Origin of the sequence: Pseudomonas sp. BTN1 (assembly GCF_001907715.1) — a bacterium.
Lineage (GTDB): Bacteria > Pseudomonadota > Gammaproteobacteria > Pseudomonadales > Pseudomonadaceae > Aquipseudomonas > Aquipseudomonas paracarnis.
This window is the reverse complement of sequence record NZ_MPBM01000050.1, coordinates 1-57563: the sequence shown is the minus strand read 5'-3', so window position 1 is coordinate 57563 and position 57563 is coordinate 1. Positions and strand designations below refer to the sequence as shown.

At 59.6% G+C, this 57563-nt stretch carries 51 protein-coding genes; 27 read left to right on the top strand and 24 right to left on the bottom strand.

What is annotated here, in order from left to right; translation table 11 throughout:
• Positions 1-798, top strand: a 798-nt coding sequence (locus BMH52_RS23735) for a M10 family metallopeptidase C-terminal domain-containing protein (RefSeq protein ID WP_177345105.1), incomplete at its 5' end; no start/stop codon positions are given.
• A 117-nt stretch (positions 799-915) separates the two neighbouring features.
• On the opposite strand, the gene BMH52_RS23730 is transcribed toward BMH52_RS23735, so the two are convergent.
• From BMH52_RS23730 to gcl, 9 genes are all read right to left on the bottom strand, one after another.
• Positions 916-2121 (bottom strand): MFS transporter, encoded by a 1206-nt coding sequence (locus tag BMH52_RS23730; RefSeq protein ID WP_073845252.1) that lies wholly within the window; start codon positions 2119-2121, stop codon positions 916-918.
• Between the two features lie 251 nt (positions 2122-2372).
• A complete protein-coding gene (locus BMH52_RS23725; RefSeq protein WP_014717712.1) occupies positions 2373-3374 on the bottom strand; it encodes a sulfate ABC transporter substrate-binding protein in 1002 nt (333 codons plus the stop codon).
• Between the two features lie 93 nt (positions 3375-3467).
• On the bottom strand, positions 3468-4292 hold the full coding sequence (locus tag BMH52_RS23720) for an ion transporter (RefSeq protein ID WP_014717713.1): 825 nt from the start codon (positions 4290-4292) through the stop codon (positions 3468-3470).
• Between the two features lie 31 nt (positions 4293-4323).
• Positions 4324-5199: an urea transporter gene (locus BMH52_RS23715; protein ID WP_038449570.1), complete on the bottom strand. Its 876-nt coding sequence runs from the start codon at positions 5197-5199 to the stop codon at positions 4324-4326.
• Between the two features lie 105 nt (positions 5200-5304).
• Positions 5305-6720 carry a pyruvate kinase gene (gene pyk / locus BMH52_RS23710; RefSeq protein WP_073845250.1) on the bottom strand — a complete coding sequence of 472 codons (1416 nt, stop codon included), beginning with the start codon at positions 6718-6720 and terminating at the stop codon, positions 5305-5307.
• Positions 6710-7990, bottom strand: coding sequence for a glycerate kinase (locus BMH52_RS23705; RefSeq protein WP_073845248.1), 1281 nt, complete (start codon positions 7988-7990; stop codon positions 6710-6712). The genes pyk and BMH52_RS23705 overlap by 11 nt, the downstream gene beginning before the upstream one ends.
• 157 nt (positions 7991-8147) lie before the next feature.
• On the bottom strand, positions 8148-9038 hold the full coding sequence (locus BMH52_RS23700) for a 2-hydroxy-3-oxopropionate reductase (protein ID WP_020302585.1): 891 nt from the start codon (positions 9036-9038) through the stop codon (positions 8148-8150).
• 69 nt (positions 9039-9107) lie between these two features.
• Positions 9108-9890 (bottom strand): hydroxypyruvate isomerase, encoded by a 783-nt coding sequence (gene hyi / locus BMH52_RS23695; protein ID WP_003189985.1) that lies wholly within the window; start codon positions 9888-9890, stop codon positions 9108-9110.
• A gap of 10 nt (positions 9891-9900) precedes the next feature.
• Entirely contained in the window at positions 9901-11676 is a 1776-nt protein-coding gene (gcl, locus tag BMH52_RS23690; RefSeq protein WP_003189987.1) for a glyoxylate carboligase, read from the bottom strand.
• Positions 11677-11932: 256 nt separating this feature from the next.
• Here gcl and BMH52_RS23685 point away from each other — a divergent pair, with 256 nt between their 5' ends.
• A complete protein-coding gene (locus BMH52_RS23685; protein WP_020302584.1) occupies positions 11933-12373 on the top strand; it encodes a heme-binding protein in 441 nt (146 codons plus the stop codon).
• Between the two features lie 131 nt (positions 12374-12504).
• Here the strand turns inward: BMH52_RS23685 and BMH52_RS23680 are convergent, their stop codons facing one another.
• Both BMH52_RS23680 and BMH52_RS23675 read right to left on the bottom strand, forming a co-directional pair.
• The gene (locus tag BMH52_RS23680) at positions 12505-12963 is read right to left on the bottom strand and encodes a transposase (RefSeq protein WP_014717720.1); all 459 of its coding nucleotides are present in this window, start codon (positions 12961-12963) and stop codon (positions 12505-12507) included.
• A gap of 203 nt (positions 12964-13166) precedes the next feature.
• A complete protein-coding gene (locus BMH52_RS23675) occupies positions 13167-13772 on the bottom strand; it encodes a TetR/AcrR family transcriptional regulator (RefSeq protein ID WP_014717721.1) in 606 nt (201 codons plus the stop codon).
• Between the two features lie 134 nt (positions 13773-13906).
• Between BMH52_RS23675 and BMH52_RS23670 the strand changes: the two genes are divergently transcribed.
• Positions 13907-14827, top strand: coding sequence for a DUF808 domain-containing protein (locus BMH52_RS23670; RefSeq protein WP_073845246.1), 921 nt, complete (start codon positions 13907-13909; stop codon positions 14825-14827).
• A gap of 70 nt (positions 14828-14897) precedes the next feature.
• Here BMH52_RS23670 and BMH52_RS23665 read toward each other — a convergent pair whose 3' ends face one another.
• The 3 genes from BMH52_RS23665 to BMH52_RS23655 form a co-directional block, all read right to left on the bottom strand.
• On the bottom strand, positions 14898-15434 hold the full coding sequence (locus BMH52_RS23665) for a hypothetical protein (protein WP_072435577.1): 537 nt from the start codon (positions 15432-15434) through the stop codon (positions 14898-14900).
• A gap of 209 nt (positions 15435-15643) precedes the next feature.
• Positions 15644-16432 carry a VacJ family lipoprotein gene (locus BMH52_RS23660; protein ID WP_014717723.1) on the bottom strand — a complete coding sequence of 263 codons (789 nt, stop codon included), beginning with the start codon at positions 16430-16432 and terminating at the stop codon, positions 15644-15646.
• On the bottom strand, positions 16425-17723 hold the full coding sequence (locus BMH52_RS23655) for a serine protein kinase PrkA (RefSeq protein WP_003189995.1): 1299 nt from the start codon (positions 17721-17723) through the stop codon (positions 16425-16427). Before BMH52_RS23655 ends, BMH52_RS23660 begins: the two co-directional genes overlap by 8 nt.
• 233 nt (positions 17724-17956) lie before the next feature.
• Between BMH52_RS23655 and BMH52_RS23650 the strand changes: the two genes are divergently transcribed.
• On the top strand, positions 17957-18325 hold the full coding sequence (locus tag BMH52_RS23650; protein ID WP_014717724.1) for a hypothetical protein: 369 nt from the start codon (positions 17957-17959) through the stop codon (positions 18323-18325).
• 106 nt (positions 18326-18431) lie between these two features.
• Here BMH52_RS23650 and BMH52_RS23645 read toward each other — a convergent pair whose 3' ends face one another.
• Positions 18432-19985, bottom strand: coding sequence for a glycosyl hydrolase family 17 protein (locus tag BMH52_RS23645; RefSeq protein WP_072435576.1), 1554 nt, complete (start codon positions 19983-19985; stop codon positions 18432-18434).
• 332 nt (positions 19986-20317) lie between these two features.
• Here BMH52_RS23645 and BMH52_RS23640 point away from each other — a divergent pair, with 332 nt between their 5' ends.
• The 3 genes from BMH52_RS23640 to BMH52_RS23630 all read left to right on the top strand — a co-directional run bounded on the left by BMH52_RS23640 (position 20318) and on the right by BMH52_RS23630 (position 23392).
• Positions 20318-21169, top strand: a complete 852-nt coding sequence (locus BMH52_RS23640; protein ID WP_003233255.1) for a glycine betaine ABC transporter substrate-binding protein — start codon at positions 20318-20320, stop codon at positions 21167-21169.
• Between the two features lie 256 nt (positions 21170-21425).
• The gene (locus tag BMH52_RS23635) at positions 21426-21737 is read left to right on the top strand and encodes a DUF485 domain-containing protein (RefSeq protein ID WP_003190001.1); all 312 of its coding nucleotides are present in this window, start codon (positions 21426-21428) and stop codon (positions 21735-21737) included.
• Positions 21734-23392 carry a cation acetate symporter gene (locus BMH52_RS23630; RefSeq protein ID WP_003190002.1) on the top strand — a complete coding sequence of 553 codons (1659 nt, stop codon included), beginning with the start codon at positions 21734-21736 and terminating at the stop codon, positions 23390-23392. The genes BMH52_RS23635 and BMH52_RS23630 overlap by 4 nt, the downstream gene beginning before the upstream one ends.
• 228 nt (positions 23393-23620) lie before the next feature.
• Here BMH52_RS23630 and gltA read toward each other — a convergent pair whose 3' ends face one another.
• On the bottom strand, positions 23621-24910 hold the full coding sequence (gene gltA / locus BMH52_RS23625; protein WP_014717728.1) for a citrate synthase: 1290 nt from the start codon (positions 24908-24910) through the stop codon (positions 23621-23623).
• 365 nt (positions 24911-25275) lie between these two features.
• Here gltA and sdhC point away from each other — a divergent pair, with 365 nt between their 5' ends.
• From sdhC to BMH52_RS23570, 11 genes are all read left to right on the top strand, one after another.
• Positions 25276-25650, top strand: a complete 375-nt coding sequence (sdhC, locus tag BMH52_RS23620) for a succinate dehydrogenase, cytochrome b556 subunit (RefSeq protein WP_014717729.1) — start codon at positions 25276-25278, stop codon at positions 25648-25650.
• Entirely contained in the window at positions 25644-26012 is a 369-nt protein-coding gene (gene sdhD, locus BMH52_RS23615; RefSeq protein ID WP_003172805.1) for a succinate dehydrogenase, hydrophobic membrane anchor protein, read from the top strand. Before sdhC ends, sdhD begins: the two co-directional genes overlap by 7 nt.
• A gap of 3 nt (positions 26013-26015) precedes the next feature.
• Positions 26016-27788, top strand: a complete 1773-nt coding sequence (gene sdhA / locus BMH52_RS23610; RefSeq protein ID WP_014717730.1) for a succinate dehydrogenase flavoprotein subunit — start codon at positions 26016-26018, stop codon at positions 27786-27788.
• 11 nt (positions 27789-27799) lie between these two features.
• A complete protein-coding gene (locus tag BMH52_RS23605) occupies positions 27800-28504 on the top strand; it encodes a succinate dehydrogenase iron-sulfur subunit (RefSeq protein WP_003172807.1) in 705 nt (234 codons plus the stop codon).
• Between the two features lie 262 nt (positions 28505-28766).
• Positions 28767-31598, top strand: coding sequence for a 2-oxoglutarate dehydrogenase E1 component (locus tag BMH52_RS23600; RefSeq protein ID WP_014717731.1), 2832 nt, complete (start codon positions 28767-28769; stop codon positions 31596-31598).
• 44 nt (positions 31599-31642) lie between these two features.
• Entirely contained in the window at positions 31643-32860 is a 1218-nt protein-coding gene (odhB, locus tag BMH52_RS23595) for a 2-oxoglutarate dehydrogenase complex dihydrolipoyllysine-residue succinyltransferase (RefSeq protein WP_073845244.1), read from the top strand.
• Between the two features lie 99 nt (positions 32861-32959).
• Entirely contained in the window at positions 32960-34396 is a 1437-nt protein-coding gene (gene lpdA, locus BMH52_RS23590; protein ID WP_014717733.1) for a dihydrolipoyl dehydrogenase, read from the top strand.
• 204 nt (positions 34397-34600) lie between these two features.
• Entirely contained in the window at positions 34601-35767 is a 1167-nt protein-coding gene (gene sucC, locus BMH52_RS23585) for an ADP-forming succinate--CoA ligase subunit beta (RefSeq protein WP_003190011.1), read from the top strand.
• Positions 35767-36648: a succinate--CoA ligase subunit alpha gene (gene sucD, locus BMH52_RS23580; protein ID WP_003190013.1), complete on the top strand. Its 882-nt coding sequence runs from the start codon at positions 35767-35769 to the stop codon at positions 36646-36648. The genes sucC and sucD overlap by 1 nt, the downstream gene beginning before the upstream one ends.
• 428 nt (positions 36649-37076) lie before the next feature.
• Positions 37077-38390 (top strand): branched-chain amino acid transport system II carrier protein, encoded by a 1314-nt coding sequence (gene brnQ / locus BMH52_RS23575; RefSeq protein ID WP_003190014.1) that lies wholly within the window; start codon positions 37077-37079, stop codon positions 38388-38390.
• A gap of 230 nt (positions 38391-38620) precedes the next feature.
• A complete protein-coding gene (locus BMH52_RS23570) occupies positions 38621-39361 on the top strand; it encodes a DUF599 domain-containing protein (protein ID WP_014717735.1) in 741 nt (246 codons plus the stop codon).
• A gap of 84 nt (positions 39362-39445) precedes the next feature.
• Here the strand turns inward: BMH52_RS23570 and BMH52_RS23565 are convergent, their stop codons facing one another.
• A complete protein-coding gene (locus BMH52_RS23565; protein WP_003190018.1) occupies positions 39446-39703 on the bottom strand; it encodes a hypothetical protein in 258 nt (85 codons plus the stop codon).
• A gap of 157 nt (positions 39704-39860) precedes the next feature.
• Here BMH52_RS23565 and BMH52_RS23560 point away from each other — a divergent pair, with 157 nt between their 5' ends.
• The 4 genes from BMH52_RS23560 to BMH52_RS23545 all read left to right on the top strand — a co-directional run bounded on the left by BMH52_RS23560 (position 39861) and on the right by BMH52_RS23545 (position 43695).
• Complete coding sequence (locus tag BMH52_RS23560; protein ID WP_020301697.1) at positions 39861-40337, top strand: PaaI family thioesterase; 477 nt, start codon at positions 39861-39863, stop codon at positions 40335-40337.
• Positions 40334-40786 (top strand): PaaI family thioesterase, encoded by a 453-nt coding sequence (locus tag BMH52_RS23555; protein WP_014717737.1) that lies wholly within the window; start codon positions 40334-40336, stop codon positions 40784-40786. The genes BMH52_RS23560 and BMH52_RS23555 overlap by 4 nt, the downstream gene beginning before the upstream one ends.
• An 89-nt stretch (positions 40787-40875) precedes the next feature.
• Positions 40876-42780, top strand: coding sequence for a molecular chaperone HtpG (htpG, locus tag BMH52_RS23550; protein WP_014717738.1), 1905 nt, complete (start codon positions 40876-40878; stop codon positions 42778-42780).
• A gap of 186 nt (positions 42781-42966) precedes the next feature.
• Complete coding sequence (locus BMH52_RS23545; RefSeq protein ID WP_014717739.1) at positions 42967-43695, top strand: dienelactone hydrolase family protein; 729 nt, start codon at positions 42967-42969, stop codon at positions 43693-43695.
• A gap of 99 nt (positions 43696-43794) precedes the next feature.
• Here BMH52_RS23545 and BMH52_RS23540 read toward each other — a convergent pair whose 3' ends face one another.
• Both BMH52_RS23540 and BMH52_RS23535 read right to left on the bottom strand, forming a co-directional pair.
• Positions 43795-44661 carry a pirin family protein gene (locus BMH52_RS23540; RefSeq protein ID WP_020301699.1) on the bottom strand — a complete coding sequence of 289 codons (867 nt, stop codon included), beginning with the start codon at positions 44659-44661 and terminating at the stop codon, positions 43795-43797.
• A 62-nt stretch (positions 44662-44723) separates the two neighbouring features.
• Positions 44724-45140, bottom strand: a complete 417-nt coding sequence (locus tag BMH52_RS23535; protein WP_057703709.1) for an OsmC family protein — start codon at positions 45138-45140, stop codon at positions 44724-44726.
• 139 nt (positions 45141-45279) lie between these two features.
• Here BMH52_RS23535 and BMH52_RS23530 point away from each other — a divergent pair, with 139 nt between their 5' ends.
• Together BMH52_RS23530 and BMH52_RS23525 are read left to right on the top strand one after the other, a co-directional pair.
• Positions 45280-46302, top strand: coding sequence for an amidohydrolase family protein (locus BMH52_RS23530; RefSeq protein ID WP_073845242.1), 1023 nt, complete (start codon positions 45280-45282; stop codon positions 46300-46302).
• A gap of 96 nt (positions 46303-46398) precedes the next feature.
• Positions 46399-48024: a methyl-accepting chemotaxis protein gene (locus tag BMH52_RS23525; protein ID WP_058410670.1), complete on the top strand. Its 1626-nt coding sequence runs from the start codon at positions 46399-46401 to the stop codon at positions 48022-48024.
• A 185-nt stretch (positions 48025-48209) separates the two neighbouring features.
• On the opposite strand, the gene fabB is transcribed toward BMH52_RS23525, so the two are convergent.
• The 5 genes from fabB to BMH52_RS23500 all read right to left on the bottom strand — a co-directional run bounded on the left by fabB (position 48210) and on the right by BMH52_RS23500 (position 55156).
• Positions 48210-49430 (bottom strand): beta-ketoacyl-ACP synthase I, encoded by a 1221-nt coding sequence (gene fabB, locus BMH52_RS23520; RefSeq protein WP_003190033.1) that lies wholly within the window; start codon positions 49428-49430, stop codon positions 48210-48212.
• An 11-nt stretch (positions 49431-49441) separates the two neighbouring features.
• Entirely contained in the window at positions 49442-49957 is a 516-nt protein-coding gene (gene fabA, locus BMH52_RS23515) for a 3-hydroxyacyl-[acyl-carrier-protein] dehydratase FabA (protein ID WP_003190035.1), read from the bottom strand.
• A gap of 249 nt (positions 49958-50206) precedes the next feature.
• Positions 50207-52108, bottom strand: a complete 1902-nt coding sequence (locus BMH52_RS23510; protein WP_014717744.1) for an ATP-binding protein — start codon at positions 52106-52108, stop codon at positions 50207-50209.
• Complete coding sequence (locus BMH52_RS23505; RefSeq protein WP_073845240.1) at positions 52105-53034, bottom strand: ABC transporter substrate-binding protein; 930 nt, start codon at positions 53032-53034, stop codon at positions 52105-52107. Before BMH52_RS23505 ends, BMH52_RS23510 begins: the two co-directional genes overlap by 4 nt.
• Before the next feature lies 1 nt (position 53035).
• Positions 53036-55156 carry a TonB-dependent receptor domain-containing protein gene (locus tag BMH52_RS23500; RefSeq protein WP_333959125.1) on the bottom strand — a complete coding sequence of 707 codons (2121 nt, stop codon included), beginning with the start codon at positions 55154-55156 and terminating at the stop codon, positions 53036-53038.
• A gap of 195 nt (positions 55157-55351) precedes the next feature.
• On the opposite strand from BMH52_RS23500, the gene BMH52_RS23495 reads away from it, so the two are divergent.
• From BMH52_RS23495 to sixA, 3 genes are read left to right on the top strand one after another with little or no spacing between them, the layout of a single operon-like run.
• Positions 55352-56377 carry an NAD(P)H-dependent glycerol-3-phosphate dehydrogenase gene (locus BMH52_RS23495; protein ID WP_014717747.1) on the top strand — a complete coding sequence of 342 codons (1026 nt, stop codon included), beginning with the start codon at positions 55352-55354 and terminating at the stop codon, positions 56375-56377.
• Positions 56378-56387: 10 nt separating this feature from the next.
• On the top strand, positions 56388-56735 hold the full coding sequence (locus tag BMH52_RS23490; RefSeq protein WP_073845238.1) for a DUF4389 domain-containing protein: 348 nt from the start codon (positions 56388-56390) through the stop codon (positions 56733-56735).
• On the top strand, positions 56732-57181 hold the full coding sequence (sixA, locus tag BMH52_RS23485) for a phosphohistidine phosphatase SixA (RefSeq protein WP_073845236.1): 450 nt from the start codon (positions 56732-56734) through the stop codon (positions 57179-57181). Before BMH52_RS23490 ends, sixA begins: the two co-directional genes overlap by 4 nt.
• The last annotated feature ends 382 nt before the right edge of the window (positions 57182-57563 follow it).

The following is a 57563-nucleotide window of genomic DNA, read 5'->3' as shown; positions in this document are numbered from 1 at the left end:
GTTGATAAGCCCAAGCCCAATGTCGACACCATTCCAGTCGTTGATAATCCCAAGCCCAACATCGACACCATGTCAGTCGTTGATAAGCCCAAGCTCAACGTCGACACCCTGCCAGTCGTTGATAAACCCAAGCAACCCCGTGACACCAGAACCGATGACACCACCTATGGATTCAACTCGAATACTGGCAAGGCGGAAACGACCCTGACGTCCGCGGCCGATAAGCCAGACTTCAACGTATGGGATGAGCGTGGGAACGATACCTTTGATTTCTCTGGCTTCAAGCAGGATCAAATCATCAACTTGCGCGGTGGTTCGTTTTCCAGCGTGGGGGGGATGAAGGAAAACGTCAGGATCGGCGAGAAGACGGTGATCGAAAATGCTGTGGGGGGCCATGGTAACGATCGCATCATCGGTAACAGTGCGGATAATGTGCTCACCGGTGGCGCGGGGGGCGATACGTTGGTGGGCGGCGGCGGTTGGAACACCTTCAAGTTCAACGCCTTTAGCGATTCAACCCTTGCCAATGCCGACTTGTTGTTGGACTTCAACACGGGGCAGGACAAGATCGACCTGTCGCAAATGGTGCTCGACGGCAAGGTAGCGTTGAACTTCGTCGAGAACTATACGGGGGCGGCAGGCGACACCATCATCAAGTTTAATCCGCAAACGGGACGTTACTTGCTGGCGGTCGACCTCGATGGCGATGGCAAGACCGACTTCCTGATCAAAAGCACCCGAATGATCAGTCCAGAAGATGTCATCGGGCTCAACATCAAAGAGGGCAGTTATCTCTAATGCCTTGATCGCGCGCCTTTGACGGGCGCCACTGCTGGAAGCAAGGCGGGGCGGGACTTACTCACGTGTTGATTAAGTCCCGCCCTTTTGTGCGTTTTGAAGTGGCGCACGGGCTCGTCAGGACGCTTGGACGGTGGCCAACGCGGCTTTACGTGCAACGCTCATGAAACGCAACAACGCAACCAGCGCAAATGCACTGCCCACCAGCATGACGGCCAACCAGCCGCCATGTTCATACACGCTGCTGGCAATCGCTGAACCGAACGCACCGCCGATAAAAATGCTGGTCATGTACAGCGCGTTCAGGCGGCTGCGGCTGTTGGCATCGAGGGCGTAGATGGCGCGCTGGCCGAGGACCATATTCATCTGCACGCAGAAGTCCAGAACCACACCGGTGACTGCCAGGCCGATCACGCTGTAAAGCGGGTGTACCAACGCCGGCAGGAAACTCAGCGCGCCAAACAGCATCGCCAGCAACGAGGCGCGGTGGGTATGGCCGGCGTCGGCCAGGCGACCGGCCATGGGCGCGGCGATGGCGCCAAGTGCACCGACCAGGGCAAACAGTGCGATCTCGCTTTGGCTCAGGCCGTGGTGACGCGCCAGTTCCAGTGGTACGGCAGTCCAGAACAGGCTGAAGGCGGCGAACATGCAACCCTGGTAGAACGCCCGCTGGCGCAACAGCGGTTGTTCACGCAACAGGGTGCCCAGGGAGCGCAGCAACTGGCCATAGCTGGCACTGTGATCGGGTTGGCGCTTGGGGATTGTCAGCATCAGCACCACGCTGATGAACGCCATCAGTGCGGCGGCCGCCATGAACATCGCACGCCAGCCGAAGTGATCGGCCACCACGCTCGACACCGGCCGTGCCAGCAGGATGCCCAGCAGCAGGCCGCCCATGATGCTGCCGACCACCCGGCCCCGGGACTCGGCCGGCGCCAGGTGTGCGGCCAGCGGAATCAGGATCTGCACCGAGACGGAACTGAAACCGATCAGCAGCGACACCAGCAGGAACAGGTTCGGCTGTTCGATAAACGCCGCACCCAGCAGGCTGGCGATCGCCACGACGGTGGTGGCGATCATCAGCTTGCGGTTTTCCAGCAGGTCGCCCAGAGGCACCAGGAAAAACAGGCCCAGGGCATAGCCGATTTGCGTGAGGGACACGATCAGGCTGGCCATTGCCGGCGTCAGGCCAATGTCCGGGGCAATCAGCTCGATGATCGGTTGCGCGTAGTAGATGTTGGCGACAATGGCGCCGCAGCAAAACGCGAACAGCATGACCATGCCCCGGGTCATGGTGCCTGCAGCGTGAGAGGTTGCGTTCATGGTGTACTCATAAAGGCGAAGGACGATGGCGTGAGAGAGTAAAGACAAGGCTCGCAAGTGAGTAGGCTGCTTGTGGTGATATCACTTATGCGGGCTGATGATACATTCAGACACATCTGCCCTACGCAAAAAAGTGGGAGCTGGCTTGCCTGCGATGGCGGTGCACCAGTCACCAGAAATATGACTGATAGATCGCTTTCGCAGGCAAGCCAGCTCCCACAGGTTTGACCGAGTTGATTCAGTCAGATGGATTATTGGCCAGAGTAGATCTGGTCAAACACCCCGCCATCATTGAAATGGGTCTTTTGCACTGTGCGCCAGTCGCCGAAGGTCTTCTCCACCGACAGGAAGTCCACCTTGGGGAACCGGTCGGTGTACTTGGCCAGCACCTTAGGGTCCCGTGGGCGCAGGTAATTGTTGGCCGCAATTTCCTGGCCTTCGGGCGACCACAGATACTTGAGGTAGTCCTCAGCCACCGCACGAGTGCCTTTTTTCTCGACCACTTTATCCACCACCGACACCGGCGGTTCGGCTTCGGCGGAGACGCTTGGGTAGACCACTTCGAACTGATCACGGCCAAACTCACGGGCGATCATTTCCGCTTCGTTTTCAAAGGTCACCAACACGTCGCCAATCTGGTTGGTCATGAAGGTGGTGGTGGCGGCGCGGCCACCGGTGTCCAGCACGGGCGCTTGCTTGAACAACTTTCCAACGAAGGTCTTGGCCTTGTCTTCATCGCCGCCGTTCTTCAACACGTAGCCCCAGGCCGACAGGTAGGTGTAGCGGCCGTTGCCCGAGGTCTTCGGGTTGGGCACGATCACTTGCACGCCATCCTTGAGCAGGTCGGGCCAGTCTTTCAACGCCTTGGGGTTGCCTTTGCGCACGATAAAGACTGTGGCTGAGGTGAATGGCGCACTGTTATTCGGCAGGCGTGTCACCCAGTTGTCCGGCACCAGCTTGCCGTTGTCGACCAGGGCATTGATGTCGGTGGCCATGTTCATGGTGATCACATCGGCGGGCAGGCCGTCGATCACCGAGCGCGCCTGTTTGCTGGAGCCGCCGAAGGACATCTGCAACGTCAGCTTGTCGTCCGGGTGCTCGGCTGCCCAATGCTTCTGGAAGGCGGCGTTGTAGTCCTTGTAGAAATCGCGCATCACGTCGTAGGAGACGTTGAGCAGGGTGGTCGCTGCCTGGGCGGAGCCCGCCAGGGCCAGGCCGGCGGCCAGTAGGGAGGCGCTGAGGATTTTTTTCACTGCTCATTCCTTGTTGTTCGAGAAGAGGGAGGCAATTTGCCAGCGACTATAGCCGGGCCTTCATAGAGCTTTAAAGATTAAAAAGAACTTTGCTTATTCCAGTTTGCGAAACAGATTGCTGCCACAGCGCGCACAAAACGCGGCGTTGGGTTCATGGCTGTCCTTCTTGCACACTGGGCAGTCGGTATGCAGCTGTTCGCCGCGCATGGCACTGGCCAGTTCAGCGGTAAAAATACCCGTCGGCACGGCGATGATCGAGTAACCGGTGATCATCACCAGCGATGAAATAACCTGGCCCAGGGGCGTCTTGGGCACGATATCGCCGAAGCCCACGGTGGTCAGGGTGACGATCGCCCAGTAGATGCCCTTGGGGATACTGGTAAAGCCATGTTCCGGGCCTTCGATCACGTACATCAACGTGCCGAACACCGTCACCAGGGTGCACACGCTGACCAGGAACACCACGATCTTCTGCTTGCTGCCGCGCAGCGCCGCCATCAGGTAGTTGGCCTGCTTGAGATACGGGCTGAGCTTGAGCACGCGGAAGATGCGCAGCATGCGGATGATGCGGATGATCAGCAGATACTGGGCGTCGCTGTAGTACAGCGCGAGGATGCCGGGGACGATGGCGAGCAGGTCCACCAAGCCATAAAAGCTGAAGGCATAGCGCAGCGGCTTGGGCGAGCAATACAGGCGCAGGCCGTACTCGATGGCGAAGATCAGCGTGAAACCCCACTCGATATAGGCCAGCACGTCGGCGTAGTTCTGGTGAATTGTGTCGATGCTGTCGAGCATCACGATCACCAGGCTGGCGAGGATGATCAGCAGCAGGATGCCGTCAAAGCGCCGCCCGGCGACGGTGTCGCTTTGGAACACCATGATGTAGAGGCGCTGGCGCCAGTCGTTGTTGCTGTCCATAAACCCTGCCTGAAACGAATATCGAGCAAGCCTAGGGCGATTCGTACGGGCTGTCCATGTGAGGCTTGTGCAGCATTCGCTGACCGGCGCGCACCAGCCAGCACGCGAGGATAAACGGCGCGGTCAGCGCGGGCAGGTGCAGGGCGGCGAAGCCTGGGGTGAGCAGGATGGCCAGGCCGATACCCAGCAGTGGCAACCAAGGCTGGCGACGCGACGAGCACAGGGCCAGGGCGGCCAGCGCGGGGTTATAACTGTGCAGGCCGAGCAGAGCGCCAGTGGCGTCGTTCAACCACAGGCCGGCCAGCATGCCGAGAGTGGCGCCGCCCAAGGCCCACGCGACGGCGCGACGGTCGGCCAGCAGCAAGCCCAAGGCGATCAGCACACCCGCCAGGGGCTGGTCCAGCAGCATGATTTGCCCAAGGCCGGTGAAGGGCGCGGCCAGTATAGCGACAGTGTCGGGCTCGCTCAGCGCAAGGGTGTTCTGCGGGACCTGGCCGAGCAGCAACCAGCCCAGCCCAACAAAGGGCGCGGTGTACGCTGGCAAATCCAGGGGTTGGGTCGCGTGTTTCAACCAGTGCCGGGTGAGGATGGCACTCAAGCCGCCGCACGCCAGGATCAGCGGCGGCACCAGCGCCGACCAGGCAAAGTGCTGGCTGATCAACAGGCCCAGCAATACGCCGTTGTAGCTATACAGCCCGGCCTGGCGCTCGGCCTTGGGATACCCCCGGCGCTGGGCCGTGAGCAACCCCGCGACACCTCCCAGCAAGGCACCGCCGAGCAACGCCGGGGCGCCGATCAGGATCGCCAGCAGGCACAGCAGGCCGCACAGCGGGTGGCGCTGCAGGAAGATTTGGCTGAAGCCGTTGAGCAGGGCTTCGGCCCAGTCGGGGCAGGTTGGGTTGTGCATGTCAGCTCCCTGTAGGAGCGAGCTTGCTCGCGAAAAACCGGAGGGCGCCGCGTGCATTCAGGATACGCGCGTCATCGTTGACGTTCTTCGCGAGCAAGCTCGCTCCTACAGTAGGGTTTCGATACGCAGCGAATTGGTGGACCCCGGCTGCCCGAACGGCACCCCTGCGGTAATCACCAAGGTATCGCCACGCTGCGCCATGCCCTGGGCCTGGGCAATTTCCAGCGCGGTGGAACACACCTCATCCACCTGGCGCAGCCGATCATTGACTACCGAGTGCACGCCCCACGCCACGCTCAGGCGTCGCGCCGTGGACAGGTTGGGCGTGAGGTTGAGAATCGGCGCCACGGGCCGTTCCCGCGCCGCACGCAAGCTGGAACTGCCGGACTCGCTGTAGTTCACCAGCACCGCTACCGGCAGGATGCTGCTGATGCGGCGGATCGCGCAGCTGATGGCGTCCGACACCGTGGCATCTGCCTTGGGCCGGCTGACATCCAACTGTGCCTGGTAGTCTGGGCCGTTTTCCACCTGGCGGATGATCTTGCTCATCATCTGCACCGCTTCCAGCGGGTACTCGCCCGAGGCGGTTTCCGCCGACAGCATCACCGCGTCCGCACCTTCAGCCACCGCATTGGCGACATCGGTGACTTCGGCGCGGGTGGGTGCTGGCGAGAAGCGCATGGATTCGAGCATCTGCGTGGCCACCACCACCGGCTTACCCAGTTGGCGGCAGGTGCTGATGATGTCTTTCTGGATCTGCGGCACGCTCTCGGCCGGCACTTCCACGCCCAAATCACCCCGGGCCACCATGATCGCGTCGCTCAGTTCGGCGATTTCGCGCAGCCGTTGCACCGCTGACGGCTTTTCGATCTTGGCCATCAAAAACGCCTTATCACCAATCAGCTCGCGGGCTTCGCGGATGTCTTCCGGGCGCTGCACAAACGACAGTGCCACCCAGTCCACACCCAGCTCCAGGCCGAAGCTCAGGTCGCGGCGGTCCTTGGCGGTGAGTGGGCTCAGTTCCAACAGCGCTTGTGGGACGTTCACACCTTTACGGTCAGACAGTTCGCCGCCATTGAGCACGGTGGTGTCGATGGCGTCGGCATGCTTGGTGATCACGCGCAGGCGCAGCTTGCCGTCGTCGAGCAGCAGGTCCATGCCCGGCTCCAGGGCCGCGATGATTTCCGGGTGGGGCAGGTTGACCCGGCGTTGGTCCCCCAAAGTTTCATCCAGGTCCAGGCGCAGGGCCTGGCCGCGTACGAGCTGCACCTTGCCTTCGGCAAAGCGTCCCACCCGCAGCTTCGGCCCTTGCAGGTCCATGAGGATGCCGAGCGGGTAGTTGAGCTGGCGCTCGACCTGGCGAATCCACTGGTAGCGCTGGGCATGGTCGGCGTGGTCACCGTGGCTGAAGTTGAGGCGGAAGATATTTACCCCGGCCTCCACCAGCTCGCGGATGTCATCGATACCGTCGGTGGCCGGGCCCAGAGTGGCGAGGATTTTGACCTTCTTGTCAGGCGTCATGGTTGGCAGTCTCAAGGATCAGGATGGCGCGGAAGTCGTTGACGTTGGTGCGCGTCGGCTCGGTGACGATCAAGTCGCCCAGGGCGGCGAAATAGCCGTAGCCGTTGTTGTTGTCCAGCTCATCACTGACCGACAGGCCCAGGGCTTCGGCACGGCGGTAGCTGCAGGGGGTCATGATCGCGCCGGCGTTGTCTTCAGAACCGTCGATGCCATCGGTATCGCCGGCCAGGGCGTACACGCCGGGCAGGCCCTTGAGGCTGTCGGTGAGGCTCAAGAGGAATTCCGCGTTGCGCCCGCCACGGCCGTCGCCGCGTACGGTGACGGTGGTTTCGCCCCCCGAAAGGATCACGCACGGCGCCGCCAGTGGCTGGCCGTGCTGCACGATCTGGCGGGCGATGCCGGCGTGTACCTTGGCCACATCGCGGGCTTCGCCTTCCAGATCACCGAGGATCAGCGGGCTGAAACCGGCCTGGCGCACTTTTACTGCTACCGCTTCCAGGGATTGCTGCGGGCGGGCGATCAATTGGAAGTGGCTGCGGGCAAGCACCGGGTCGCCGGGCTTGACGGTTTCCGAGGCCGGGTTCTGCAACCAACTGCGCACCGAAGCGGGGGAGTCGATGTGGTAACGCTTGAGGATCGCCAGGGCCTGTTGTGAGGTGCTCGGGTCACCGACGGTCGGGCCCGAGGCAATCACCGTGGCCTGGTCGCCCGGTACATCGGAGATCGCGTAGGTGTACACCGTGGCCGGCCACGCAGCCTTGGCCAACCGACCGCCCTTGATCGCCGAGAGGTGCTTGCGCACGCAATTCATCTCGCCAATGGTGGCGCCGGATTTAAGCAGGGCTTTGTTGATGGCTTGCTTGTCCGCCAGGGTGATGCCCTCGGCGGGCAGGGCGAGTAGTGCCGAGCCACCGCCGGAGAGCAGGAAGATCACGCGGTCGTCTTCACCCAGATGGCTGATCAGTTCCAGCACGCGCTGGGCCACGGCCAGGCCGGCCGTATCCGGCACCGGATGGGCGGCTTCGACCACTTCGATTTTTTTGCATGGCGCGCCATGGCCGTAGCGGGTGACCACCAGGCCCGAGACCTCGCCCTGCCAACAGTCTTCGACGACCAGTGCCATGGCGGCCGCGGCTTTGCCGGCGCCGATCACGATCACACGGCCACTGCGGTCGGCAGGCAGGTAGGGTTCAAGGACTTGCCGGGGGTGGGCGGCGTCGATGGCTGTGGCAAACAGCTCGCGAAGCAGGTGTTGCGGATCGACCGACATAAGCGGGCTCCCGGGGGATTCTTGTTATTAGAGGTGCAGCGATCGTTCCCACGCTCTGCGTGGGAATGCAGTCCGGGACGCTCTGCGCCCAAAGCGTGACGCGGAGCGTCACAAGAGGCATTCCCACGCGGAGCGTGGGAACGATCAGCGGTGTGGGTTATTTTTCGCGAATCGAGAAGTTCGCCATATGCTCCAGGCCCTTGATCAGCGCCGAGTGGTCCCAGTTGCCGCCGCCAATTGCCGTGCAGGTGCTGAACACTTGCTGGGTGCCGGCGGTGTTCGGCAGGTTGATCCCCAGTTCCTTGGCACCAGCCAGCGCCAGGTTCAGGTCCTTCTGGTGCAGGTTGATGCGGAAACCCGGATCGAAGGTGCCCTTGATCATGCGCTCGCCGTGCACTTCCAGGATCTTCGACGATGCAAAGCCACCCATCAGCGCTTCACGCACTTTGGCCGGGTCGGCGCCGTTTTTGGAGGCGAACAACAACGCTTCGGCCACCGCCTGGATGTTCAGCGCGACGATGATCTGGTTGGCCACCTTGGCGGTCTGGCCATCGCCATTGCCGCCTACCAGGGTGATGTTTTTGCCCATGCTCTGGAACAGCGGCAACGCGCGTTCGAACGTGTGCGGTTCGCCGCCGACCATGATGCTCAAGGTGCCGGCCTTGGCACCGACTTCACCACCGGACACCGGTGCGTCCAGGTACTGCGCGCCGGCCTGGTTGACCTTGGCGGCGAATGCTTTGGTCGCAGTAGGGGAGATCGAGCTCATGTCGATCACCACCTTGTTCGGTGACAGGCCCGCAGCCACGCCGTCGGCGCGAAACAGCACGTCATCGACTTGAGGGGTGTCGGGCACCATGACGATGATGAACTCGGCTTCCTGGGCCACTTGTTGCGGGTTGGCCAGCGCCACGGCGCCGGCGCTGATCAGTTCAGCCGGAGCCTTGCCGTGATGTTCGGAGAGAAACAGTTGATGGCCTGCTTTCTGCAGGTTGGCGGCCATGGGTTGGCCCATGATGCCGGTGCCGATGAATCCGATTTTAGCCATGATCAAAATCCTCTTTTAATGTGGGAGCTGGCTTGCCAGCTCCCACATTGTTTGGTGTCGTGTCTGTTGTCAGATGGCGTTATGGGTCTTGAGCCAGCCCAAACCCGCCTCGGTGGTGGTCAACGGCTTGTACTCACAGCCGACCCAACCCGCGTAACCAATGCGGTCCAGATGCTCGAACAGGAAGCGGTAGTTGATCTCACCGGTCCCTGGCTCGTTGCGCCCTGGGTTGTCCGCCAGTTGGATGTGGTTGATCTCGCCCAGGTGCGTCGCCATGGTCCGCGCCAGGTCGCCTTCCATGATTTGCATGTGGTAGATGTCGTATTGCAGGAACAGGTTGGCGCTGCCCACTTGCTCGCGAATCGACAGGGCCTGCGCCGTGTTGTTGAGGTAGAAGCCCGGAATGTCGCGGGTGTTGATCATCTCCATCACCAGCTTGATACCCGCCGCCTGCAGCTTCTCGGCGGCGTACTTGAGGTTGGCGACGAAGGTCTTTTCTACGGTCTCGTCATCAACGCCTTGTGGCCGGATACCCGCCAGGCAGTTGACCTGGGTGTTGCCCAAGACCTGGGCATAGGCGATTGCCAGTTTGACCCCGGCACGGAACTCCTCGACCCGGTCCGGGTGGCAAGCCAGGCCGCGCTCGCCCTTGGCCCAGTCACCGGCTGGCAGGTTGAACAGCACCTGGGTCAGGCCGTTGGCGTCCAGCTGCGCCTTGATATCGGCAGAGCTGAATTCATACGGGAACAGGTACTCCACGCCCTGGAAACCGGCATCGGCAGCCGCTTTGAAGCGGGCAAGGAAATCCTGTTCGGTAAACAACATGGACAGGTTGGCAGCAAAGCGCGGCATAGGGTTCTCCTTAATCGAGCAGGGAAATGGCAGTCGGCGCATCGTTGCCGACCAGGGCCAGATCTTCGAATTCATTGACAGCGTTGATCTCGGTGCCCATGGAAATATTGGTCACCCGTTCCAGAATAATCTCAACGATCACGGGCACCTTGAATTCTTCGATCATCTCTTGGGCCCGGCGCAAGGCCGGTTGGATCTGGCCTGGCTCGAACACACGCAGAGCCTTGCAGCCCAAGCCCTCTGCAACCGCCACATGGTCGACGCCATAGCCGTTGAGTTCGGGGGCGTTGAGGTTGTCGAAGGACAGCTGCACGCAGTAGTCCATCTCGAACCCACGCTGGGCCTGACGGATCAGGCCCAGGTAAGAGTTGTTCACTACCACATGGATGTACGGCAGCTTGAACTGCGCGCCCACCGCCAGTTCTTCGATCATGAACTGGAAGTCATAGTCGCCCGACAAGGCCACCACTTTGCGGCTCGGGTCGGCCTTGACCACGCCCAGCGCCGCGGGAATGGTCCAGCCCAGTGGGCCAGCCTGGCCGCAGTTGATCCAGTGGCGTGGCTTGTACACATGCAAGAATTGCGCGCCGGCAATCTGCGACAGGCCGATGGTGCTGACGTAGCAGGTGTCTTTGCCGAACACCTGGTTCATCTCTTCGTACACGCGTTGCGGCTTGACCGGCACATTGTCGAAGTGAGTCTTGCGGTGCAGGGTGGCCTTGCGCTGTTGGCAGTCATGCAACCAGGCACTGCGGTCCTTGAGCTTGCCGGCGGCTTTCCACTCGCGGGCCACTTCAATGAACATCGTCAGCGCGGAGCCGGCGTCAGAAACGATGCCCAGGTCCGGCGTGAACACGCGGCCAATCTGGGTCGGTTCGATGTCGACGTGAATGAATTTACGGCCCTCGGTGTACACCTCGACCGAACCGGTGTGACGGTTGGCCCAGCGGTTGCCGATGCCCAGCACCACGTCCGACTTGAGCATCGTCGCGTTGCCGTAGCGGTGCGAGGTTTGCAGGCCGACCATGCCCACCATCAGCGGGTGGTCGTCCGGGATCGTGCCCCAGCCCATCAGGGTCGGGATCACCGGGATGCCGGTCAGCTCAGCGAACTCCACCAGCAGCTCGCTGGCGTCGGCGTTGATCACGCCACCACCGCTCACCAGCAATGGGCGTTCGGCTGCGTCGAGCAGAGCCAGGGCTTTTTCCACTTGCACACGGGTCGCCAGCGGCTTGGCCAGGGGCAGCGGCTGGTAGGCGTCGATGTCGAATTCGATCTCGGCCATCTGTACGTCGAACGGCAGGTCGATCAACACCGGGCCAGGGCGGCCGGAGCGCATTTCATAGAAGGCTTTCTGGAACGCGTAAGGCACTTGGCCGGGTTCCAGCACCGTGGTTGCCCACTTGGTCACTGGCTTGACGATGCTGGTGATGTCCACGGCCTGGAAGTCTTCCTTGTGCATCCGGGCGCGGGGGGCTTGGCCGGTAATGCACAGGATCGGGATCGAGTCGGCCGAGGCGCTATACAGGCCGGTGACCATGTCGGTACCCGCCGGGCCCGATGTGCCGATGCACACGCCGATATTACCGGCCTTGGTGCGGGTGTAGCCCTCGGCCATGTGCGAGGCGCCTTCAACGTGGCGAGCAAGGACGTGATCGATGCCACCCACCTTCTGCAAGGCCGAATACAGCGGGTTGATCGCGGCGCCTGGGATACCGAAGGCGGTATCCACACCTTCACGGCGCATCACCAGGACGGCGGCTTCGATTGCTCTCATTTTGCTCATTGTTTTGGTGCCTCTTGCGTTTTGTAATTGTATACAAGTGGTGTCTATTCAAAGTGTATTCACGGCGAGCTACGTTGGTCAATGCCTTTCGTGAACTGACCTTTGCGTTCGTCGGAAGCGCTTTTTTCGACGTATGGAGCCTTTGTTGGGAAATATTGTATACAAAAACAAATATCATTGTGTTCTATTTGTGTCATCGAGCATCTGATCAAACAGACCTCACCGCGTTACCCATAACAAGATAAGGACGGCACCTATGAGCGCTTTAACCTTGAAACTCGCCACCCAACTGGCCACCCAGGCCCTTACTGCAGGCCGCACCATTTCGGCTGCGCCACTGACCATCGCCGTGCTCGACAGCGGCGGCCATCTGGTCACCCTGCAACGCGAAGACGGCGCCAGCCTGCTACGCCCGCAAATCGCCATCGGCAAAGCCTGGGGCGCCATTGCCCTGGGCAAGGGTTCACGTTTGCTGGCACTGGACGCCCAACAGCGCCCGGCGTTTATCGCGGCCTTGAACAGTCTGGGGCAGGGCAGCGTCGTGCCGGCACCGGGTGGGGTGTTGATTCGGGATCAGAGCGGCATGGTGCTCGGCGCAATTGGGATCAGCGGGGACACGTCCGATATTGACGAGCAGTGTGCGATCACGGCGATAGAGGGGGTGGGGTTGATGGCGGATGCGGGGGTGTCGGCTTGAATCGTTCTGACTGTGAGTAAGCTATCGCAGGCAAGCCAGCTCCCACATTGGCGGTGTTCACAAATCCAACTGTGTGAATCCAATCAGTGTGGGAGCTGGCTTGCCTGCGATGCAGTCGACTCGGTCTACAGTCAAACCCAAATAGCATCCCACAGCGGATAGTCGCCAAACTTCTTTACCAGCCCAGCCCTGAGTGGATTAGCTACGATGTAGCGTGCAATCCCCTCAAGGCTTTCCTCTCGACGCACGGCATGATCATGAAAGCCCGGCTGCCAGAGGCGACCTTGGCGGCCAGCCACCGCATTCACAATTCGGGTGCTCTTGGACTTCACTTGTCGCATCAAGTCGGCAAGCGAACCTTTCTCCAGAGCAACAAGCCAATGGAAATGATCAGGCATTACTACCCAGGCCAATGAGGTTGCGAGCCCTTTATATTGAACGATTCTGAATTGGTGTACGACCAGACGGCCAAGTCTGAAGTCGCTGAAGATGGGCTCACGTTCAAGGGTGTTGGTGGTGAGCAGGTAAATGCGGTTGGATTCGTTATAGCGGCCGATGCGCAGGCGTTTTGAAGCAGGTAGATCAGGCATTCCTTGGCCTCTCTTCAGATGGTGTTCTGAGAGGCTAGACTGAGGGGCGAAGGCTGATCGGCAGGCTTTTAGCAGGATGTGTCTGGATGGGCGCTATCGCGGGCAAGCCCGCTCCCACAGGGGATTATGACCAATTTACATTTTGTGTCCCGCGCAAATCCGTGTGGGAGCTGGCTTGCCTGCGATAGCCTCTGCGCGGTCTATCAATCCGGCTCACACCCCTTGAGCACCAACCGAATGATCGTCTGCGCCGCCGCCTCATAATCGGCCTCATCCAGCTTGGCCTTGCCGGTTACCGCCGAGATCTGCCAGTCGAAATCGGCATAGGTCTGGGTGGCTGCCCAGATGCTGAACATCAGGTGGTTGGGGTCAATTGCTGCGATCAGGCCACGGTCAACCCAGCTCTGGATGCAGTCGATATTGTGCTTGGCCTGGGCATTGAGCTGTTCAACCTGGTCGGTGCTCAGGTGTGGGGCGCCGTGCATGATTTCGCTGGCGAACACCTTGGAGGCAAACGGCAGGTCGCGGGAGATGCGGATTTTGGAGCGGATGTAGTTGCTCAATACTTCCTTGGGCTCGCCTTCGGGGTTGAACGGCGTGGAGGCGGCCAGGATCGGCTCGATAATGCTTTCGAGCACCTCGCGGTAAAGGTTGTCCTTGGATTTGAAGTAGTAATAGACGTTGGGCTTGGGCAGCCCGGCCTTGGCGGCGATGTCGCTGGTTTTGGTCGCGGCGAAGCCCTTGTCGGCAAACTCCTCGCTCGCCGCCCGCAGGATTTTTTCTTTGTTGCGCTCGCGAATGCTGCTCATAAACCAGACGTTTCCTTGCCATGACAGGCGGTTGCGCATGGTAGCACCGGCCATCCGCAAGCCTCAACAATCTGCCCGCAACGCCTTGCGCCGCGCTATGCTCGCGCCATCTCTCTCTAACGGAAGTTCGGTTCATGGCAGGAAGCAGCTTGTTGGTGTTGATCGACGATATCGCGGCGGTACTCGATGACGTCGCGCTGATGACAAAAATGGCCGCCAAGAAGACATCGGGCGTGCTGGGCGATGACCTTGCACTGAACGCCCAGCAGGTCTCCGGCGTGCGGGCTGAGCGGGAAATTCCCGTGGTGTGGGCGGTGGCCAAGGGCTCGTTTATCAACAAGTTGATCCTGGTGCCGACGGCCCTGTTGATCAGCGCCTTTGCTCCGTGGGCGGTGATACCACTGTTGATGCTTGGCGGTGCCTATCTGTGTTTCGAGGGCTTCGAAAAACTCGCGCACAAATTCCTGCACAGCAAGGCTGAAGATCAAGCCGAACACGCGCAGTTGGCTGAAGCGGTGGCCGATCCGGCAACCGATCTGGTGGCGTTCGAGAAAGACAAGATCAAGGGTGCCATCCGCACCGACTTCATTCTGTCCGCCGAAATCATTGCCATCACCCTCGGCATTGTCGCCGACGCGCAGCTCACACAGCAGGTGATTGTGCTGTCGGGTATCGCCATTGTCATGACCATCGGCGTATATGGATTGGTGGCTGGTATCGTCAAGCTCGACGACCTGGGGCTGTGGCTGACGCAGAAGCCGGGCCAGGTGGCACGCAGTATTGGCGGCGCGATTCTGAGTGCGGCGCCGTACATGATGAAGAGCTTGTCGGTGATCGGCACGGCGGCGATGTTTATGGTCGGTGGTGGCATTCTCACCCATGGCGTGCCCGTGGTGCACCACTGGATCGAGACGGTGAGCCAAAGCACAGGGGCGCTGGCGTGGCTGATGCCGACGTTGCTGAATGCGGTGGTGGGGATTATTGCCGGTGGGGTGGTTCTGGTATTGCTCACCTTAGTGACCAAACTCTGGGCTGTTTTAAAACCCAAACCATAACGTGCCCATGCTCCCTCAAAACAAGCAGTGCCAGGCGGCGCTGCTTGTTTTTCAGCTAACAGCGCTTCACTTAATGAAAGACATCGTAACCGTGATCGGCAAAATTCAGTAGAAGCCTTGCCTCGGAACCCTCGGTCGTCAGATGCTCAGTGGTCAGGCTGTAATAGTACAAACGAGGCAAGGCGCTGCTCATCCCGTTAATCATTTGGTCGCCCACTGTCGAATTGTTTCCTCCTAGGCTATCGATATATTCAAGCACTCGCTCCGCATTCGCGGCGATATCAGCGCGCTCACTGTCGCTGAGGCTGGGATCGTTCCAATTGCCTCCAACCTTATCGTAGAAATCGTCGATCCTGTGTTCTTCAAGCCGCGCTGTATAGGGATTCGTGAATGGATCCAGGTGAGCGGACGTCGGCATTTTATCGGCGGGCAATGGTGTAAGCAGATTGTCGAACAAGGGGTTTTTGGTGATTTCGTCTACGGTCCGATAATCGCCAGCTGCCCGGCCGGTGTTTTCGGTTGGGGCTTGCAGCTTCGGCATACCAAACTGTTGTGTAATGGCGTCTATCAAGCCAGCCGCCAGATTCAAGGTGTTCGGAATGAACATGATGTGTCCTTTTGAAGAAGTTTAATCAGGAATACCTCGGCGGCCTTGGGTGAGCCGCCGGGTCAGTACCTGTGTGTAAACTTTCATTCAAGAGGTTCCACTGTTTTCGCCGTCTGGCGGTGATCAGTGGCTCAAAGTGTGACGATAGATGGCGTTTACAGGATTGAGGCCAAGGCCATTGCGATGACCTTGGCTTTGGTCAATGACGTTTACTCGGCAATCTGCAATTTGCGCGATTCCGTATAGATATACCGCACCTTCTCATACTCGAACGGCGAGTTCATCTGGCCGTAGCGGAAGCTGGTCTGGTAGCGCTTGTCCACGGCGCGCAGGGCCCAGACTTCCGGATGGTTGGAGCTGACTTCGGATACGTTGAGGAAGTTGATCTGCGATTCGGCGCTGTAGTCCACCAGCAAGCCGGTGGTGTCACGCAGGTTCGACGGGCCAAAGATCGGCAACACCACATAGGCGCCGCCCGGTACGCCGTAGAATCCCAGAGTCTGGCCGAAGTCTTCGCTCTGGCGCGGCAGGCCCATGGCGGTAGCCGGGTCCCACAGGCCGGCGATGCCAATGGTGGTATTGACCAGCAGGCGCCCGGTGGTTTCCAGCGAGCGGTGGCCCTTGAGCTGCAACAAGCTGTTCATCAGGTTGGGCACATCGCCCAGATTGTTGAAGAAGTTGCTCACGCCGGTGCGCAGGAAGCTCGGCGTGACGTAGCGGTAACCGTTTACTACCGGCAGGAATACCCACTGGTCGAAGCGATAGTTGAAGTGGTACACGCGGCGGTTCCACGACTCCAGTGGGTCGTAGACGTTAAGCGCGGTGAGCGTGGAGCGTTCGAACTCACGCTGGTCCAAGCCTGGGTTGAACTTGAGCTTGGTCAGCGGCTCCTTGAAGCCGTCGGCATCGACCTTGACGGGTTCTTGGGCCTTGCTGTTGTCGGCATTGGCCACGCCTGCGCACATCAGTGCGGCGAGCAGCAGAAGATATTTAGCCACGGAAGAACTCCAGCATGGCGTCGGCGTTGACGCGGTAATTGAGGTTGCCGCAGTGGCCGCCCAGCGGGTAGACGGTCAAGCGATCGCCGAAAGTTTTACGCAGGAAACCCAGGTCGCCAGGGCCGAGGATCACATCGTCGGCGTTATGCATCACGGCAATTTTCGGGCTGTCGCGCAGGTAGTCCTTGAGGGCGTAGAGGCTGACCTGGTCGATCAGTTGCAGCAGGCTGCCGCCATCGGAACGCGCGCGCCACATCGGGATCACTTGTTCGGTGAGGTAGCAGTCGAAGTCACACTGCAGGGCACGCTTGAGGAACGGCGTGAGGCTGGTGCCTTCGGTGATGGGGTATTTGGGTGGAATGATCAGGCCGCGGCGGTTGATCAAGTCCGAAGTGAACGCAATGTCAGCGGCCGAGAAGCGGAACGAGGTGCCGATCAGCATGGCCATCTGTTCATTGCTCAGGTGCTGCTTGGACTGCTGGAAGTCATAGAGCAAGGCATCGTTGAGGTCGATGTAGCCTTTCTGCTGGAAGTAACGCGTCAGTTTGCTCAGCACCAACTCATAGAAGGTGGTGCTGTTGTTGATGCCCTTGACCTCGGTCTGTACCAGCTTGTCGAGGTTGGTGATCGAGGTGTAGAGGTTGACCGGCGGGTTGAGCAGCAGCACTTTCTTGAAGTTGAAGCTACGGCGGGTCTCATCCAGCTTGCTGACAAACGCCGCATCCAGGGCGCCCAGGCTGTAACCGGTGAGGTAGAAATCAGTCACTGGCAACGAGGCGTTCTGCGCGCGTACGGCTTGCATCACGCGGTACATGTCTTCGGCGTCTTCCTGGGTGATGCCCGGGGTGGCGAAGCGCGAAGCGGCGCTGATGAAATCGAAGCTGGTTGGCGAGGAGAGCTGCACCACATGGTAGCCGGCCTGGTAATACAGCTTTTTCAGGTATTCATTGATGCTGCTATCAAAGCGTGCACCGGTGCCGGCGATCAGGAAGATCAAAGGCGCAGCACGGTCCTGCTTGGCAATGCGGTAAGTGAGTTTCTTCACCGCCCAGAAATTGTCCGGCAGGCTGAACTCGCGCTCGGGGCGCATCGTCAGGGTGTAGTCGGACTGGTTGATCTCGTCATCTGTCGGCAGGGTTGGCCGCAGATCGGGAGGCGTGGTGGCGATGGTTGCTTCGAACGGGTTGGTCAAAGGGTAGCCATAGCTGGCTTGGTCGATATCGACGGCCAGTGCTGACGCACTCAAAAATAGGCTGCCCAGCAAGGCAGCACAGCGCAAGGAACGGAGCATGACTTAATCCCTAAGAGGAACGGGCTGAATGAAGTTCGCAGGCTATGACCACCGCCTTGTCACCGAAGTGCCAGCACTCGGCACGAAAAGTCGGAAAAAACGTCGGAATCGGGGTAATAGTAGCGAGACGATACACTTTGCCATGCTTTGTTGAACAGATATCTGTGCGAACACCTTGCTAACGGCCGCCGTGGGATTAAGCTGGGCGCCGTTTTTGCCTATCGGAGTGCCCCATGTCCCGTCGTTTGCCGTTAATTCTGCTGCTTATTGCCTTGCCGTTATGGCTGGCCGCCAGTTATGCCGCACGCTACGGCTTCATGGAGGATGGGCAGTGGGTTGGCATCTGTGCTGATGAGGCCAGTCGCTGGGAATGCCAGGTGCGTTCGAACCTGGGTTTGATGATCCATTTCAAGCTGCTGGGGTGGGCGGCGTTGATCACCTCGGTGCTGGGCTTTTTTGTACCGGGGCGTGCGGGATGGGCGTTGGCGGTGGTGGGCTTGGTGTTCGGGTTGCCGGCGCTGGCGTTGTACAACACGACGTTTGCGGTGTTTGCGGTGGTGATTGCGGGGTTGCGGTTGGTCAGGAAGCCGCGCGGCGCCTGATGTGGCCTCAGCGCAGGCAAGCCAGCTCCCACATTTGACCGTGCTCACAGATAGAAATGTGTGAACCCAATCAACTGTAGGAGCTGGCTTGCCTGCGATAGCGGTGTTACGCCTTGCGCACTCGCAAGCAACGCCACAAAGCCGCAACCATCAGCACGCTGACCACTGCCCAACCCCAGGCCTGCTGGTTCAACAGCCCTTCACGGTACAACTGCGGCGCAACGCCGGCACCGATGATAAAGGCCAGCAACGCAATCTCCCGACGTGGTCCGGTCACCGGGCGTACCAGGTACACCAGGGCCGGCAACACCAGCGCCGCGCTTGGGAAGCTGCGATAGCGCGGGTCAAACACCAGCGCTAGCATCATCACCGCACCGGCAAACCCGGCGATTGCCATCAGCCAGCCCGCGCGTTGCTCCAGCCAGCTGAACCCGCGCTCACGCCAGCCTTCCCGTGCGCTGAGGGCGAGTGCGGCGTGGGCCAGCACCAGCAAGTTCAACATCACCAGCAAGCCTGCCCATACCCATTCATCGCTGAAGCGCGCGGTAACGCGGGTCAGTTCGGCCCAACTGCCGATGGAGCACGCTGCGACGGCCCCTAGCAACGGCAGTATTAATGCAGAGCGAGTGCTGCGAACGCGGCCGCCGAGCACCAGGGTGCCCAGCAGGATGAGCCCGCCGACGCCCAGCCACAGCCGCCAGTAGGGCACATTGGTCACCGGGCCGGCGAGGATACCTTTGTCCTGACGGTCTGCATCGAACAGCCCCCAGTAACCACCCACAGCCCCTTCACTCGCACGTTTCCATGGCTGGTCAAAGGCTTCGATCAGGTTGTAGCGCCAGCCATTGGCTTCGGCCATGGCCACGAAGCCGCGCATGAACCTGGCCTCATTGACCCGGCTGGGCACGGCGGTTTCGCGCTGTCGGCCTTCGCTGGGCCAGCCGGTTTCGCCGATCACGATGTCCTTGGGCGCGAATTTATGGCCGAAGGTCTGGCGCACATCGCCCACGTGCTTGAGCGCCTGGTCGATGCCGGACGGCTCATCTTCCCAATACGGCAACAGGTGAATGGTCAGGAAGTCCACCGCCGGCCCGATTTCCGGGTGTTGCAACCAGAACTCCCAGACATCGGCATAGGTGACGGGCTGCTTGATCTGGCTTTTAACCTGATGGATCAGCGCCACCAGTTGCTTGGCAGTAACTTCCTTGCGCAGCAGGGCTTCGTTGCCGACGATCACCGAGGTCACTACATCCGGGCTAGCGTTGGCCGCCGCGATCAACTCGTTGATCTCTTTTTCGGTCGCCACAGGGTCGCTGCTGACCCAGGCCCCGGCCATCACTTTCAACCCATGCTTGCGCGCCATGTCCGGCAGGGCCTCCAGGCCGGTCATGGAATAGGTGCGAATGCATTCAAAGCGCGTAGCCAGTAGCGCCAGGTCGGCGTCCATGCGCTCGGGGCGCAGCGTGAACGGTTGGTCGAATGGGGACTGGTCTTTGTCGAACGGTGTGTAGGACGCACATTGCAGCTTATGGCTGGCGCTGGCGACGTCTGGCAACACCACGGGCCGGCCGAGGCCGTACCAGTAGCCGACAAGGGCAAGCATGCCGAGGATCAAGGCAAAGAAATAGGGCAGGGCAGGGAAGCGGGCAGTCGCGGGCATGGTCGGCTTATCTGGGGGAGCAAAGGCGCGCATCTTACCCGGATTTGCCGCAGCCCAGTGCGGCTGCATAATTTTGACATGCAAACTTCGGGCGGGATTCTGGCGATAACGCCTACAAAGCGTCCTGCTGGCGATGTGATGTCGTTTCCTGCTCAACCAAGGTCGCTGACAGAGCAGGGCAAATGCCTACGCAGGTTGAAGATAAAACTGTCAGTACTCCACTGATGCCTCAGCAACCGGATCGATGCGCGTGAAGGGGGCGCGGTGCACCCTATAACAACAGTTTGACGTCGCTCGGCATCCGTCGGGCGCAGCACTTTCGGGGAAGTACTATGAAGATGCGACGACTCTTGGGCGCAGCTGCCACTCTGGTAGTTGCGATGGGCTCCACACTGGCCAGTGCCGACAGCAAGACCCTGAGCATCGGCTACGTGGACGGCTGGTCCGACAGCGTGGCCACCACTCATGTGGCGGCAGAGGTGATCAAGCAAAAACTCGGCTACGACGTAAAACTGCAAGCGGTTGCCACCGGGATCATGTGGCAGGGCGTTGCCACTGGCAAACTCGATGCCATGCTCTCCGCCTGGCTGCCGGTGACCCACGGGGAATACTGGACCAAGAACAAGGACAAGGTGGTCGACTACGGCCCCAACTTCAAGGACGCCAAGATCGGCCTGATCGTGCCGGAGTACGTCAAGGCCAAGTCCATCGAAGACCTCAAGACCGACACCACCTTCAAGAACAAGATCGTCGGCATCGACGCCGGTTCAGGCGTAATGCTCAAGACCGACGAAGCCATCAAGCAATATGGCTTGGACTACAAACTGCAAGCCAGCTCGGGTGCGGCGATGATTGCCGAACTGACCCGCGCCGAAGACAAGCAGGAGTCGATTGCGGTCACCGGTTGGGTACCGCACTGGATGTTCGCCAAGTGGAAACTGCGTTTCCTGGACGACCCAAAAGGGATTTATGGTGCTGCTGAAACCGTCAACAGCATCGGCAGCAAGGGCCTGGAGAAGAAAGCGCCGGAAGTCGCAGCCTTCCTGAAGAAATTCCAGTGGGCCTCCAAGGATGAAATCGGTGAAGTCATGCTGGCGATTCAAGAAGGCGCCAAGCCGGACGCCGCGGCCAAGGACTGGGTAGCCAAGCACCCCGAGCGCGTTGCCGAATGGACCGCTAAATAAAAGCCACCGATGCAACCCTGTGGGAGGGGGCTTGCTCCCGAAAGCGGTGTGCCAGTCACAGATTTTTGACTGGCACACCGCTTTCGGGAGCAAGCCCCCTCCCACATTCGTTTTGCACTGACTCAAATCTTCCTGCGCCCCAGCAATCCCTCGCTACACTCGATCTACTACTAAGGTCGTCTGGAACCCATTGCGCAGCCGCATACAGTGGATACGTTCCAAAATAATAAAAAGCTGTGCTGCGAGGATAAAAACAATGAACGACAGCATTTACCTCTCGATTCAAAACAGCCCGCGTTTCAAGGAGCTGGTCAGGAAAAGGGAAAGGTTCGCCTGGATTCTCTCGGCGATCATGCTAGGGCTTTACTCCGCTTTCATCCTGTTGATCGCCTACGGGCCACAAGTGCTGGGGGCCAAGATCAGCCCCGGTTCCTCGATTACCTGGGGCATCCCCCTGGGCGTCGGGCTGATTGTGTCGGCCTTCATTCTCACCGGCATCTACGTGCGTCGGGCCAACGGCGAATTTGACGACCTGAACAATGCGATTCTCAAGGAGGCTGCGCAATGATCCGGCGTCTATTGGCTCTATTCGGTGCTTCGCTGTTGGCTCCGGCCGTTTGGGCGGCGGACGCATTGACCGGTGAAGTGCACAAGCAACCGCTGAACATCTCGGCCATTGTGATGTTCGTCGCGTTTGTCGGCGCCACCCTGTGCATCACTTATTGGGCGTCCAAGCGCAACAAGTCAGCGGCGGACTACTATGCGGCGGGCGGCAAGATCACCGGTTTCCAGAACGGTCTGGCGATTGCCGGTGACTACATGTCGGCGGCGTCCTTCCTGGGGATTTCCGCGCTGGTGTTCACCTCCGGCTATGACGGCTTGATCTACTCGATCGGCTTCCTTGTGGGCTGGCCGATCATTCTGTTCCTGATCGCCGAGCGCTTGCGTAACCTGGGCAAATACACCTTTGCCGACGTGGCGTCCTATCGCCTGGGGCAAACCCAGATCCGCAGCCTGTCGGCGTGTGGCTCGCTGGTGGTGGTGGCGTTCTACCTGATCGCGCAGATGGTCGGCGCGGGCAAGCTGATCCAGCTGCTGTTTGGCCTTGATTACCATGTGGCGGTGATCCTGGTGGGTATCCTGATGTGCATGTACGTGCTGTTCGGCGGCATGTTGGCGACCACCTGGGTGCAGATCATCAAGGCGGTGCTGTTGCTGTCCGGTGCCTCGTTCATGGCGCTGATGGTGATGAAGCACGTCAACTTCGATTTCAACATGCTGTTCTCCGAGGCGATCAAGGTTCACCCCAAAGGTGAGGCGATCATGAGCCCCGGCGGCCTGGTGAAAGACCCGATCTCGGCATTCTCTCTGGGCCTGGCACTGATGTTCGGTACCGCTGGCCTGCCGCACATCCTGATGCGCTTTTTCACGGTAAGCGACGCCAAGGAAGCGCGTAAGAGCGTGCTGTACGCAACCGGCTTCATCGGCTACTTCTATATCCTGACCTTTATCATCGGCTTCGGCGCGATCCTTTTGGTCAGCACCAACCCGGCGTTCAAGGATGCAGCGGGCGCCTTGCTCGGCGGTAACAACATGGCGGCGGTGCACCTGGCCAACGCGGTGGGTGGCAGTATCTTCCTGGGCTTCATCTCGGCCGTGGCGTTTGCCACCATCCTGGCGGTGGTTGCCGGCTTGACCCTGGCGGGTGCTTCGGCGGTGTCCCATGACCTGTATGCCAGCGTGATCAAGAAGGGCAAGGCCAACGAGAAAGATGAGATTCGCGTGTCGAAGATCACTACCGTAGCCTTGGGTGTATTGGCCATCGGCCTGGGTATCCTGTTCGAAAGCCAGAACATCGCGTTCATGGTCGGCCTGGCGTTCTCCATCGCCGCCAGCTGTAACTTCCCGGTGCTGCTGCTTTCCATGTACTGGAAAAACCTCACCACCCGTGGTGCCATGATTGGCGGCTGGCTGGGCTTGATCAGCGCCGTGGGCCTGATGATCCTCGGTCCGACCATCTGGGTGTCGATCCTGCACCATGAAAAGGCGATCTTCCCGTACGAGTACCCGGCGCTGTTCTCGATGATCATCGCGTTCGTCGGCATCTGGTTCTTCTCCATCACCGACAAGTCGGCGGCGGCGGAGAAAGAGCGTGCGCTGTACTTCCCACAGTTTGTGCGTTCGCAGACTGGCCTGGGGGCGAGTGGGGCGGTTAATCACTAAGTCGTCAGCTGCATAAGAGATACCCCGGTCGCAAGGCCGGGGTATTTTTTTGCCTGGGCTGGCCTCATCGCGGGCAAGCCCGGCTCCCACACTGGGTCGTGTCCTTTTGTTGGAATGCGGTCCAATGTGGGAGCTGGCTTGCCTGCGATGACGGTAGATCAGGCCACACCAACAAAAACGGCCTCCACTAAGGGAGGCCGTTCTCAATGCAGCTAAGCAGTTGAATGCTTACTTGCGGTCTTCCAGCTTGGTGATGTCACGCGACTCGTAGCCGGTGTACAGCTGGCGCGGGCGGCCAATCTTGTACGGGCTGGAGAGCATTTCTTTCCAGTGGGAGATCCAGCCCACGGTCCGCGCCAGGGCGAAGATCACGGTGAACATGCTGGTTGGAATGCCGATCGCCTTGAGGATGATCCCCGAGTAGAAGTCGACGTTCGGGTACAGCGAGCGTTCGATGAAGTACGGGTCGGTCAGGGCGATCTCTTCCAGGCGCATGGCCAGTTCGAGTTGCGGATCGTTCTTGATGCCCAGTTCCTTCAACACTTCGTCGCAGGTCTGCTTCATGACAGTAGCGCGCGGGTCGCGGTTCTTGTAGACCCGGTGACCGAAGCCCATCAACTTGAACGGATCGTTCTTGTCCTTGGCCTTGGCGATGAAGGTGTCGATGTTGGACACATCGCCGATTTCATCGAGCATGGTCAATACGGCTTCGTTCGCACCGCCGTGGGCAGGGCCCCACAGTGCGGCGATGCCGGCGGCAATACAGGCGAACGGGTTGGCACCCGAAGAGCCCGCCAGGCGCACGGTAGAGGTGGAAGCGTTCTGCTCGTGGTCGGCGTGGAGGATGAAGATCCGGTCCATGGCCTTGGCGAGCACCGGGCTGATCGGTTTGATCTCGCACGGGGTGTTGAACATCATGTGCAGGAAGTTTTCCGCGTACGTCAGGTCGTTGCGCGGGTACATCATGGGTTGGCCCATGGAGTACTTGTAAACCATTGCGGCCAGGGTAGGCATCTTGGCAACCAGGCGGATCGCGGAAATTTCGCGATGCTGCGGGTTATTGATGTCCAGGGAGTCGTGATAGAAGGCCGACAGGGCGCCTACTACACCGCACATGACGGCCATCGGGTGGGCGTCGCGACGGAAGCCGTTGAAGAAGGTCTTCAACTGCTCGTGAACCATGGTGTGGTTCTTCACGGTGCTGACGAACTGGGCTTTCTGCTCGGCTGTTGGCAATTCGCCATTTAGCAGCAGGTAGCAGGTTTCCAGGTAGTCCGACTTTTCAGCCAGTTGCTCGATCGGGTAGCCGCGATGAAGCAGAATGCCATTGTCACCATCGATATAGGTGATCTTCGACTCGCAGGAAGCGGTCGACATGAAGCCTGGGTCGAAAGTAAAACGGCCCGTGGCCGTCAGGCCCCGTACGTCGATAACATCGGGACCAACGGTGCCGGTTAAAATGGGCAGCTCGACGGGGGCTGCGCCCTCGATGATCAACTGCGCTTTTTTGTCAGCCATGTGGCCTCCTATTTATGCTTCAAATCATCAGACAGACCCCCCACGCAGGGCCCGCACCACTATATTGATATAAATCCAGATGTCAATTTGCCTAAAGTCTTGCGCCAGAAGGCTTTAACCGTACTTTTTCGTCGAAATTGACTGCCATTTACGCCTTTTATCCCGCCAGCGCAATCAGCTATTAGGGTGAGGTGTGCGCGTTGTCATTAGTAACCTAACTGTCTATACTCGGCCACCGACCGCCAAGGGCTTTTGGGCTTGCTTTCATTGGGGGTCGCACTCCCTGGGTGGTGCTTACCTGACCAGTCGCACTCCCCAACAACTTTGCCCTGATTGTTAGGGGCTCTTCAGTGTGAAAAAAAGCCGTGAATAGCCAACGACCTGTAAACCTAGACCTAAGGACCATCAAACTCCCCATCACCGGCGTTACGTCGTTCCTGCACCGTGTTTCCGGCATCATCCTGTTCCTGGGGTTGGGCATCATGCTTTATGCATTGAGCAAATCCCTGGGTTCCGAGGAAGGATACGCCGAGGTGAAGGCATGCTTGACCAGCCCGCTGGCCAAGTTCGTAGCATGGGGCCTCCTGTCCTCTCTTCTGTATCACCTGGTAGCCGGTGTGCGCCACTTGATCATGGACATGGGCATCGGTGAGACGCTGGAAGGCGGCCGCCTGGGCTCGAAAATCATCGTCGCCATTTCCGTGGTGCTGATCGTTCTGGCAGGAGTTTGGATATGGTAACCAGCGTAACGAATCTGTCGCGTTCGGGCCTCTATGACTGGATGGCACAGCGTGTGTCTGCGGTCGTTCTCGCGGCTTATTTCATTTTCCTGATCGGATACCTCGTCGCAAACCCGGGCATCGGCTATGAGCAATGGCACGGCCTGTTTTCCCACAATGCGATGCGAATCTTCAGTCTGCTGGCCCTTGTAGCCCTGGGCGCTCACGCCTGGGTTGGCATGTGGACCATCGCGACTGACTACCTGACGCCGATGGCGCTGGGCAAGTCCGCGACTGCAGTACGTTTCCTCTTCCAGGCAGTATGCGGCGTCGCGATGTTCGCTTACTTCGTCTGGGGTGTGCAGATTCTTTGGGGTATCTGATTCATGGCTAACATTCCAACTATTTCATTCGACGCCATCATTATTGGTGGCGGCGGTGCTGGCATGCGCGCTGCGCTGCAGCTGGCCCAGGGCGGCCACAAGACGGCCGTGATCACCAAGGTGTTCCCGACGCGTTCCCACACCGTATCGGCCCAGGGTGGCATCACCTGCGCCATCGCCTCCGCCGACCCTAACGATGACTGGCGCTGGCACATGTACGATACCGTCAAGGGTTCCGACTATATCGGTGACCAGGACGCTATCGAATACATGTGTCAGGAAGGCCCGGCCGCGGTGTTCGAGCTGGACCACATGGGTCTGCCGTTCTCCCGTACCGAGCAAGGCCGTATCTACCAGCGTCCATTCGGTGGCCAGTCCAAGGATTACGGTAAAGGCGGCCAGGCTGCCCGTACCTGCGCTGCGTCCGACCGTACCGGTCACGCGCTGCTGCATACCCTTTACCAAGGCAACCTGAAAGCCGGTACCACGTTCCTGAACGAGTACTACGCGGTTGATCTGGTGAAGAACGGCAAGGGCGAGTTCGTCGGTGTGATCGCCATCTGCATCGAAACCGGTGAAACCACCTACATCCGCGCCAAGGCGACTGTGTTGGCGACCGGTGGTGCAGGTCGTATCTACGCTTCTACCACCAATGCCCTGATCAACACCGGTGACGGCGTCGGCATGGCCCTGCGTGCTGGCGTACCGGTACAAGACATCGAAATGTGGCAGTTCCACCCGACCGGCATCGCCGGCGCCGGTGTACTGGTGACCGAAGGTTGCCGTGGTGAAGGTGGTTACCTGATCAACAAGCACGGCGAGCGTTTCATGGAGCGTTATGCTCCGAACGCCAAAGACTTGGCTGGCCGTGACGTTGTGGCACGTTCGATGGTTAAAGAGATCATCGCCGGTAACGGCTGTGGCCCGAATGGCGACCACGTACTGCTCAAGCTCGATCACCTGGGTGAAGAAGTGCTGCACAGCCGCCTGCCTGGTATCTGCGAGCTGTCCAAGACCTTCGCCCACGTTGACCCGGTAGTTGCTCCGGTTCCGGTGGTTCCAACTTGCCACTATATGATGGGCGGCGTGCCGACCAACATTCACGGCCAGGCAATCACCCAGAACGCCGACGGCCAGGACGAGATCATCCATGGTCTGTTCGCAGTAGGTGAAGTGGCTTGCGTATCGGTTCACGGTGCCAACCGCCTGGGCGGCAACTCGCTGCTCGACCTGGTGGTATTCGGCCGTGCGGCCGGCCTGCACCTTGAGAAGGCGCTGACTGACGGCATCGAATACGATGACGCCACCGACGCCAACATCGAAGCGGCCCTGGCGCGTCTGAACGCTCTGAACGAGCGCACGGATGGCGAAGACGTGGCAACCCTGCGTCGCGAGCTGCAAAGCTGCATGCAGAACTACTTCGGTGTGTTCCGTACCGGCGAATACATGCAGAAGGGCATCGCCCAGCTGGCTGACCTGCGCAAGCGCATCGCCAACGTCAAAATCAACGATAAGAGCCAGGCGTTCAACACTGCTCGTATCGAAGCCCTTGAGCTGCAAAACCTGCTGGAAGTGGCTGAAGCGACGGCGATCGCCGCCGAGGTTCGTAAAGAATCCCGTGGTGCTCACGCTCGTGAAGACTTTGAAGATCGCGACGACGAAAACTGGTTGTGCCACACCCTGTACTTCCCGGGTGACAAGCGCGTAACCAAGCGTGCCGTGAACTTCTCGCCGAAGACGGTGCCGACGTTTGAACCGAAGATTCGGACTTACTAAGGGTGGCTGCCATGTTGAAAGTCAGTGTTTATCGCTACAACCCTGATCAGGACGCCGCGCCGTTCATGCAGGAGTTCCAGGTCGATACCGGTGGTAAAGACCTGATGGTGCTGGATGTACTGGCACTGATCAAAGAGCAGGACGAGGGTTTCTCCTATCGTCGCTCTTGCCGTGAAGGTGTGTGCGGTTCCGACGGCATGAACATCAACGGCAAAAACGGCCTGGCGTGCATCACGCCGCTGTCCGCCGTGGTCAAAGGCAACAAGCTGATTGTTCGTCCACTGCCAGGTTTGCCGGTTATCCGTGACCTGGTCGTCGATATGAGCATCTTCTACAAGCAATACGAGAAAGTTAAGCCATTCCTGCAGAACGACACGCCGGCTCCGGCCATCGAGCGTCTGCAGTCCCCGGAAGAACGTGAAAAACTCGATGGCCTGTACGAGTGCATCCTGTGCGCTTGCTGCTCGACATCCTGCCCGTCCTTCTGGTGGAACCCGGACAAGTTCCTGGGTCCAGCTGCGCTGCTGCAAGCCTACCGCTTCCTGGCAGACAGCCGTGATACCAAGACGTCCGAGCGTCTGGCTTCGCTGGATGACCCGTTCAGCGTATTCCGCTGCCGCGGGATCATGAACTGCGTCAACGTATGTCCTAAAGGCCTGAACCCGACTAAGGCCATTGGTCACATCCGTAACATGCTGCTGCAGAGCGGCGTGTAACTGACGTTGTAGTAAAAGCAGGACCGTTGTGCCCGTAAATGCTGCGGCGCAGGCTTCAACCGGCGCCGTAGTTTTAACTTGAGCAGCGACTTACAAAGCCGCGGCTCTTATTTTGAAGAAATGAGACAAGCAGGGGCATTCGGGTTGGTACCCGAACTATCAGCGTGATCCTAAGTGGCTTGTTTTGGTCGCTGCACTTGGCCTTTTGCAAGCAAACTCGGTGTTTTCGCCGGTGGTGTCCCCAAATCGAGGGTGACCAAGCATGCAAGAAAGCGTGATGCAGCGCATGTGGAACAGCGGCTATCTTTCAGGTGGTAACGCTGCCTATGTGGAAGAGCTTTATGAGCTCTACCTGCACGACCCTAACGCTGTGCCAGAAGAATGGCGCACCAAATTTCAGACGTTGTCTTCAGACGGCAACGCTGCCACCGATGTATCGCACGCAACAATTCGCGATCAGTTCGTGCTGCTGGCAAAGAACCAGCGCCGCGCCCAACCGGTTTCCGCCGGCAGCGTGAGCAGTGAGCATGAGAAGAAGCAAGTTGAAGTACTGCGACTGATCCAGGCCTACCGTATGCGTGGCCACCAGGCAGCCCAGCTTGACCCGCTGGGGCTGTGGCAGCGTCCTGCACCTGCAGACCTGTCGATCAATCATTACGGCTTGACCAATGCCGATCTTGATACGACCTTCCGTGCCGGCGACCTGTTCATCGGCAAAGAGGAAGCGAGCCTACGCGAAATTCACGAAGCGTTGCAGCAGACATATTGCCGCACCATCGGCGCTGAATTTACGCACATCACCGATTCCGAGCAGCGCCAGTGGTTCCAGCACCGCCTGGAAGGCGTGCGTGGCCGTCCGGTATTGTCCGCCGATGTGCGCGGCCACCTGCTGGAGCGCGTGACCGCGGCCGAAGGCCTCGAGAAATACCTGGGCACCAAATACCCAGGCACCAAGCGTTTCGGCCTGGAAGGCGGCGAAAGCCTGATTCCGATGCTCGACGAGCTGATCCAGCGTTCCGGTTCCTATGGCACCAAGGAAATCGTGATCGGCATGGCTCACCGTGGTCGCCTGAACGTGTTGGTCAACACCTTCGGCAAAAACCCGCGTGAGCTGTTCGACGAGTTCGAAGGCAAGAAGAAGGTCGAGCTGGGTTCCGGTGACGTTAAATACCACCAGGGCTTCTCGTCCAACGTGATGACCACCGGCGGTGAAGTTCACCTGGCCATGGCATTCAACCCCTCCCACCTGGAAATCGTTTCGCCAGTGGTCGAGGGTTCGGTACGTGCTCGCCAGGATCGTCGTAACGATTCCACCGGTGAGAAGGTTCTGCCAATTTCCATCCATGGTGACGCGGCATTCGCCGGTCAAGGCGTGGTCCTGGAAACGTTCCAGATGTCGCAGACTCGCGGCTTCAAGACCGGTGGTACCGTTCACATCGTCATCAACAACCAGGTGGGCTTCACCATCAGCAACCCGTTGGACGCGCGTTCCACCGAGTACGCCACCGACGTTGCCAAGATGATCCAGGCGCCGATCCTCCATGTGAATGGCGATGATCCGGAAGCCGTGCTGTTCGTCACCCAACTGGCTGTCGACTACCGCATGCAGTTCAAGCGTGACGTGGTCATCGACCTGGTTTGCTACCGCCGTCGCGGTCACAACGAAGCGGACGAGCCAAGCGGCACCCAGCCGTTGATGTACCAGCAGATCACCAAGCAGCGCACCACCCGTGAGCTGTACGCCGAAAGCCTGACCAAGGCCGGCGTGGTTGACGATGCGCGTGTTCAGGCGAAAGTCGACGAATACCGCAACGCGCTGGACAACGGCCTGCATGTAGTGAAAAGCCTGGTCAAGGAGCCGAACAAAGAGCTGTTCGTTGACTGGCGCCCATACCTGGGTCACACCTGGACTGCACGTCACGATACCTCGTTCGATTTGAAGACGTTGCAGGAACTGTCCGCCAAGCTGCTGGAAATTCCCGAAGGCTTCGTCGTACAGCGCCAGGTTGCGAAGATCTACGAAGACCGTCAGAAGATGCAAGCCGGTGGCCTGCCGATCAACTGGGGTTACGCCGAAACCATGGCGTATGCGACCCTGGCGTTCGAAGGTCACCCGATCCGCATGACCGGCCAGGACATCGGCCGCGGTACGTTCTCGCACCGTCATGCTGTATTGCACAACCAGAAAGACGCGGGCACCTACATCCCGTTGCAGAACCTGTACGAAGGCCAGCCACGTTTCGACCTGTACGATTCGTTCCTGTCCGAAGAAGCCGTACTGGCGTTCGAATACGGTTACTCGACCACCACGCCGAACGCGCTGGTGATCTGGGAAGCCCAGTTCGGCGACTTCGCCAACGGTGCCCAGGTGGTTATCGACCAGTTCATCACCAGCGGCGAGCACAAGTGGGGCCGTCTGTGCGGTCTGACCATGCTGCTGCCACACGGTTATGAAGGTCAGGGCCCTGAGCACTCCTCGGCCCGTCTGGAGCGTTACCTGCAATTGTGCGCCGAGCACAACATTCAGGTGTGCGTGCCGACGACCCCGGCGCAGATCTACCACTTGCTGCGTCGCCAGGTGATCCGTCCGCTGCGCAAGCCGCTGGTGGTACTGACGCCGAAGTCGCTGTTGCGTCACAAGCTGGCCGTTTCGACCCTGGAAGATCTGGCCCAAGGTTCGTTCCAGACCGTAATTCCAGAGATCGATACGCTGGACGCCGCCAAGGTCACTCGCCTGATCCTGTGCAGCGGCAAGGTCTACTACGATCTGTTGGAAAAACGCCGTGCCGAAGGCCGCGAAGACATCGCCATCGTGCGTATCGAGCAGCTTTATCCGTTCCCGGAAGATGACCTCATGGAGATCATCGCGCCTTACACCAACCTCACGAACGTAGTGTGGTGTCAGGAAGAACCGATGAACCAGGGCGCCTGGTACAGCAGCCAGCATCATCTGCGTCGCAGCATCGGCAACCACAACAAGGCTTTGGTCCTTGAGTACGCCGGTCGTGATGCTTCTGCTGCACCTGCCTGTGGTTACGCGTCGATGCACGCCGAGCAGCAGGAAAAACTGCTGCAAGATGCTTTCACTGTTTAACGCCTTCGCGCTGACTGAAACCGAATTTTAAGGACCTACAGATAATGGCTATCGAAATCAAAGCCCCGTCATTCCCGGAATCGGTTGCCGATGGCACCGTTGCCACCTGGCACAAGAAACCAGGCGAGGCCGTCAAGCGTGACGACCTGATCGTCGACATCGAGACCGACAAAGTCGTTCTGGAAGTGTTGGCCGAAGCTGACGGCGTGCTGGGCGCAATCGTTGCTGAAGAGGGCGCTACCGTTCTGTCGAATCAGGTACTGGGCTCGATCGAAGAGGGCAGCGCTGCTGCCGCTGCTCCTGCCGCTGCTGCACCGGCTGCTTCTGCGCCTGCCGCACCGGCTGCGGGTGGCGAAGATCCAATCGCTGCACCGGCTGCGCGTCAACTGGCTGAAGAAAACGGCATCAACCTGGCTTCCATCAAGGGCACCGGCAAAGATGGCCGTGTGACCAAGGAAGACGTGGTTGCCGCAGTTGAAGCCAAGAAGAACGCTCCGGCTGCCGCACCTGCCAAGGCTGCAGCGCCTGCTGCCGCTGCGCCTGTGTTTGCCGCTGGCGACCGCACCGAGAAGCGCGTACCGATGACTCGCGTACGTGCCACCGTGGCCAAGCGCCTGGTTGAAGCTCAGTCGAACATGGCGATGCTGACCACCTTCAACGAAGTCGACATGACCGAAGTCATGGCCCTGCGTTCGAAGTACAAGGACCTGTTCGAGAAGTCCCACAACGGCGTGCGCCTGGGCTTCATGTCGTTCTTCGTGAAAGCGGCCACCGAAGCGCTGAAGCGCTTCCCGGCAGTCAACGCTTCGATCGACGGCGGCGACATCGTTTACCACGGCTACTCGGATATCGGCGTTGCCGTCTCCAGCGACCGCGGCCTGGTGGTTCCAGTCCTGCGTAACGCCGAGCTGATGAGCCTGGCCGAAATCGAAGGCGGCATCGCTGGCTTCGGCAAGAAAGCCCGTGACGGCAAGCTGACCATCGACGAGATGACCGGCGGTACCTTCACCATCACCAACGGTGGTACCTTCGGTTCGATGATGTCGACGCCGATCGTCAACCCACCGCAGGCCGCGATCCTGGGCATGCACAACATCATCCAGCGTCCGATGGCCATCAACGGCCAAGTCGTGATCCGCCCAATGATGTACCTGGCACTGTCTTACGATCACCGCCTGATCGACGGTAAAGAAGCCGTGACGTTCCTGGTGACCATCAAGAACCTGCTGGAAGACCCGGCTCGCCTGCTCCTGGACATCTGATAGAAGCAGTTGCACGTTGCGAGCTACAAGCTGTAGGAAAAAGCAGCTTGGCTTGCAATGTGTGACTAGAAGCTTGTCGCAAATAGAGGATCTATTTTCATGACACAGAAATTTGACGTTGTAGTGATTGGTGCAGGCCCTGGCGGCTATGTTGCCGCCATCAAGGCTGCGCAACTGGGCCTGTCCACTGCTTGCATCGAAAAATACACCGACAAGGAAGGCAAACTGGCGCTGGGCGGTACTTGCCTGAACGTGGGTTGCATTCCGTCCAAGGCGCTGCTGGACAGCTCCTGGAAATTCCACGAAGCCCAAGACGGCTTTGCGATCCACGGCATCAACCATGCTGGCGTGACCATGGACGTACCCGCAATGGTCGGCCGTAAAGCCAATATCGTCAAAGGCCTGACTTCCGGCGTTGCGACCTTGTTCAAGGCCAACGGCGTTACTTCGATTCAAGGCCACGGCAAGCTGCTGGCCGGCAAGAAAGTTGAAGTCACCAAGCCAGACGGTTCGGTTGAAGTCATCGAAGCCGAAAACGTGATCCTGGCGCCAGGTTCGCGTCCAATCGACATTCCGCCTGCTCCTGTTGATAACAACGTGATCGTTGATTCGACCGGCGCCCTGGAATTCCAGGCTGTGCCTAAGCGTCTGGGCGTCATCGGCGCTGGCGTGATCGGTTTGGAACTGGGTTCGGTATGGTCCCGCCTGGGTGCTCAAGTCACCGTGCTGGAAGCCCTGGATACATTCCTGCTGGCTGCCGACACCGCGGTGTCCAAGGAAGCGCTGAAAACCCTGACCAAACAAGGTCTGGACATCAAGCTCGGCGCCCGTGTTACCGGTTCCAAGGTCAACGGCGAAGAAGTCGTAGTGACCTACACCGATAAAGACGGCGAGCAGACCATCACTTTCGACAAGCTGATCGTCGCCGTGGGCCGCCGCCCAGTGACCAACGACTTGCTGGCTTCCGACAGCGGCGTGAACATCGACGAGCGTGGTTTCATCCACGTTGACGATCATTGCGCCACCACCGTGCCTGGCGTCTATGCCATTGGCGACGTGGTTCGTGGCATGATGCTGGCCCACAAGGCTTCCGAAGAGGGCATCATGGTCGTTGAGCGCATCAAGGGTCACAAGACCCAGATGAACTACGACCTGATCCCATCGGTTATCTACACCCACCCGGAAATTGCATGGGTCGGCAAGAACGAACAGCAGTTGAAAGCTGAAGGCGTTGAAGTTAACGTCGGCACCTTCCCGTTTGCCGCTTCTGGCCGTGCCATGGCAGCCAACGACACCGGTGGTTTTGTCAAAGTCATCGCTGATGCCAAGACTGACCGCGTATTGGGCGTCCACGTGATTGGCCCAAGCGCTGCAGAACTGGTTCAGCAAGGCGCGATCGGCATGGAATTCGGCACCAGTGCCGAGGACTTGGGCATGATGGTCTTCTCCCATCCGACCCTGTCCGAAGCGCTGCACGAAGCTGCGTTGGCAGTGAATGGCGGCGCCATCCACATTGCCAACAAGAAGAAGCGCTAAGCGAGATAATAAGAAACCACGGCGGAGTTGCCCGTCGTGAGCCTTGCGCGCAAGACTCACCGCGGAATATCCGCTGGACGCAGCCTTGCGCAGCTTTACGGGCCATAAGCCCCGCAAGTTGCGCGAGCAGCAGTCACAGGTGGCGCGGCACTCATAATGAGCGCAGCGCCGAATGCGCAGTACCTAACGAAGACGGTAAAAAGCATGAATCTTCACGAGTATCAGGGTAAGCAGCTGTTCGCTGAATACGGCCTGCCAGTTTCCAAGGGCTACGCAGTAGACACCCCGGAAGCAGCAGCAGAAGCTTGCGACAAAATCGGCGGCAGCGAGTGGGTTGTCAAAGCCCAGGTCCACGCCGGTGGTCGCGGTAAAGCGGGCGGCGTCAAGCTGGTTCGCAGCAAAGAAGACGCCAAGGCCTTCGCACAGCAGTGGCTGGGCAAGCGTCTGGTGACTTACCAGACTGATGCCAATGGCCAACCAGTCACCAAGATCCTGGTTGAATCGTGCACTGATATCGCTAAAGAGCTGTACCTGGGCGCTGTCGTTGACCGTTCGAGCCGTCGCATCGTGTTCATGGCTTCCACCGAAGGTGGCGTGGACATCGAGAAAATTGCTCACGAAACCCCAGAAAAAATTCTGAAGGCCACTATCGATCCACTGGTTGGCGCTCAGCCATTCCAGGGTCGTGAACTGGCTTTCCAGCTGGGCCTGGAAGGCAAGCAAGTTGCCCAGTTCGCCAAGATCTTCGTAGGTCTGGCCAAACTGTTCCAGGATCACGATCTGGCCCTGCTGGAAGTGAACCCGCTGGTGATCAAGGCTGACGGCGATCTGCACTGCCTCGATGCCAAGATCAACATCGACGCCAACGCCATGTACCGTCAGCCTAAGCTGAAGACTTTCCACGATCCGTCGCAAGACGATCCGCGCGAAGCGCACGCTGCCAAGTTCGAACTGAACTACGTAGCCCTGGAAGGCAACATCGGCTGCATGGTCAACGGTGCCGGCCTGGCCATGGGTACCATGGACATCGTCAACCTGCATGGCGGCAAGCCAGCCAACTTCCTCGACGTAGGTGGTGGCGCTACCAAGGAACGCGTTACCGAAGCGTTCAAGATCATCCTGTCCGACTCCAACGTCGCTGCAGTACTGGTCAACATCTTCGGCGGCATCGTTCGTTGCGACATGATTGCCGAAGGCATCATCGGTGCAGTGAAAGAAGTCGGCGTTAAAATCCCGGTTGTTGTTCGCCTTGAAGGTAACAACGCTGAACTGGGCGCTAAAGTACTGGCAGAAAGCGGTTTGAACATCATCGCGGCTACCAGCCTGACCGACGCTGCTCAACAAGTTGTCAAAGCTGCGGAGGGCAAGTAATGAGCGTCCTGATCAATAAAGACACCAAAGTTATCTGCCAGGGTATTACCGGTTCGCAAGGTAGTTTCCACACCCAGCAAGCCATCGAATACGGCACCCAGATGGTTGGCGGCGTAACTCCAGGCAAAGGCGGCACCGAGCACCTGGGCCTGCCCGTGTTCAACACCGTGAAAGAAGCAGTAGAAGCCACTGGCGCCACCGCCAGCGTGATCTACGTTCCAGCTCCTTTCTGCAAGGACTCGATCCTGGAAGCGGCATTCGGCGGCATCAAGCTGATCGTCTGCATCACCGAAGGCATTCCTACACTGGACATGCTGGACGCTAAAGTTAAGTGCGACGAACTGGGCGTAGTCCTGATCGGCCCTAACTGCCCAGGCGTGATCACCCCAGGCGAATGCAAGATCGGCATCATGCCAGGTCACATTCACTTGCCAGGTAAAGTCGGTATCGTTTCCCGTTCCGGCACCCTGACCTATGAAGCTGTCAAGCAAACCACTGACGCCGGTTTCGGTCAGTCGACTTGCGTCGGCATCGGCGGTGACCCGATCCCAGGCTCCAACTTCATCGACATCCTGAAGCTGTTCCAGGAAGACCCGAAGACCGAAGCGATCGTAATGATCGGTGAGATCGGCGGTTCGGCTGAAGAAGAAGCGGCTGCCTACATCAAGGCACACGTGACCAAGCCGGTTGTTTCCTACATCGCTGGTGTGACTGCCCCTGCGGGCAAGCGCATGGGCCATGCTGGCGCAATCATCTCTGGCGGCAAAGGCACTGCAGACGAGAAATTCGCTGCACTGCAAGACGCAGGCGTTAAAACCGTGCGTTCGCTGGCAGACATCGGCAAGGCCCTGGCCGAGCTGACCGGTTGGGCTGTCAAGTAAGCCTCGCGCTTAGCTGACGCTTCACCACACAAAGGCCACCTTCGGGTGGCCTTTGTGCTTTCTGGATATAGCCAGATTGACGAATGTGCTCGGTTCAATGTGGGAGCTGGCTTGCCTGCGATACAGACAACTGGGTGCATCAGCCAAACCGAGTCGATGCCATCGCAGGCAAGCCAGCGCCCACAGGGTTCTGTATTGCCCAATTAAGTATGAAAACGCGACATTGAAATGTCGCTTATCGGACAGTCCGCCCCGCAACAGTGCGTTTGTCAGCCTAATTCTGTACTCTAGCCGCCTCTTTATGCGTCCGCGTCCCAAAAGGAAGCTGCGCGCTAGACCGGTCGGTCCCCACAAGGGCCGGCAGCATTTCCCTCATCCATAGGGAAGCCCTCTCTAAATTCCGATTCAGTAGTGTGGTATTTCCTCAAATGAAAGTGTTGAAAAGCCAGGATATCCTGGCGCTGGGCTTTATGACCTTTGCCCTGTTCGTGGGCGCCGGCAACATCATCTTCCCGCCTATCGTTGGTTTGCAGTCCGGGCCGCATGTCTGGATGGCGGCGCTGGGCTTTCTGATCACCGCGGTCGGTTTGCCGGTGGTCACTGTGATCGCCCTGGCCAAGGTCGGTGGTGGCATGGATGCGCTGAGCAGCCCGATTGGCAAGATCGCCGGTGGCCTGCTGGCGGCAGCGGCCTACCTGGCAGTGGGCCCGCTGTTTGCGACCCCGCGCACCGCAACAGTATCGTTTGAAGTGGGCCTGGCGCCCTTGACCGGTGAGAGCCCGTTGGCACTGTTCCTCTACAGCTCGGTGTATTTCCTGGTGGTGTTCTTTGTCTCCCTGTACCCAGGTCGACTGCTGGACACCGTGGGCCGTTTCCTGGCGCCGCTGAAAATCATCGCCCTGGCTATTCTCGGCATCGCTGCGTTTGCCTTGCCCGCCGGTGAGGTGGGGGTTGCCACGCCGGAATACGTTGCCGCGCCGTTCTCCCAAGGCTTTATTAATGGTTACCTGACCATGGATACCCTGGGCGCCTTGGTGTTCGGCATCGTGATCGTCAACGCGATTCGCTCCCGTGGCGTCGAGTCACCCAAGCTGATCACCCGCTACGCGATCATTGCCGGGCTGATTGCCGGCGTGGGCCTGGCACTGGTGTACGTCAGCCTGTTCCGCCTGGGTTCGGGCAGCCATGCCGTGGCCGCGGGTGCCAGCAATGGCGCGGCGGTACTGCACGCCTATGTGCAATACACGTTCGGCTCCCTGGGCAGTGGTTTCCTCGCCGTGCTGATTTCCCTGGCATGCCTGGTGACCGCCGTGGGCCTGACCTGTGCCTGCGCCGAGTACTTCAGCAAGATCCTGCCGCTGTCCTACAAGACCCTGGTGGTGATCCTGGCACTGTTCTCGCTGTTTGTGTCCAACTTGGGCTTGACCAAACTCATTGCCTTCTCGATCCCGGTGCTGACCGCGATCTACCCGCCATGCATCGTGTTGGTGGCCTTGAGCTTCTGCAAAGGGTTCTGGCAGGAACAGGGCCGTATTGTCGGCCCGGTGATGCTGGTGTCGTTCATCTTTGGCTGCATCGACGCACTCAAGGGTGCGGGCCTGGCGGGTTGGATGCCTACGCAACTGGTAAACCTGCCGTTGAGCGAACAAGGCCTGGCGTGGCTGGTGCCGTCGGTGATGACGCTGGTCGTGGCCGTGGTGATTGACCGTATGCTGGGTAAGCGCAGCGAAGCCATCGCGTAACGCGCGGTTGAGCTCTACTGAAATGCCCCGTATCAAACGATACGGGGCTTTTTTTTTGCGTATGAGGTTACATATTTCTAAACTTGTGAACCGGTAATGTGGGAGCGGGCTTGCTCGCGAATGCGGTGTGTCAGCAAACTAATATGCAGCTGGCACACCGCATTCGCGAGCAAGCCCGCTCCCACAGTTTGACCGCGTTTTCACCATGGCTACCCTGTACAAGGACCTACATGTCGTTTGTCGAAATCAATCAAGTTCATCTGCTTGCAGCACTCTGGTTTGTCATCTGCTGGGGCGGCTACACCCGTTACGCAACGTGGAAAGCCCGGGACACGGCGTGCCTGGCCAGTGTGTTGCACCTGTACCGTGAAGACTGGATGCGCCGCATGCTGCTGCGCGACAACCGTATCGCCGACGCCAGTGTGATCGGTAACCTGGAGCGCAATGCCTCGTTCTTTGCCTCCAGCACCTTGATCATCCTCGCCGGTATTCTCACGGTGCTGGGGGCTTCGGAACGCGCAGTGTCACTGCTGGCGGACATTCCCATGGTGCAGCAGGCATCCCAGGGCATGTCGGAGATCAAATTGCTGTGCCTGGCACTGGTGTTCGTCTATGCCTTTTTCACCTTCAGCTGGTGCATGCGCCAGTACAACTTCGCGGCGGTGCTGGTGGGCTCGGCGCCCATGATCGGTGAACGGCACGTGTCAGAGCAGGAGCGCAAGGCGTTTGCTTTGCGGGCGGCGCGAGTGATTTCGATGGCGGCCAACCAGTTCAACTTTGGCCTGCGCGCCTATTACTTCGGCATGACCATGCTGGCCTGGTTTGTCAGCCCCTGGTTGTTCATGTTGATGAGTAGCGGGGTGGTGCTGGTGCTGTACCGCCGCGAGTTCCATTCCGATGTATTGCAGGTGATGGTGTATACCCCGACCGATATGCCGGGAGCCGACGTTGTAAAAGACGGCGCACAGTAGCGCTGCAAGCAAATCGCAGACAAAGAAAAGCCCGCTTTAATCAGCGGGCTTTCTTTTGCTGCAATACTGCTTTAAACCCTGCGATTACTGCTTGGCAGGTTCTGCAGGTGCGGCAGGTGCAGCTTCTTTTGCAGCAGCTTCGTTCGATTCGGCCTGAGCTTTGGCAGCTTCAGCGTTTTCTTTCGCAGCGTCGTTCACTTTATCCTGTGCTTTAGCCATGTCTTGCTGTGCTTGCTCAGAGTGTGCAGCGGCATCTTGGGCTTTGTCTTCGGATTTCTTGTCGCAGGCAGCCAGACCGAGAGCAGCGGCCAGCATCATGGAAATAGCTAATGTCTTACGCATGGGGTGTTTCTCCTTATTGAAGATATCTACTGGCCTTTCGAACCCAAGGGGCCAGCATTAGTTCCTTATGTCCCACAGATATATAGCATGTTTCGTACAGGAACTTTACCCAGTCATTCCAATCCGCCGAATTCACACTAATAAGAGTCTAAAAACAATGACCGAAAACCCTTTGTTAGAGCGTGCCGTGCGCTTCGTTTCGGCCCTGCGCCATTGCCATGTGCTGGGCGTGACGGTGCATGAAGCCAGCGAGGAGGGCATGACCCTCGTACTGCCTTATGGGCCGCATATCGTCGGTGACCCCCTGAGCGGGGTGATCCACGGCGGCGCGCTGACCTCATTGATGGACACCGCGTGCGGCATGGCAACCCTGTGCGTACTGCCCGAGTTCGAGGTGTGCCCCACCCTGGACCTGCGTATCGACTACATGCATCCCGCCGAACCCCATAAGCCGGTGTATGGCTTCGCGCAATGCTACCGGGTGACCACCGATGTGATCTTCACCCGTGGCGTTGCCTATCAGGATGACCCGCAACAACCTATTGCCCATGTGGTGGGCACGTTTATGCGCATGGGCAAGCGCCTCAAAGGCACCCAAGGCTTGGGCACGGTCATCAAGGGAGAGCAGGCATGACGCATCGGTTCAAGACCCGTCTGGAGCAAGCCCTCGATCGTGGCGACTGTGACGCGCTGCTCGAGTTGGTGCCTTATGCCAGGTTGATCGGCATCGAATGCACCCGGCTGGGGGATGAGTTGCTGTTTCGCCTGCCGGCCAGCAAGGACAATATTGGTAACCCCATATTGCCGGCGTTGCATGGCGGGGTGATCGCCGGCTTCATGGAGTTGGCAGCCGCCCTGCATCTGATGGTGTTCACGGGCGCTCCGGGCCTGCCGAAAATCATCGACTTCTCCCTGGATTATCTGCGCGCCGGCCAGTTTCGTGACACCTATGCCAAGTGCCAGGTATGGCGCCAGGGCCGGCGCGTGGCCAACGTGGCGATTACCGCCTGGCAGAGCACACCGGCCGAACCGATTGCCACCGCCCGCGCACATTTCAAGATTGAGGAATTGGCCCGCCCTTGAAATCCTGGCCTGAGCCCCCAACTTTGATGACAACCCGCCGCCAACCCTTTCGGGCGCGGCCACTGCCATCCAATTGGAGTTTGATGACCATGAGTGTGGAAACTCAAAAGGAAACCCTGGGCTTCCAGACCGAGGTGAAGCAACTGCTGCACCTCATGATCCATTCGCTGTATTCCAACAAGGAAATTTTCCTTCGCGAATTGATCTCGAACGCCTCTGACGCTGTCGACAAATTACGTTTCGAAGCCCTGTCCAAGCCTGAGTTGCTGGAAGGCGGCGCGGAACTGAAGATCCGTGTGAGCTACGACAAAGACGCCAAGACCGTCACCCTCGAAGACAACGGTATCGGCATGAGCCGTGACGATGCGATCACCCACCTGGGGACCATCGCCAAGTCCGGCACCGCAGATTTCATGAAGAACCTGTCGGGCGACCAGAAAAAAGACTCTCACCTGATCGGCCAATTCGGCGTGGGCTTCTATTCGGCCTTCATCGTCGCCGACAAGGTTGAAGTATTCAGCCGCCGCGCCGGCCTTGACGCCAGCGAAGGCGTGCACTGGGCTTCCAAGGGCGAAGGCGAATTCGAAATCGCCACGATCGACAAGGCTGACCGTGGCACGCGCATCGTGCTGCACCTGAAAGCCGGTGAAGATGAATTCGCCGATGGCTGGCGCCTGCGCAACATCATCAAGAAGTACTCCGACCACATCGCGTTGCCGATCGAGTTGCCCAAGGAACAGACCGTTGCCGAAGGCGAAGAAGCCCCGGCGGTAGAGTGGGAAACCGTCAACCGCGCCAGCGCCCTGTGGACCCGTCCGCGTACCGAGATCAAGGACGAGGAATACCAGGAGTTCTACAAGCACATCGGCCACGACTACGAGAACCCGCTGAGCTGGAGCCACAACAAGGTTGAAGGCAAGCTCGAATACAGCTCGCTGCTCTACGTACCGGCCCGTGCTCCGTTCGACCTGTACCAGCGTGAAGCGCCAAAAGGCCTGAAGCTCTACGTGCAGCGCGTGTTCGTAATGGACCAGGCGGAATCCTTCCTGCCACTTTACCTGCGCTTTATCAAAGGTGTGGTCGACTCCAACGACCTGTCGCTGAACGTGTCGCGGGAAATCCTGCAGAAAGACCCGATCATCGACTCCATGAAGTCGGCGCTCACCAAGCGCGTACTCGACATGTTGGAAAAGCTGGCGAAGAACGAGCCTGAGCAATACAAGAGCTTCTGGAAAAACTTCGGCCAGGTCATGAAAGAAGGCCCGGCGGAAGATTTTGCCAACAAGGAAAAAATCGCCGGTTTGCTGCGTTTTGCCTCGACTCAGGGTGAAGACGGCGAGCAGGTTGTGTCCCTGGCTGACTACCTGGCACGTGCCAAGGAAGGTCAGGACAAGATCTACTACCTGACCGGCGAAACCTACGCCCAGGTCAAGAACAGCCCGCACCTGGAAGTCTTCCGCAAGAAAGGCATCGAAGTGCTGCTGCTGACCGACCGTATCGATGAGTGGCTGATGAGCTACCTCACCGAGTTCGACGGCAAAACCTTCGTCGACGTGGCCCGTGGTGACCTGGACCTGGGGAACCTGGACTCCGAAGAAGAGAAGAAGGAAGCCGAAGAAGTCGCCAAGTCCAAAGAGGGCCTGGTTGAGCGCATCAAGGCTTCCCTGGGCGAAGCGGTGAGTGAAGTGCGGGTTTCCCACCGCCTGACCGACTCTCCTGCGATCCTGGCCATCGGCGAGCAGGACCTGGGCATGCAGATGCGCCAGATCCTGGAAGCCAGCGGCCAGAAAGTGCCGGATTCCAAGCCGATCTTCGAATTCAACCCGTCTCACCCGCTGATCGAGAAACTCGATGGCGAGCAGAGCGAAGAGCGGTTTGGTGACCTGTCGCACATCCTCTTCGACCAGGCCGCCCTGGCAGCCGGCGACAGCTTGAAGGACCCGGCCGCGTATGTGCGCCGACTGAACAAGCTGTTGGTTGAATTGTCGGTTTAACACCGTTGTAGAAAAACCCGCTTCGGCGGGTTTTTTCGTTCTGGCTCTACTGTAGGAGCGAGCTTGCTCGCGAAAAACGTGAGATCACCGCGTTCATTCAGCATTTGCGCGTTATCGTTGACGTTCTTCGCGAGCAAGCTCGCTCCTACAGGGAGCATCGTCAATCCATCTGAATTGGGGAAAATGATGAGCCAAGTCACTGTACGTTCCGTGGTCTATCAGATTGATGGCCAGTCTTATGAAAGCCGTCTGGCGTTCGATGCCAGCCACAAGGGCCCGTTGCCGGGACTGCTGATGGCGCCGAACTGGATGGGCGTGAGTGTGGGGGCCGAAGAGATCGCGAAGGCCGTTGCCGGCAAAGGCTACGTGGTGTTGATTGCCGACCTCTACGGGCAAAACGTACGTCCTTCAAATGGCGATGAAGCGGGCGCGGCGATGATGCCGTTGAAGAATGATCGCCCGTTGCTGAACAAGCGCATGCAAGCAGCGTTAGAGCAACTGCAAGGCCAGACTGAGGCAGCAGTGGACACCTCGAAACTGGCCACCTTCGGCTTCTGCTTTGGCGGTTGCTGCTCCCTGGAGCTGGCCCGTACCGGCGCGCCGCTGAAGGCTGCCGTGTCGTTCCATGGCACCCTGGATACACCGAACCCGGCGGATGCGAAGAACATCAAGGGGTCAGTGCTGGTGCTGCATGGCGCCTCGGACCCGTTGGTGCCCAAAGAGCAACTGCCGGCGTTCGAAGATGAAATGAACGCGGCGGGTGTGGATTGGCAGTTGCTCAGCTACGGCGGTGCGGTGCATTCCTTCACCGACCCCCATGCCAATGTGCCAGGCAAGATGATGTACGACGCCAAGACCGCTGCACGGGCTTTCCAGTCGATGCATAACTTGTTGGATGAAGTGTTCAAGGGCTGATTTCTCAGCGCCTGATCGGACGCCATCGCAGGCAAGCCAGCTCCTACATTCTAAAATGTGTATACCCATCAAATGTGGGAGCTGGCTTGCCTGCGATAGCTATTTCACAGGCAACTCGATTCTTTCTGACTCCCCCGGCACGGTGGGCCAATCCCCGGCCGCCCAACGCTGTCTCGCCTGCTCGATCACCGCCGGATCACTCGCCACAAAATTCCAGTTGATCCGCCGTGGCCCATCCAGCGGCGCCCCGCCAAATACCATCAGGTGGCAATCACTCTCGGCATACAGGGTCATCTCCTGCCCAGTCGGCAATACCACCAAGCTGTTGACCTCCAGGGCTTCACCGTCCAACTGCACCTCACCCTCCAGCACATACACCGCACGTTCCTCATGTTCATCAGGAATCAACAGGGTGGTGGCGGTTTGCATCTGTACCTCGGCATACAGCGTCGGCGACAGTACCGGCACCGGTGACCTGAGGCAAAAACCATCACCGGCGATCAAACGCACCTGCACGCCGAGGTTATCGCTTTTCGGCAAGCTCGCCGCTGGGTGATGGCTGTAGTGTCCCGGCCCGGTCTCGTGGTCCTTGGGCGAGGCCAGCCATACCTGCAGGCCATGCAGGTTGAAGCCACTGGCCTTGACCGCTTCAGGTGTGCGCTCGACGTGGGCAATCGCGCTGCCGGCGGTCATCCAGCTGACATCGCCGGCTTGCACCACCTGGTCCGAGCCAAGGCTGTCCTTATGCTGCAAGACGCCTTCAAACAGGTAAGTAAGGGTGGACAGGCCGATATGGGGATGCTGGCGGATATTCATGCCGTTACCCGGTGCGTAGCGGGTCGGCAGCATGTGGTCGAAAAACACAAAGGGCCCGACGCTGCGGCATTCACGCGAGGGCAGGGGTCGCAGGATAGGCTGGCCTTCTACATCTTCGGGGCGAGGGCGAATCACGGTGAGAGTGGTCATGGGCATCCCAGTCTGAGCGGGTTAGATGCTTTGAGCATAACCCGCTCGATGGGAAGGTGGGGCTATTGGCTGAAGGCGCCTTCCGATAATTTCGTCTCGATAGTGACTTCGGCAGTGGTCATCAGCTTATGTACCGGGCATTTATCGGCGACGCGGTGCAGTTCATCGCGCTGGGCGTCGGTGAGTACGCCCTTGAGGGTGAGCTTGACGTTGAGCTTGTATTTACCCTTTTGCTCTTCGGCGCTGTCGTGAGTGACCTCCACGGTCACGCCGGTCAGCGGGATATCTTTTTTCTGCGCGTAGAGCCTCACGGTCAAAGCTTTGCACGACGCCAGCGCAGCATCGAAATAATCGTGGGGGGACGGCGCCGAATCGTCACCGCCCAAGCTCTTGGGCAGGTCGGTAAACAGCTCGTGATTATTGATATTCACGCTGTGACGAAAGTTTTCAGCGTTCAACGTATTAACGGTAACAGGCATGGCAAACCTCGTGAGGGCGCAGGATGAAGGTCATGCAGTTATAGAGCATGCTGGCACTCCAGTGTTCCGGTTTTTTCCATGCTGAACCCTGAAGGCTGGCGCAAGGTCTACCCGTATCAGCCCATAGTGAGGTTTTACCGTGTCTGGAACCCGCCTGAGTCTTGCCTTGTTGCTCGCCATCAGCAGCCTTGCCGCGCAGGCCCGTGACTATGCCTACAGCGACGCGCACCTGCATTACGTGGATTTTTTCCAGGAAACCGCTGGTATGGACAAGCTGCTCAAGGCCATGGCGGACAACCGCATTGAGCACGTCATGATTTCCGGGATTCCCGTGGCCAAGAAATGGCACGAAGACGAGCCCAAGCGCCCGCGCTATTACGCCGGTGACGACGCCGATGCTTATTGGTACAGCGCCACGGATGTGATCGTCGCGGCGGCAGTGAATAAACTTTCTCCTGCGCAACGCCAGCACTTTCACCCGTTCCTCGCCGGTTTCAATCCCAACGACAAGAACTCCGCCGCCCACATTCAGCGCATGCTCGACCTCAACCCTGGGCTGTGGCAGGGCATCGGTGAAGTGTTTACCCGCCATGATGACCTCACCGCGCTGACTTCCGGCGACACGCCGCGTGCCAATAACGAAGCCATGACGCGCATCTACCACCTGGCGGCCGAAAACGACCTGCCGGTGATGCTGCATTCCAACATTACCTCCAAACGTGAGCGCAACCCACTGTACCTGGCGGAAGTCGAGCAGCCGTTACGCAACCACCCGCACACGCGTTTTATCTGGGCCCATGCCGGTACCAGCAAGGAAATCCACCGTCATCAGGTGCAAATGGAGTTTTTGCTGCCCACCTTGGCGCGCCTGCTTGAGGCTTACCCCAACCTGTATATCGACTTGTCCTGGAGCATGCTCACACCGTATCTGCTGGACGACGCCGATAAGCCACGGCCGCAATGGGTTGCGCTGGTGGAGCGCTTCCCGGATCGCTTCATGCTCGGCTCCGATGTTGTGGGGCGCTTCAATAAGTTGGGCAAAGAGATGCGCCGCTTCGATCCTTTCCTCGATGCGTTGCCTGAAGACGTTGCCCACAAGGTTGCCCGCGACAATTTCCTGGCCATCCTGCCCAAGCCGCCTCGCGATGGAGACGCGCGTTGATATCGCGTTTTGATCTTATGCTCATGATCTGAGGTGCCGATAACGTCCAAGAGACCCGCTGCAGGTGGATGCAGTACTTTTGGAAGGAACCCTGGCATGAATATCCGCAGTTTGAATATCGCCCCTCGCGCCGGCCTGGGCTTTGGTGTGCTGGCGTTGATGGTGTTCGTCTTGGGCGGCTTTGCCCTGTTGCAGATGGCTAATATGCGCCAGCAGTCGGACCAGGTGGAGACCAACTGGCTGCCCAGCGTCATGGCGGTGGGGGAGATGAATCAGGATGTGTTGCGCATTCGGGCGCTGACGTTGCGCTTGCTGGTCAACCGCGACCCCCAGGCGGTGGCGCAGAACGAGCAGAAAATCGCCGAGATCAAAACCGGCTTGCATCACGCTGAAGGCGTGTACGAGGCATTGATCGTCTTGCCAGAGGAGCGGGTGCTGTTTGATCGCTTCAAGGTCGAGGAGCAGCAGTACCTGCAACGCCAGGAGCAGGTGGTGGGCTTATCCAAGGCTAATCGGCTGGAGGACGCCATTGCGGTGGTCAATGGCGAAATGAATCAGATGGCCGACCAGATGGCCGTGACGCTGCGTGAGTTGGTCAATCTGAACAAGTCCAGCGCCAACGAGGCCGCCCGGCTGGCACAGCAGGTGTTCAGCCAGTCGCGGGTCTGGGTGATGGTCATGATTGGCGTCACGGCGTTAATCACGATTGGCCTGGCGGTGTGGCTGACACGCAGCATCGTGCTGCCGTTGGCACAGTCGTTGAAAGTGGCCCAGGGCGTTGCCAGTGGCGACTTGACGGGCGACATCAGGCTCAGTGGCAGCGACGAGCCAGCGCGCTTGCAACAGGCGCTCAAGCGTATGCAGGAGAGCTTGCGCGACACTATCCGGCGCATATCAGAATCATCGAACCAATTGGCGTCGGCTTCCGAAGAGCTCAGTTGCGTCACCGAGGATGCGACCCGTGGCTTGCACCAGCAGAACCAGGAAATCGAACAGGCGGCCACGGCCGTCAATCAGATGACGGTGGCGGTGGAGGAGGTGGCGAGCAATGCCGTGGCCACGTCCCAGGCGTCTCGCGAATCCGACCGCATTGCCCAGCAAGGGCGTGAACAGGTGCAGCAGACGGTGGTCTCGATTGAAGCCCTCGCCACCGATGTGACCGCCAATGTGACCCAGGTCGAAGCGCTGGCGCAAAAGGTCTATGGCATCAGCACAGTGCTGGATGTGATTCGCTCGATTGCCGAGCAAACCAACTTGCTGGCACTGAACGCGGCGATTGAAGCGGCGCGAGCAGGGGATGCCGGGCGCGGGTTTGCGGTGGTAGCCGATGAGGTGCGGGCCTTGGCTCATCGCACACAACAGTCGACCCAGGAAATCGAGCAGATGATCAGCGGGATTCAGCAGGGCACCGACCAGGCTGTCAGCTCGATGCAGCAGAGCAATACTCGGGCGCGCTCCACACTGGATATCGCCAAATCGGCGGGCATGGCCCTGGAAGAGATTGCCTCGGCATTCACCTTGATCAACGAACGCAACCTGGTGATCGCCAGTGCCTCGGAGCAGCAGGCGGCGGTGGCGCGGGAGGTGGATCGTAACTTGATGAATATCCGCGACCTGGCGCACCAGACATCGACCGGGGCCAATCAGACCAGTGCAGCGAGCCAGGAGTTGTCGCGGTTGGCGGTGGATCTGAATTCGATGGTGGCGCGGTTTTCGGTGTAGGGCGGGGAACCGGGTTGGCCCAATCGCAGGCAAGCCAGCTCCCACACTGGACCGCGTTTCTTCAAGGTGAGCACGGTCGAATGTGGGAGCTGGCTTGCCTGCGATGAAGGCGACGCGGTTTCAAATCAAACGCAAAAAAAAGCCCCGAACCAGTCGGGGCTTTTTCGTGTGATCAACCTGCGGGCTTACTTGCCCTGCCAGCGCTTGAGTACCAAGGTGGCATTGGTGCCACCAAAACCAAAGCTGTTGCTCATCACGGTGTCGATCTTGGCGTTTTCAACGGTCTTGGTCAGGATCGGCATATCAGCCACAACCGGATCAATCTCGTCGATGTTGGCCGAGCCGGCCATGAAGTTGCCTTCCATCATCAGCAGGCAATAGATCGCTTCGTGAACGCCAGCGGCGCCCAGGGAGTGACCCGACAGGCTCTTGGTGGAGCTGATTTTCGGAGCCTTGTCGCCAAATACCGCACGCACGCCTTCCATTTCCTTGGCATCGCCGACCGGGGTCGAGGTGCCGTGGGTGTTCAGGTAGTCGATTGGGGTGTCGACGGTGGACATTGCCATCTGCATGCAGCGGATGGCGCCTTCACCGCTTGGCGCAACCATGTCGTAGCCGTCGGACGTCGCGCCATAGCCAACGATTTCCGCGTAGATCTTCGCGCCACGGGCCAGGGCGTGTTCCAGCTCCTCGACCACCACCATGCCACCACCGCCGGCGATGACGAAACCGTCACGCTTGGCGTCGTAAGCGCGGGAGGCTTTTTCTGGGGTTTCGTTGTACTGGGTGGACAATGCACCCATGGCGTCGAACAGGAACGACTGGCTCCAATGCTCTTCTTCACCGCCGCCGGCAAATACGATGTCCTGCTTGCCCAGTTGGATCTGCTCAACGGCAGTCCCGATGCAGTGGGCGCTGGTGGCGCATGCGGAGGAGATCGAGTAGTTCACGCCCTTGATCTGGAATGGCGTAGCCAGGCAAGCGGAAACGGTGCTGCCCATGGTCCGCGTGACACGGTAAGGGCCGACGCGCTTCACGCCTTTTTCGCGCAGGATATCCAGCGCTTCCATTTGGTTGAGGGTCGATGCGCCGCCGGAGCCGGCGATCAGGCCGGTGCGTACGTTCGAAACCTGGTCTTCGCTCAAGCCGGAGTCCGCGATCGCGTCTTTCATGGCCAGGTAGGCGTAGGCGGCAGCGTGGCCGACGAAGCGATAGATCTTGCGATCGATCAGTTCTTCGAGGGGCAGGTCAATGGAGCCGGAAACCTGGCTACGCAGACCCATTTCGGCATATTCCGGGTTGAAGCGGATGCCAGGGCGACTTGCACGCAGGTTAGCGGTGACGGTCTCTTTGTCATTGCCCAGGCAAGAAACGATGCCCAGACCAGTGATAACGACGCGGCGCATGCGGATAACCCTTAAAAGTTGTCAGTGGAAGTAAATACGCCGACCCGAAGGCCTTCGGCAGTATAGATCTCGCGACCGTCGACAGTCACCGAACCGTCGGCGATGGCCAGGTTCAGCTTGCCCTTGAGGACGCGCTTGATTTGAATGTTGTAGGTGACTTTCTTGGCGCTCGGCAGTACCTGGCCAAAGAACTTCACTTCGCCCGAACCCAGGGCGCGACCGCGGCCCGGCAGGCCTTGCCAGCCCAGGTAGAAACCGACCAGCTGCCACATGGCATCAAGGCCCAGGCAGCCTGGCATCACAGGGTCGCCTTCGAAGTGGCAAGCGAAGAACCACAGGTCAGGGGTGATATCCAGCTCGGCGACCAATTCACCTTTGCCGTACTTGCCACCCTCTTCGCTGATATGGGTGATGCGATCCACCATCAGCATGTTCGGGGCGGGCAGTTGCGCGTTACCTGGGCCGAACAGCTCACCGCGACTGCAGCGCAGCAGGTCTTCCCGAGTAAAGGCGTTTTGTTTGGTCATGCGAGCTCCTCAATAATCCCATGCGGCTGGGTTGGGCAAATCTTCCCGAACCGAATGAAGCGTTCATGCCTCATAGCGGCAGCCTACACATAGACTATTGCGTTGTAGTGAAAGTCACAGCGGCAAGGCACTGAATGTACACTTGTTCACTGAAATTTTAAACCGGGCCTGTTTATCAGCCCGTTCGGGTGCCTAAGACTGCCCCACTTTCGTCTTTCACGCCAGTCGCAGTTGGCTGATGGCGCGGCGCTATTGCACCCAGCGCTGCAGGATTTGCTGCAAATCCGTGCGTTTGAACGGCTTGGCCAGGTAATCGTTCATTCCGGCTGCCAGGCAGGCTTCGCGATCGCCCTGCAAGGCGTTGGCCGTCAGGGCGATGATCGGCAGATCGGCGCAGCCAGGCAGTTGGCGAATCTGCCGCGTGGCCTCGTAGCCATCAATCAAGGGCAGGCGGCAATCCATCAGGATGGCGGTGAAAATCAAGCTCTCGGCGCTGCGGATCGCCTCGGCGCCGTCCGTGGCCAGGCTGACTTCGAAGCCCAGGCTGCGCAGCATCGCTTCGACCACGGTGCGGTTGACCGGGTTGTCCTCCACCAACAGTACGTGGCGCCCATCGCCGGCGCTGGCTTTGCCAAGCGCATCAGGAGCGGCGACCGGCACATGCTGCTGGTCAATGGCCAGCGGAATCTCCAAGGTGAACACTGAGCCTCGACCTTCTTCGCTCTGGGCGCGCAAGGTGCCACCCATACGTTCGGCCAGGGTGCGCGCAATCGGCAGGCCCAGGCCCGTGCCACCGTAACGCCTGGAAATGGAGCTGTCGGCCTGCTGGAAGGCATCGAACATCAAATCCAGGCGTTCGGCAGAAATACCGATGCCGCTGTCGCGCACGGTGCAGGTGAACCACAGCAACTCATGGTCCAGGGTTTGCCAGTGGGGCTCGACGGTCACGCTGCCATGTTCGGTAAATTTCAATGCATTGCCGATCAGGTTTACCAGAATCTGACGGATCCGCGTCGGGTCGCCGCGCACCCGCAGGGCTTCCAGGCCCATGGGGATGGGCAACTCCAGGCTCAGCCCGCGCTGTTGGGCACTGTGCTGGAACGCTTGGGCGCAGCTGCTGATCAGGTCCGCCAGGTTGAACGGAATATGCTCCAGCTCCAGTGCGGCGCGTTCAATGCGTGAGAAGTCGAGGATGTCATTGATCACCTTGAGCAAGTGCTCGGTAGACTCCGAAGCCAGCGCCGCATACTCGGTCTGCTCCTCGGTCATCTCGGTGGTTTCCAGCAGTTGCAGCATGCCCAGCACGCCATTCATGGGCGTGCGCAGTTCATGGCTCATCATCGCCAGGAAATCCGACTTGGCGTTGTTCGCCCGCTCGGCTTCTTCACGGGTCTGGATCAACTGGGCCATGGCTTGTTGCTGTTCGCGACTGGCCTGGTGAAGGCCCTCGGCCAGGTTGTTGATATGCCGCGAGAGGTCGCCCAGTTCCGAGTCATCGACGATGGGCAGTGGCGTCTTGTAATCGCCTTGCTGGATGGCCTTGACCGCATGCCCCATGGCGCTGATCGGCTTTGACAGGCTCGCCGACAAGCGCCGCGCCAGCAGGAAGGTAAACAGGAGGGCGAACAACGCCAGGATCCCGGCCTTGAACAGGATCTCCTGCTGGCGCTGGCTGAACGCATCATTGGACATGCCCACGATCACCCGCCCCAGGTAGTCCGCGCGGGGGGCCTTGGGTTCGTTGAGGTTGTCCTGGAAAAAGTCATTGTTGAGCTGGATGTGTTGCAGGCGGATCGGTGCCTGGAACACCTTCACCGACAGCGAGCGATCATGTCGCTCGGACGGCTGCTCCACGTACACCAGGATGTTCTCGGCGCTGTCCTGGATCTCCAGGAAGCGTACATGGGGCGTGGCCAGGGTTGCACGCAGCAGGGATTCAAGCACGTCGTTGTTGCCGGAAATCACGCCGTACTCAGTGGCGGGCGCCAGCTGGTTGGCGATCAATTGACCGGTGTGGTCCAGTTCCTGGCGCAAATCCTGGATGCGCACAAAGGTGAAGAAGGTGATGAGCAGCAGGGTCAACAGCAGCGCGGGGCCCAGGGTAATGAGCTGGGTGCGGGTGTTGATATCCCAACGACGACGCAAGGTCATGGACGTTGTTCTCCTTCGGCCAAGCGGGCGGCAACGGCGACTTCATCGACCTGTTCGATGCCCAGTGAGCGTGCGACTTGCGGGTTGCCCACGACTTTGAAGTGTTCAGGGTAGAGCGTGTGCGGCCAATTGGCCGGCGGCTGGTCTAGCAGATGGTCCAGCACGGCGAGCCAGTCGGCCTGATCGCTGTAGGTGCTGGCCAGGCTGCCGGCCCGCACAAAGCCGGCATTGGGCCCCACCAACGGCAGTTGTCGGGCGTAACTGCTCAGCAACAGGTTTTTTACGGTTTTGGGGTTGTACAGGTTCGGATCGTCCAGGCCCAGTAGCACGTCGCTGTTCCTGAACAGGTTTTGCAGCGGGCGGCTGTCACTGGTGTTGTCCCAGAGCTGGGGCACGATTTCCAGGCCTATGGGCTTGGCGGCCTGCATCAGTTCGCGCAGCAGGAACTCACTGCCGGCATCGTAAAGCACGCCAACGCGCTGGGCCTGGGGCAGGATATGGGCGATCAGGCGCAACTGACGCTCCAGCGGCGGGTCGCTCCAGAGCAGGCTGATTTTCGCCGGGTGCGTATTGCCCAGGCGTTGCCGGGCCTGGAGGCGGCTGATGCGCAACACCAGAGCGGGCGGCCCCTGGGCATCCTGCAGGCGCCAGTCGAGGCCGGGCAGGTCGAGGAGGATCAAACGGGTGCTGGCGGGCAAGTCCCTGGGCGCCTGCAACTCGTTGAGGGGGGTAAAGCTGACCTGGTCGTTGGGGCGCTGTTGGGCAAGGGCCTGAGTAAAGGCGCGCACACCGGCACCGTCCTCGGCGGCCGTGAGCAGGATGCTGGCACTCCAGGCCGGCGCTGCCAGCAGCAGGCACGCCAGCAGCAGGCCGCGGCGCCACAATCGTGAAACCAGGAGGCGTGTCATCCGTGACTGATCGGCCATGTCAGAAGTCCAGCTCGGCGCTGAAGTAGAGAACGTGGCGATGGTCGTAGTTGTTGTCCGCCCAGGTGGTGGGTTGGTTATCCAGGCGTTGTTGCAACATGCCCGCCAGCTCCACGTTGGTTTTGCCTACGGCAATGCGCTTGGCCACCCGCAGGTCGACCCGCTGGAAGCGATATTGGTTGAGTGCGTCGTCGCCATAGTAGAACAAGGCGCTGGACCACCCCTGGCCCCATTCACGCAGCCAACCGGCCGAGCCGCTGTTACGCGCGGTTTGCGCTTTGTCCAGCGGGTTGCTGGAGGTGGCGTCTACATAAGCATAGGTCAGGCGCAGGCGGTCGGCGCTACTCACGCGCCAGTCGAGCTGTGACTCGGCACCGGTGAAGCGCGAGCTGTTGGCGTTACTGGCGATGTACTGGTTGTTGCGCAGCGGCGAGCTGATCATGTCGGTGATTTCGTCATAGAACAGCTTCACGTCGACATTCAGCCCCAGCTCGGCAAAGAAGCCGTTGTAGCCCAGCTCGCGTGAGCGCATCAACTCTTTGTCGAGGTTGCCGGGGCCGCGCGTCACGACAAAATATTGCCCGGCGTTTTGCCCGTAGGTCGGGGAGCTGAGATTGGTGACACGGTAGCTCCAGTTGACGTTGTTCTCGAACATGTCCGGCGAGCGGATCGCCTCGGAGTAAACCGCGCGCAAGCCGTGGCGGGGGTTGATCAGGTAATTGACCGCCACACGGGGCGTCAGCGAGTTACCGCTCAGGTGCGTGTCTTCGTACATGGCGCCACCTTGCAGCAGCCAGTGTTCGCTGGCGCGCCATTCCAGATGCCCGAACAGACGCCAGGTGGTGTCGTCCAGGGTGCCATTGAAGTAGGTCTCGGAGTCGGCGCGGTCGTAGCGGTAATTCATGCCGCTGACCAGGCGCAGGCTGTCGGAGAGGCTGAGCGTGTCCTGAATCTCCACGTCGTAGCGGCTTTCACGGGCGCTCTGGTCGATATCGCCGCACACGCTCTGGTTGGCGCCGTTGCGCCACTGGCCCAGCACCTGATTGGCCAAGGCCTGTTCGGCGGCGCTGCCGGGTGGTGCGGAGCCTTGGCTGTAGGTGTCCATGTGCCGCGCCAGCTGTTCGGCATAGTTGGGGTTGAGCTGCCATAGCTGGGTCAGCTCCGGGCTGAACGAGACCTTGGCGTCACAGGCTTTCCAGATTTGCTTGCGGTCCCATTGCTGTGCCGAACCCTGGATATACAGGCTGTGGTCGGGGTTGAAGTCGAAGTTCCAGCGCAGGGAGCCCGCATAGTCTTTGGCGGTGGCGTCGGAATTGCTACCGCCTTCGGTAATTCCGGCAAACACCGGGGTGTAGGTATAAGGGCGCTGGTTCGTGCCTTCCTTGACGTTCAGTTGCCAATCGAGGCTTTGTTGCCCATTCAAGGTCTGGCTCACCGCCAGGCTGAAACGGTTGAGACGGCGCCCGTCACGGCGGTCGGCGCCGGCTGCGTCGCTGTCAAAACCATCGTCCTGTTGCCCGGACAGGGACAAGCGCAAATCGCCGGTCTCCCAGCCCACACCCTGGCTGGCATAGAAGTCATTGATGCCACGTTCGCCACGGACCACCTTTATCCGTGAACCCTGGCTGTTGGCCGGCGAGCGGGTGAGGATATTCACCACCGCCATCAGTGCATTGGCGCCGTAGCTGACGGTGTTGGGGCCGCGAAAGACCTCGATGCGCTCGATATCCTCCATGGCCACCGGGATATCGCTCCAGTCCACCGTGGCTAGGCCAGCGCGGTAGACCGAGCGCCCGTCGATCAACACCTGCATGCGCCGGGCATCACTGGCGCTGGTGCCGTGGTAGTTCACCGAGGCCTGGTTGCCACTGGTGTAGCCGACCATCATCCCGGGAACCAGCCGCAGCAGTTCCGAGATGTCCCGGGCACCACTGGCCTTGATCAGCTCGCTGTCGATCACCGTCATGCTGCCGGGCACGGCGGCGGCCGATTGCTTGAGGCGCGTGGCGGTCAAGACCTGGGGCAGCGGCTGGCTGTCGAGGAACAGGTCGTCGGCCTGTGCGCAGGTAGCGCACACCAGCATCAATAACAGTGATGAGCGAGGAGGAGGGCCTAGATACACGGCACGGCCTTGTTAATTGCGGATAGCCGACCATGTTAACCGAGGCGCGGCTATTTGCCAGTCGTCGGACTTGCATTTACTTCGCACACCCGTGGCATTTTCTGACAAAACCGCGAATTGATAGGGGGGCTGGCCGCAAGCCGGGCGCCCCGTATAATGCCGCCATCGCCACTGGTATGGATTAACGGATTGCATATGACTGAACAGCGCCCTATTGCGGTCCTGGGAGGCGGAAGTTTTGGTACCGCCGTGGCTAACCTGCTGGCCGAGAACGGCCACGCGGTGCGTCAGTGGATGCGCGACCCCGAGCAGGCCGAAGCCATTCGCGTGCATCGCGAAAACCCCCGTTACCTTAAAGGTATCAAGATTCATCCTGCCGTCGAACCGGTGACCGACCTGCTGGACACCCTCACGGCTTGCGACCTGTGCTTCGTCGCGCTGCCTTCCAGCGCCTTGCGTTCGGTATTGGCGCCCCACGCCGAACGCCTGGCTGGCAAGTTGTTGGTCAGCCTGACCAAGGGCATCGAAGCCCACACCTTCAAGTTGATGAGTGAAATCCTCACCGAAATCGCCCCTCAGGCGCGCATTGGCGTGCTGTCCGGGCCAAACCTTGCGCGGGAAGTCGCCGAGCACGCGTTGACCGCCACCGTGGTCGCCAGTGAAGACGAGGCCTTGTGCGAGCGCGTCCAGGCGGTGCTGCATGGCCGTACTTTCCGGGTCTACGCCAGCGCCGATCGCTTCGGCGTCGAATTGGGCGGCGCCTTGAAAAACGTCTACGCGATCATCGCCGGCATGGCCGTGGCCCTGGGCATGGGCGAAAACACCAAGAGCATGCTGATCACCCGTGCCCTGGCCGAGATGACGCGTTTTGCGGTGAACCAGGGCGCCAACCCCATGACCTTCCTCGGCCTGGCGGGCGTGGGTGACTTGATCGTCACCTGCTCATCGCCTAAAAGCCGCAACTATCAGGTTGGATTTGCCTTGGGCCAAGGGCTGAGCCTGGAGGAGGCGGTGACGCGCCTGGGTGAAGTGGCCGAAGGGGTCAACACCCTCAAGGTTTTGAAGGCCAAGGCCCAGGAAGTGGGGGTGTACATGCCGCTGGTCGCCGGGCTGCACGCGATCCTGTTCGAAGGGCGCACCTTGAACCAGGTCATCGAGTTACTGATGCGGGCCGAGCCCAAGACCGATGTCGACTTCATTTCCACCAGTGGTTTCAACTGAGGAGCGCGTCATGAACGATCCCAAAGCTGCCCCCCCATACGAGTCGATTGTCTTGCGCATCCTGTGGATGCTGGTGTTTGCGCTGGTGTGGCAGGTGGCGCAATTCCTGCTCGGCGCGTTGGTGGTGGTGCAATTGATTTACCGGCTGGTCTACGGAGCGCCGAACCTGGGCCTGATGAACTTTGGCGACAGCCTCAGCCAGTTCCTGGCGCAGATTGGCCGCTTCGGCAGCTTCCACACCGAGCAAAAGCCCTGGCCGTTCGCCGATTGGCCAACCCCACGTGCGCCCGAAGGCGAAGCGGCCCACAGCGTACCGCCGGCACTGCACCCGGTGCGTGATGAAGAGCCGAAGCTATGAAGGTATGGATTCTACGTCACGGTGAAGCTGAAGGGCACGCACCCACGGACGCCGAGCGCAACCTTACCGAGCATGGGCGTGCCGAAGTCTTGCGCAGTGCTGCGCACCTGATTGGCCAGCCCTTGGGCGCCATCATTGCCAGCCCTTATGTAAGGGCGCAACAGACGGCGCAGTTGGTGCGCGATGTGCTGGGGTTTCAGCCTGAAATCCGTACTGTGCCGTGGCTGACGCCCGATGGGAATGTTCAGCGAGTGCTGGAGAAACTCGACAGCGATGACGACGTGCTGTTGGTCAGCCACCAACCGCTGGTGGGCAGCCTGATCAGTTTTTTGCAGCATGGGCATCAGCGTCAGCCACAGCCGATGTACACGGCCAGTTTGGCGCAGCTTGAGGGGGACTTTCCGTTGGCGGGGTTGATGAGTCTGGTCGATGTGAAGAATCCCTAACGCACTCCAACTGTGGGAGCTGGCTTGCCTGCGATGACGGCCTGCCAGCCAACACCTATTTACCTGACACCCTGCGATCAAACTGTGGGAGCGGGCTTGCTCGCGAAGGCGGCCTGGCAGGCGACGCTGTTATATCGAGTACATATCCATTCCTGCGGTAACGGCCACTTAGGGTTCCGCTTTTACAGCGGGTCACTTTTGGAAAAGAGCCCCAAAAGTAACCAAAAGGGCTCTTGCCCCACCACTCGGCACCTCGCCTAGGCTCGGTGTGCCCGTAATCCGCCAGTGATTTGGGGGGCCGCCGCCACGCGCCCTCCATGGCGCGGGGCGGCTAAACCGGCCTCCCTGCCGGTTTACCCCCCCCACCCCACTCCAATTCCGC

What these genes read in the sequence shown, in the direction of transcription:
- BMH52_RS23730 (WP_073845252.1), bottom strand. Translation starts at nt 2,121, where the DNA reads ATGAACGCAACCTCTCACGCTGCAGGCACCATGACCCGGGGCATGGTC.
- BMH52_RS23720 (WP_014717713.1), bottom strand. Translation starts at nt 4,292, where the DNA reads ATGGACAGCAACAACGACTGGCGCCAGCGCCTCTACATCATGGTGTTC.
- BMH52_RS23715 (WP_038449570.1), bottom strand. Translation starts at nt 5,199, where the DNA reads ATGCACAACCCAACCTGCCCCGACTGGGCCGAAGCCCTGCTCAACGGC.
- pyk (WP_073845250.1), bottom strand. Translation starts at nt 6,720, where the DNA reads ATGACGCCTGACAAGAAGGTCAAAATCCTCGCCACTCTGGGCCCGGCC.
- BMH52_RS23705 (WP_073845248.1), bottom strand. Translation starts at nt 7,990, where the DNA reads ATGTCGGTCGATCCGCAACACCTGCTTCGCGAGCTGTTTGCCACAGCC.
- BMH52_RS23700 (WP_020302585.1), bottom strand. Translation starts at nt 9,038, where the DNA reads ATGGCTAAAATCGGATTCATCGGCACCGGCATCATGGGCCAACCCATG.
- hyi (WP_003189985.1), bottom strand. Translation starts at nt 9,890, where the DNA reads ATGCCGCGCTTTGCTGCCAACCTGTCCATGTTGTTTACCGAACAGGAT.
- gcl (WP_003189987.1), bottom strand. Translation starts at nt 11,676, where the DNA reads ATGAGCAAAATGAGAGCAATCGAAGCCGCCGTCCTGGTGATGCGCCGT.
- BMH52_RS23685 (WP_020302584.1), top strand. Translation starts at nt 11,933, where the DNA reads ATGAGCGCTTTAACCTTGAAACTCGCCACCCAACTGGCCACCCAGGCC.
- BMH52_RS23680 (WP_014717720.1), bottom strand. Translation starts at nt 12,963, where the DNA reads ATGCCTGATCTACCTGCTTCAAAACGCCTGCGCATCGGCCGCTATAAC.
- BMH52_RS23675 (WP_014717721.1), bottom strand. Translation starts at nt 13,772, where the DNA reads ATGAGCAGCATTCGCGAGCGCAACAAAGAAAAAATCCTGCGGGCGGCG.
- BMH52_RS23670 (WP_073845246.1), top strand. Translation starts at nt 13,907, where the DNA reads ATGGCAGGAAGCAGCTTGTTGGTGTTGATCGACGATATCGCGGCGGTA.
- BMH52_RS23665 (WP_072435577.1), bottom strand. Translation starts at nt 15,434, where the DNA reads ATGTTCATTCCGAACACCTTGAATCTGGCGGCTGGCTTGATAGACGCC.
- BMH52_RS23655 (WP_003189995.1), bottom strand. Translation starts at nt 17,723, where the DNA reads ATGCTCCGTTCCTTGCGCTGTGCTGCCTTGCTGGGCAGCCTATTTTTG.
- BMH52_RS23650 (WP_014717724.1), top strand. Translation starts at nt 17,957, where the DNA reads ATGTCCCGTCGTTTGCCGTTAATTCTGCTGCTTATTGCCTTGCCGTTA.
- BMH52_RS23645 (WP_072435576.1), bottom strand. Translation starts at nt 19,985, where the DNA reads ATGCCCGCGACTGCCCGCTTCCCTGCCCTGCCCTATTTCTTTGCCTTG.
- BMH52_RS23640 (WP_003233255.1), top strand. Translation starts at nt 20,318, where the DNA reads ATGAAGATGCGACGACTCTTGGGCGCAGCTGCCACTCTGGTAGTTGCG.
- BMH52_RS23635 (WP_003190001.1), top strand. Translation starts at nt 21,426, where the DNA reads ATGAACGACAGCATTTACCTCTCGATTCAAAACAGCCCGCGTTTCAAG.
- BMH52_RS23630 (WP_003190002.1), top strand. Translation starts at nt 21,734, where the DNA reads ATGATCCGGCGTCTATTGGCTCTATTCGGTGCTTCGCTGTTGGCTCCG.
- gltA (WP_014717728.1), bottom strand. Translation starts at nt 24,910, where the DNA reads ATGGCTGACAAAAAAGCGCAGTTGATCATCGAGGGCGCAGCCCCCGTC.
- sdhD (WP_003172805.1), top strand. Translation starts at nt 25,644, where the DNA reads ATGGTAACCAGCGTAACGAATCTGTCGCGTTCGGGCCTCTATGACTGG.
- sdhA (WP_014717730.1), top strand. Translation starts at nt 26,016, where the DNA reads ATGGCTAACATTCCAACTATTTCATTCGACGCCATCATTATTGGTGGC.
- BMH52_RS23605 (WP_003172807.1), top strand. Translation starts at nt 27,800, where the DNA reads ATGTTGAAAGTCAGTGTTTATCGCTACAACCCTGATCAGGACGCCGCG.
- BMH52_RS23600 (WP_014717731.1), top strand. Translation starts at nt 28,767, where the DNA reads ATGCAAGAAAGCGTGATGCAGCGCATGTGGAACAGCGGCTATCTTTCA.
- odhB (WP_073845244.1), top strand. Translation starts at nt 31,643, where the DNA reads ATGGCTATCGAAATCAAAGCCCCGTCATTCCCGGAATCGGTTGCCGAT.
- lpdA (WP_014717733.1), top strand. Translation starts at nt 32,960, where the DNA reads ATGACACAGAAATTTGACGTTGTAGTGATTGGTGCAGGCCCTGGCGGC.
- sucC (WP_003190011.1), top strand. Translation starts at nt 34,601, where the DNA reads ATGAATCTTCACGAGTATCAGGGTAAGCAGCTGTTCGCTGAATACGGC.
- sucD (WP_003190013.1), top strand. Translation starts at nt 35,767, where the DNA reads ATGAGCGTCCTGATCAATAAAGACACCAAAGTTATCTGCCAGGGTATT.
- brnQ (WP_003190014.1), top strand. Translation starts at nt 37,077, where the DNA reads ATGAAAGTGTTGAAAAGCCAGGATATCCTGGCGCTGGGCTTTATGACC.
- BMH52_RS23570 (WP_014717735.1), top strand. Translation starts at nt 38,621, where the DNA reads ATGTCGTTTGTCGAAATCAATCAAGTTCATCTGCTTGCAGCACTCTGG.
- BMH52_RS23565 (WP_003190018.1), bottom strand. Translation starts at nt 39,703, where the DNA reads ATGCGTAAGACATTAGCTATTTCCATGATGCTGGCCGCTGCTCTCGGT.
- BMH52_RS23560 (WP_020301697.1), top strand. Translation starts at nt 39,861, where the DNA reads ATGACCGAAAACCCTTTGTTAGAGCGTGCCGTGCGCTTCGTTTCGGCC.
- BMH52_RS23555 (WP_014717737.1), top strand. Translation starts at nt 40,334, where the DNA reads ATGACGCATCGGTTCAAGACCCGTCTGGAGCAAGCCCTCGATCGTGGC.
- htpG (WP_014717738.1), top strand. Translation starts at nt 40,876, where the DNA reads ATGAGTGTGGAAACTCAAAAGGAAACCCTGGGCTTCCAGACCGAGGTG.
- BMH52_RS23545 (WP_014717739.1), top strand. Translation starts at nt 42,967, where the DNA reads ATGAGCCAAGTCACTGTACGTTCCGTGGTCTATCAGATTGATGGCCAG.
- BMH52_RS23540 (WP_020301699.1), bottom strand. Translation starts at nt 44,661, where the DNA reads ATGACCACTCTCACCGTGATTCGCCCTCGCCCCGAAGATGTAGAAGGC.
- BMH52_RS23535 (WP_057703709.1), bottom strand. Translation starts at nt 45,140, where the DNA reads ATGCCTGTTACCGTTAATACGTTGAACGCTGAAAACTTTCGTCACAGC.
- BMH52_RS23525 (WP_058410670.1), top strand. Translation starts at nt 46,399, where the DNA reads ATGAATATCCGCAGTTTGAATATCGCCCCTCGCGCCGGCCTGGGCTTT.
- fabB (WP_003190033.1), bottom strand. Translation starts at nt 49,430, where the DNA reads ATGCGCCGCGTCGTTATCACTGGTCTGGGCATCGTTTCTTGCCTGGGC.
- fabA (WP_003190035.1), bottom strand. Translation starts at nt 49,957, where the DNA reads ATGACCAAACAAAACGCCTTTACTCGGGAAGACCTGCTGCGCTGCAGT.
- BMH52_RS23510 (WP_014717744.1), bottom strand. Translation starts at nt 52,108, where the DNA reads ATGACCTTGCGTCGTCGTTGGGATATCAACACCCGCACCCAGCTCATT.
- BMH52_RS23505 (WP_073845240.1), bottom strand. Translation starts at nt 53,034, where the DNA reads ATGGCCGATCAGTCACGGATGACACGCCTCCTGGTTTCACGATTGTGG.
- BMH52_RS23495 (WP_014717747.1), top strand. Translation starts at nt 55,352, where the DNA reads ATGACTGAACAGCGCCCTATTGCGGTCCTGGGAGGCGGAAGTTTTGGT.
- BMH52_RS23490 (WP_073845238.1), top strand. Translation starts at nt 56,388, where the DNA reads ATGAACGATCCCAAAGCTGCCCCCCCATACGAGTCGATTGTCTTGCGC.
- sixA (WP_073845236.1), top strand. Translation starts at nt 56,732, where the DNA reads ATGAAGGTATGGATTCTACGTCACGGTGAAGCTGAAGGGCACGCACCC.